General features: G+C 67.0%; 54 protein-coding genes (2 of these 54 only partly in view). 23 read left to right on the plus strand and 31 right to left on the minus strand.

Annotated elements, in window-relative coordinates:
* From F4554_RS04290 to mobF, 4 genes are all read left to right on the plus strand, one after another.
* A protein-coding gene (locus tag F4554_RS04290) for a type IV secretory system conjugative DNA transfer family protein (protein WP_179786166.1) crosses the window boundary here: on the plus strand, positions 1–370 show its 3' portion. The gene continues 1,412 nt to the left of window position 1, outside the view; only the last 370 of its 1,782 coding nucleotides appear in the window; the start codon falls outside the window, past its left edge; its stop codon occupies positions 368–370.
* Complete coding sequence (locus F4554_RS04295) at positions 367–1,050, plus strand: hypothetical protein (protein ID WP_179786167.1); 684 nt, start codon at positions 367–369, stop codon at positions 1,048–1,050. Before F4554_RS04290 ends, F4554_RS04295 begins: the two co-directional genes overlap by 4 nt.
* Positions 1,047–1,982, plus strand: coding sequence for a DUF2637 domain-containing protein (locus tag F4554_RS04300; RefSeq protein WP_179786168.1), 936 nt, complete (start codon positions 1,047–1,049; stop codon positions 1,980–1,982). Before F4554_RS04295 ends, F4554_RS04300 begins: the two co-directional genes overlap by 4 nt.
* A 406-nt stretch (positions 1,983–2,388) precedes the next feature.
* A complete protein-coding gene (mobF, locus tag F4554_RS32905) occupies positions 2,389–6,771 on the plus strand; it encodes a MobF family relaxase (protein ID WP_179786169.1) in 4,383 nt (1,460 codons plus the stop codon).
* Positions 6,772–6,822: 51 nt separating this feature from the next.
* Here mobF and F4554_RS04310 read toward each other — a convergent pair whose 3' ends face one another.
* The 4 genes from F4554_RS04310 to F4554_RS04325 form a co-directional block, all read right to left on the minus strand.
* Positions 6,823–7,257, minus strand: a complete 435-nt coding sequence (locus tag F4554_RS04310) for a hypothetical protein (protein WP_179786170.1) — start codon at positions 7,255–7,257, stop codon at positions 6,823–6,825.
* Between the two features lie 338 nt (positions 7,258–7,595).
* Complete coding sequence (locus F4554_RS33460) at positions 7,596–8,831, minus strand: DNA methyltransferase (RefSeq protein WP_337796288.1); 1,236 nt, start codon at positions 8,829–8,831, stop codon at positions 7,596–7,598.
* Between the two features lie 125 nt (positions 8,832–8,956).
* Entirely contained in the window at positions 8,957–9,838 is an 882-nt protein-coding gene (locus tag F4554_RS04320; protein WP_179786172.1) for a ParB/RepB/Spo0J family partition protein, read from the minus strand.
* Complete coding sequence (locus F4554_RS04325) at positions 9,835–10,650, minus strand: ParB/RepB/Spo0J family partition protein (RefSeq protein ID WP_238341610.1); 816 nt, start codon at positions 10,648–10,650, stop codon at positions 9,835–9,837. The genes F4554_RS04320 and F4554_RS04325 overlap by 4 nt, the downstream gene beginning before the upstream one ends.
* A gap of 361 nt (positions 10,651–11,011) precedes the next feature.
* Here F4554_RS04325 and F4554_RS04330 point away from each other — a divergent pair, with 361 nt between their 5' ends.
* The 4 genes from F4554_RS04330 to F4554_RS04345 are packed head-to-tail and all read left to right on the plus strand — an operon-like array spanning position 11,012 to position 15,670.
* On the plus strand, positions 11,012–13,048 hold the full coding sequence (locus tag F4554_RS04330) for a DEAD/DEAH box helicase family protein (protein ID WP_179786174.1): 2,037 nt from the start codon (positions 11,012–11,014) through the stop codon (positions 13,046–13,048).
* 2 nt (positions 13,049–13,050) lie between these two features.
* Entirely contained in the window at positions 13,051–13,314 is a 264-nt protein-coding gene (locus tag F4554_RS04335) for a hypothetical protein (protein ID WP_179786175.1), read from the plus strand.
* Positions 13,315–13,331: 17 nt separating this feature from the next.
* Positions 13,332–15,281: an AAA family ATPase gene (locus F4554_RS04340; protein WP_179786176.1), complete on the plus strand. Its 1,950-nt coding sequence runs from the start codon at positions 13,332–13,334 to the stop codon at positions 15,279–15,281.
* Between the two features lie 5 nt (positions 15,282–15,286).
* The gene (locus F4554_RS04345) at positions 15,287–15,670 is read left to right on the plus strand and encodes a hypothetical protein (RefSeq protein ID WP_179786177.1); all 384 of its coding nucleotides are present in this window, start codon (positions 15,287–15,289) and stop codon (positions 15,668–15,670) included.
* 453 nt (positions 15,671–16,123) lie between these two features.
* Here F4554_RS04345 and F4554_RS04350 read toward each other — a convergent pair whose 3' ends face one another.
* From F4554_RS04350 to F4554_RS04375, 6 genes are all read right to left on the minus strand, one after another.
* Positions 16,124–17,014, minus strand: a complete 891-nt coding sequence (locus F4554_RS04350) for a YDG/SRA domain-containing protein (protein WP_179786178.1) — start codon at positions 17,012–17,014, stop codon at positions 16,124–16,126.
* Positions 17,015–17,119: 105 nt separating this feature from the next.
* A complete protein-coding gene (locus F4554_RS04355; RefSeq protein ID WP_179786179.1) occupies positions 17,120–17,485 on the minus strand; it encodes a helix-turn-helix domain-containing protein in 366 nt (121 codons plus the stop codon).
* Positions 17,486–17,737: 252 nt separating this feature from the next.
* On the minus strand, positions 17,738–18,232 hold the full coding sequence (locus F4554_RS04360; RefSeq protein ID WP_179786180.1) for a hypothetical protein: 495 nt from the start codon (positions 18,230–18,232) through the stop codon (positions 17,738–17,740).
* A 1,895-nt stretch (positions 18,233–20,127) separates the two neighbouring features.
* A complete protein-coding gene (locus F4554_RS33950) occupies positions 20,128–20,913 on the minus strand; it encodes a DUF6338 family protein (RefSeq protein ID WP_420360714.1) in 786 nt (261 codons plus the stop codon).
* 757 nt (positions 20,914–21,670) lie between these two features.
* Positions 21,671–21,847: a hypothetical protein gene (locus F4554_RS04370; protein WP_202889145.1), complete on the minus strand. Its 177-nt coding sequence runs from the start codon at positions 21,845–21,847 to the stop codon at positions 21,671–21,673.
* Positions 21,848–21,904: 57 nt separating this feature from the next.
* Entirely contained in the window at positions 21,905–22,381 is a 477-nt protein-coding gene (locus F4554_RS04375) for a hypothetical protein (protein ID WP_202889146.1), read from the minus strand.
* A gap of 133 nt (positions 22,382–22,514) precedes the next feature.
* On the opposite strand from F4554_RS04375, the gene F4554_RS04380 reads away from it, so the two are divergent.
* The 3 genes from F4554_RS04380 (at position 22,515) to F4554_RS04390 (ending at position 24,769) form a co-directional block, all read left to right on the plus strand.
* Positions 22,515–23,771, plus strand: coding sequence for a sensor histidine kinase (locus tag F4554_RS04380; protein ID WP_179786183.1), 1,257 nt, complete (start codon positions 22,515–22,517; stop codon positions 23,769–23,771).
* Positions 23,759–24,403, plus strand: a complete 645-nt coding sequence (locus tag F4554_RS04385; protein ID WP_179786184.1) for a response regulator — start codon at positions 23,759–23,761, stop codon at positions 24,401–24,403. The genes F4554_RS04380 and F4554_RS04385 overlap by 13 nt, the downstream gene beginning before the upstream one ends.
* Positions 24,404–24,508: 105 nt before the next feature.
* A complete protein-coding gene (locus tag F4554_RS04390; protein WP_202889147.1) occupies positions 24,509–24,769 on the plus strand; it encodes a P-loop NTPase family protein in 261 nt (86 codons plus the stop codon).
* Positions 24,770–25,039: 270 nt separating this feature from the next.
* On the opposite strand, the gene F4554_RS04395 is transcribed toward F4554_RS04390, so the two are convergent.
* The 3 genes from F4554_RS04395 to F4554_RS04405 all read right to left on the minus strand — a co-directional run bounded on the left by F4554_RS04395 (position 25,040) and on the right by F4554_RS04405 (position 27,854).
* Entirely contained in the window at positions 25,040–26,605 is a 1,566-nt protein-coding gene (locus F4554_RS04395; protein ID WP_202889148.1) for an AMP-binding protein, read from the minus strand.
* 600 nt (positions 26,606–27,205) lie between these two features.
* Positions 27,206–27,517 carry a hypothetical protein gene (locus tag F4554_RS04400; RefSeq protein WP_179786186.1) on the minus strand — a complete coding sequence of 104 codons (312 nt, stop codon included), beginning with the start codon at positions 27,515–27,517 and terminating at the stop codon, positions 27,206–27,208.
* Entirely contained in the window at positions 27,510–27,854 is a 345-nt protein-coding gene (locus F4554_RS04405) for a helix-turn-helix domain-containing protein (protein WP_179786187.1), read from the minus strand. The genes F4554_RS04400 and F4554_RS04405 overlap by 8 nt, the downstream gene beginning before the upstream one ends.
* 532 nt (positions 27,855–28,386) lie before the next feature.
* Between F4554_RS04405 and F4554_RS04410 the strand changes: the two genes are divergently transcribed.
* On the plus strand, positions 28,387–28,773 hold the full coding sequence (locus F4554_RS04410; protein ID WP_179786188.1) for a cupin domain-containing protein: 387 nt from the start codon (positions 28,387–28,389) through the stop codon (positions 28,771–28,773).
* Between the two features lie 175 nt (positions 28,774–28,948).
* Here F4554_RS04410 and F4554_RS04415 read toward each other — a convergent pair whose 3' ends face one another.
* Together F4554_RS04415 and F4554_RS04420 are read right to left on the minus strand one after the other, a co-directional pair.
* Positions 28,949–31,030: a glycosyltransferase gene (locus F4554_RS04415; protein ID WP_179786189.1), complete on the minus strand. Its 2,082-nt coding sequence runs from the start codon at positions 31,028–31,030 to the stop codon at positions 28,949–28,951.
* Between the two features lie 263 nt (positions 31,031–31,293).
* Positions 31,294–32,019, minus strand: coding sequence for a PIG-L deacetylase family protein (locus F4554_RS04420; protein WP_337795866.1), 726 nt, complete (start codon positions 32,017–32,019; stop codon positions 31,294–31,296).
* 190 nt (positions 32,020–32,209) lie between these two features.
* Here F4554_RS04420 and F4554_RS04425 point away from each other — a divergent pair, with 190 nt between their 5' ends.
* Together F4554_RS04425 and F4554_RS04430 are read left to right on the plus strand one after the other, a co-directional pair.
* Complete coding sequence (locus F4554_RS04425; RefSeq protein WP_238341214.1) at positions 32,210–32,998, plus strand: COG4705 family protein; 789 nt, start codon at positions 32,210–32,212, stop codon at positions 32,996–32,998.
* A 68-nt stretch (positions 32,999–33,066) separates the two neighbouring features.
* The gene (locus F4554_RS04430; RefSeq protein WP_179786192.1) at positions 33,067–33,696 is read left to right on the plus strand and encodes a TetR/AcrR family transcriptional regulator; all 630 of its coding nucleotides are present in this window, start codon (positions 33,067–33,069) and stop codon (positions 33,694–33,696) included.
* A gap of 111 nt (positions 33,697–33,807) precedes the next feature.
* Here the strand turns inward: F4554_RS04430 and F4554_RS04435 are convergent, their stop codons facing one another.
* Positions 33,808–34,656 carry a class I SAM-dependent methyltransferase gene (locus F4554_RS04435; protein WP_179786193.1) on the minus strand — a complete coding sequence of 283 codons (849 nt, stop codon included), beginning with the start codon at positions 34,654–34,656 and terminating at the stop codon, positions 33,808–33,810.
* A 266-nt stretch (positions 34,657–34,922) separates the two neighbouring features.
* Positions 34,923–35,696 (minus strand): phosphotransferase, encoded by a 774-nt coding sequence (locus F4554_RS04440; RefSeq protein WP_179786194.1) that lies wholly within the window; start codon positions 35,694–35,696, stop codon positions 34,923–34,925.
* Between the two features lie 76 nt (positions 35,697–35,772).
* Here F4554_RS04440 and F4554_RS04445 point away from each other — a divergent pair, with 76 nt between their 5' ends.
* Entirely contained in the window at positions 35,773–36,276 is a 504-nt protein-coding gene (locus F4554_RS04445; protein WP_179786195.1) for a GNAT family N-acetyltransferase, read from the plus strand.
* Between the two features lie 60 nt (positions 36,277–36,336).
* Here F4554_RS04445 and F4554_RS31430 read toward each other — a convergent pair whose 3' ends face one another.
* The 8 genes from F4554_RS31430 to F4554_RS04485 form a co-directional block, all read right to left on the minus strand.
* Positions 36,337–36,585: a hypothetical protein gene (locus F4554_RS31430; RefSeq protein WP_202889149.1), complete on the minus strand. Its 249-nt coding sequence runs from the start codon at positions 36,583–36,585 to the stop codon at positions 36,337–36,339.
* 755 nt (positions 36,586–37,340) lie between these two features.
* Complete coding sequence (locus F4554_RS04455) at positions 37,341–38,156, minus strand: serine hydrolase domain-containing protein (protein ID WP_179786196.1); 816 nt, start codon at positions 38,154–38,156, stop codon at positions 37,341–37,343.
* A 266-nt stretch (positions 38,157–38,422) separates the two neighbouring features.
* Positions 38,423–39,670 (minus strand): hypothetical protein, encoded by a 1,248-nt coding sequence (locus F4554_RS04460; RefSeq protein ID WP_179786197.1) that lies wholly within the window; start codon positions 39,668–39,670, stop codon positions 38,423–38,425.
* Positions 39,667–40,194, minus strand: a complete 528-nt coding sequence (locus F4554_RS04465) for a SigE family RNA polymerase sigma factor (RefSeq protein WP_179786198.1) — start codon at positions 40,192–40,194, stop codon at positions 39,667–39,669. The genes F4554_RS04460 and F4554_RS04465 overlap by 4 nt, the downstream gene beginning before the upstream one ends.
* A 78-nt stretch (positions 40,195–40,272) precedes the next feature.
* A complete protein-coding gene (locus F4554_RS04470; RefSeq protein ID WP_238341215.1) occupies positions 40,273–40,788 on the minus strand; it encodes a hypothetical protein in 516 nt (171 codons plus the stop codon).
* A 205-nt stretch (positions 40,789–40,993) separates the two neighbouring features.
* Positions 40,994–41,692 (minus strand): class I SAM-dependent methyltransferase, encoded by a 699-nt coding sequence (locus tag F4554_RS04475; RefSeq protein ID WP_179786199.1) that lies wholly within the window; start codon positions 41,690–41,692, stop codon positions 40,994–40,996.
* Between the two features lie 79 nt (positions 41,693–41,771).
* Complete coding sequence (locus F4554_RS04480; protein WP_179786200.1) at positions 41,772–42,911, minus strand: glycosyl hydrolase family 28-related protein; 1,140 nt, start codon at positions 42,909–42,911, stop codon at positions 41,772–41,774.
* A gap of 107 nt (positions 42,912–43,018) precedes the next feature.
* Positions 43,019–43,774 carry a class I SAM-dependent methyltransferase gene (locus tag F4554_RS04485; RefSeq protein WP_238341216.1) on the minus strand — a complete coding sequence of 252 codons (756 nt, stop codon included), beginning with the start codon at positions 43,772–43,774 and terminating at the stop codon, positions 43,019–43,021.
* A 397-nt stretch (positions 43,775–44,171) separates the two neighbouring features.
* Here F4554_RS04485 and F4554_RS04490 point away from each other — a divergent pair, with 397 nt between their 5' ends.
* On the plus strand, positions 44,172–44,777 hold the full coding sequence (locus F4554_RS04490) for an ArsR/SmtB family transcription factor (protein ID WP_179786201.1): 606 nt from the start codon (positions 44,172–44,174) through the stop codon (positions 44,775–44,777).
* The gene (locus F4554_RS33465; RefSeq protein ID WP_179786202.1) at positions 44,774–46,606 is read left to right on the plus strand and encodes an ATP-binding cassette domain-containing protein; all 1,833 of its coding nucleotides are present in this window, start codon (positions 44,774–44,776) and stop codon (positions 46,604–46,606) included. The genes F4554_RS04490 and F4554_RS33465 overlap by 4 nt, the downstream gene beginning before the upstream one ends.
* Here F4554_RS33465 and F4554_RS04500 read toward each other — a convergent pair.
* The 3 genes from F4554_RS04500 to F4554_RS04510 form a co-directional block, all read right to left on the minus strand.
* On the minus strand, positions 46,591–47,622 hold the full coding sequence (locus F4554_RS04500) for a cytochrome d ubiquinol oxidase subunit II (RefSeq protein ID WP_179786203.1): 1,032 nt from the start codon (positions 47,620–47,622) through the stop codon (positions 46,591–46,593). The genes F4554_RS33465 and F4554_RS04500 overlap by 16 nt on opposite strands.
* A gap of 9 nt (positions 47,623–47,631) precedes the next feature.
* Positions 47,632–48,993: a cytochrome ubiquinol oxidase subunit I gene (locus F4554_RS04505; protein WP_337795867.1), complete on the minus strand. Its 1,362-nt coding sequence runs from the start codon at positions 48,991–48,993 to the stop codon at positions 47,632–47,634.
* A 131-nt stretch (positions 48,994–49,124) separates the two neighbouring features.
* Positions 49,125–50,000, minus strand: a complete 876-nt coding sequence (locus tag F4554_RS04510; protein ID WP_179786204.1) for a GNAT family N-acetyltransferase — start codon at positions 49,998–50,000, stop codon at positions 49,125–49,127.
* Between the two features lie 144 nt (positions 50,001–50,144).
* On the opposite strand from F4554_RS04510, the gene F4554_RS04515 reads away from it, so the two are divergent.
* The 5 genes from F4554_RS04515 (at position 50,145) to F4554_RS04535 (ending at position 54,829) form a co-directional block, all read left to right on the plus strand.
* Positions 50,145–50,717: an ArsR/SmtB family transcription factor gene (locus tag F4554_RS04515; protein ID WP_179786205.1), complete on the plus strand. Its 573-nt coding sequence runs from the start codon at positions 50,145–50,147 to the stop codon at positions 50,715–50,717.
* Between the two features lie 86 nt (positions 50,718–50,803).
* Positions 50,804–52,027 (plus strand): MFS transporter, encoded by a 1,224-nt coding sequence (locus tag F4554_RS04520; RefSeq protein ID WP_202889150.1) that lies wholly within the window; start codon positions 50,804–50,806, stop codon positions 52,025–52,027.
* Positions 52,028–52,251: 224 nt separating this feature from the next.
* Positions 52,252–53,049, plus strand: a complete 798-nt coding sequence (locus F4554_RS04525; RefSeq protein WP_238341217.1) for a class I SAM-dependent methyltransferase — start codon at positions 52,252–52,254, stop codon at positions 53,047–53,049.
* A gap of 107 nt (positions 53,050–53,156) precedes the next feature.
* Positions 53,157–54,206, plus strand: coding sequence for an MASE1 domain-containing protein (locus F4554_RS04530; protein ID WP_337795868.1), 1,050 nt, complete (start codon positions 53,157–53,159; stop codon positions 54,204–54,206).
* Between the two features lie 44 nt (positions 54,207–54,250).
* Positions 54,251–54,829 carry an OsmC family protein gene (locus F4554_RS04535; RefSeq protein WP_179786208.1) on the plus strand — a complete coding sequence of 193 codons (579 nt, stop codon included), beginning with the start codon at positions 54,251–54,253 and terminating at the stop codon, positions 54,827–54,829.
* Positions 54,830–54,904: 75 nt separating this feature from the next.
* Here the strand turns inward: F4554_RS04535 and F4554_RS04540 are convergent, their stop codons facing one another.
* The 3 genes from F4554_RS04540 to F4554_RS04550 all read right to left on the minus strand — a co-directional run bounded on the left by F4554_RS04540 (position 54,905) and on the right by F4554_RS04550 (position 56,401).
* Entirely contained in the window at positions 54,905–55,402 is a 498-nt protein-coding gene (locus F4554_RS04540; RefSeq protein ID WP_179786209.1) for a beta-class carbonic anhydrase, read from the minus strand.
* Positions 55,403–55,523: 121 nt separating this feature from the next.
* Positions 55,524–56,171, minus strand: coding sequence for a VC0807 family protein (locus F4554_RS04545; RefSeq protein WP_179786210.1), 648 nt, complete (start codon positions 56,169–56,171; stop codon positions 55,524–55,526).
* Positions 56,172–56,218: 47 nt separating this feature from the next.
* Entirely contained in the window at positions 56,219–56,401 is a 183-nt protein-coding gene (locus F4554_RS04550) for a hypothetical protein (protein WP_179786211.1), read from the minus strand.
* A gap of 298 nt (positions 56,402–56,699) precedes the next feature.
* Between F4554_RS04550 and F4554_RS32910 the strand changes: the two genes are divergently transcribed.
* Positions 56,700–57,671: the 5' portion of a histidine kinase gene (locus F4554_RS32910; protein WP_179786212.1), read on the plus strand. The gene runs 219 nt beyond the window's last position; only the first 972 of its 1,191 coding nucleotides appear in the window; its start codon is at positions 56,700–56,702; its stop codon lies off the right edge, out of view.

The raw sequence follows: 57,671 nt of genomic DNA on the forward strand, positions 1-57,671 counted from the left end.
CGCCGGGGAACGGGACGAGGAAGTCGCCACCTACGACGCCGACGGCAAGCTCACCTCGGTCTCCGTACGCAGGGTGCCGGTCCTGTCGCCGGCGCAGATCGCGCAACTACCCGCCGGGCGGGTGCTGCTCATTCGGCGTGGCATGCCTGCCGCGGTCGGGCGGGTGCAGATGGCATGGCGGCGCCGCGACGTACGTAGGGAGAAGGCACGTACCGCCCGGGAGATGCGGCGCTTCCGCCGCGAGCTCGACAAGCGGAGCAGCCACGCCACGTCCGAGGCCGAGGTCGCGGTGGCTGACGTGGAGCACGTCGACACCACCCGCCACGCATCCGGTGAGAAGGCGGGCCGGGAGTGGGGTGAGGGTGCGTGACCGAGCCCGACAAGGACTCGGCGGCCCTGGCGGGTCTGGCGAGGGAGGTCGAGGCGCTCAGGCGTTCCCTGGGCGACCTCGACTCCCTCCCGAAGCGGGTGGCCGAACTCGCCGAGCTGGTCGCCCAGCTCGGCGAGACCACCGCCGCCCGCACCCGCAAACCCCCGGCCGAGGGAACCCCGTCCTGGCTGGCACTCCCAGCCATCGGCGACACCGACAGCACCGGCGAGGTCGCGGTGGCGGGTGAGGCGGCCGCGCTGCTGGAGGACCTGGTGGTGTGGCTGGACCAGATCTATCTGCGCTACACCGACGCAGCCGCCGGGCTGCCGGAGTGCTGGCTGTGGCACCCGGACGTGATCGAGGAACTGCTGTGGCTGCGCCACACCTGGCGTGCCGCCTACGAGGACCCCGACGCCGGATCGAACCTCGCCGGGGACTGGCACGACCGGCAACGCCCCGGCGTCGTCCGCCGCATCAAAGCCGCCGCCGGCGCCTGCTCTCTGGAAAGCCACCTGCCCGGCGGCGAACACCACCACCCCGCCACCACCGCCCCGCTCACCGAGGCCCTCGCACTGATCTCCAAGTGGTGGGAAACCCACCGAGAGGAGACCCCGCCTCAGCCGGCTGAGCACCACATCGACGCCGTTGCCGGACGACGCACCGCACGGAGACGCCCATGACCACCACAACAAGCACCACCGCGATACCGACACTCGACAACGAGCCGCTCGAGGACATCGACGCCCGGGACGGTGGCCCGTGGCAGGTCACGCTGCCCGACACGAACGACCATGCGGCGGTCCCCCCGCCGTCGGCGGCCGGGGACCACGGGGCCGACCTGCGCGAACAGGCACGCCGCGCGTACCGGCAGTCCGTCCAGGACGGCGTGCGGCTGACCGGCCGCGCCCTCGGCGAACGGTTCGGGCGCGGCGAGCGGTGGGGCCGGGCCCGTATCAACGAAGCCCGCGACCCTGACCCAGTACCCGCACCGCCCGAGCGGGACGAGCCTGCTGCCGACGCCAACCCGGCGCGGCTAGCCGAAGAAGACCGCGTACCCGCTCAGCCCGCCGAGCACGCTGCGTCGTCCGAGGCGGTACCGGTTGACGTGCCGGAACCACGCGGCATCGCGGCGGCACGTGCCGGTATGCCGCAGGTGCGTGCCGCCGTACCGGCACAGATGTCGCCCCTGCCGAGACCGGGTGACCAGCCTCGGGCGGCGCGGCTCGTCGTGTGGTCGGCCTTCCTGCTCGGGATCGCGGCATCGATCGCGGCCAACGTGGCACACGCCCAACCGGCCTGGGGGCCGCGGATCGCCGGGGCGTTCGTGCCGCTGGCGCTGCTGCTGGCCGTGGAGTGCATGAGCCGCCCCCATTGGCGGCGTGCCGGCACCTGGTGGGGCATGGCCCGCTACGGCGGCACCGGCCTGGTCGCCCTCGTAGCCGCGGTCATCTCCTACCGGCACATGGCCGGGCTGCTGGAGCGCTACGGCGAGGACGCCCTCAACGCCCACCTCGGCCCCCTGGCCGTCGACGGGCTGATGGTCGTCGCGGGCTTCGCCCTGCTCGCCATCAACGACACCCACACCCACGACCACACGGGGAGCACCCGATGACTTCCACCAGCACGACGAGCCAGGCGAGGCGAGAAACCGGCCCGCGCACCACTCAACCCGACCGCGACAAGACCACCACCAGCCAAGTCGGCAGCCGAACGACCCCAGGGCCTCAGGAACACCGCGAGGAAGCCCGTAGCAAGCCCAGAAGAGCCCCCAGGACGACGAGCAGGACCCAGCCGAAGACCAGCACCAAGACGAAGACAAGACGCAGCAGGAACGACCCGAGCGAGTCCCGATCCGAAGCCAGCCACCGACCGAGCAGCAACCCCCAGAAGCGACCCGTTTCGAGCCAGAAGCGAATCCCGAAGAGCAGTACACACCCATGCATCACGATCCGATGGGGGGTTCGGGCCGCTGGCGCGGCCCGAACCAGCGGGCCCACCACGTGGGGCGGTGAGGGCCGATGATGACGGTTTCGTCGGGGCATTCGGCGGGCTATCTGACCGGCGCTGTAGCGGCCGGGCGGGAAAACTACTACACCGGCGCGGTCGCCGCGGGGGAGCCGCCGGGCAGGTGGTGGGGGAAAGGCGCCGAGAAGCTTGGTCTGACCGGCCTTGTCGACGCGCAGGACATGACGGCGCTGTATGAGCACTTCATCGACCCCCGCGAGCCCGCCTTCCGCGACCCGGACAGCTGGGACGAGGCCGCTCGGCTCGGGCACGCGGGCCGCCGCTACGCCAGTGCGGAGGAGATCTACGCCAAGGCGCTGCAGGCTGAGCTGGACGCCGACCCCGAACGGCGTGAGCAGCTGCGGCTGGAGGCGGGTAAGCAGGTCCGGTCGAACGTGTCGTTCCTGGACGCGACGTTCAGCGTGCAGAAGTCGGTGACGGTGTTGCATGCCGCGTTCGAGGCGCAGGAGGTCGCGGCCCGCCGTGCAGGGGACGAGGATGCCGCTGCGGCGTGGGCGGCACACCGGCATGCCGTCGAGTCGGCGATGTGGGCCGGTAACCATGCCGCCCTGGAGTACCTCGCGGAGCATGCCGGCTACTCCCGGGTCGGTCATCACGGCGGCACGGCCGGCCGGTACGTCGACGCGCACGAGTGGGTGGTGGCGTCGTTCTTCCAGCACGACAACCGCAACCACGACCCGCAGCTGCACATCCACAACGCGATCCTCAACCGCGTCCAGGGCGCGGACGGGGAGTGGCGGACGCTGGACGGGCGGAGCATCTACACCCACCGCGGCGCGGCCGCCGCGGTGGGGGAGCGGACCATGGAAGAACACCTCGCTCGCTCCCTCGGCGTGCGGTTCGCCACCCGCCCCGACGGCAAGGCACGTGAGGTGGTCGGGATCCGGCAGGAGGTGCTCGACCTGTTCTCCACCCGCCGCCGCGCCATCACCGCGAAGACCCGGGAGATGTTCACAGCGTTCGAGACCCGGTTCGGCCGGCAGCCCAACGCCCTCGAACTCGATCGGCTCCAGCGCCAGGCCACCTTCGCCACCCGCCGCGCCAAGTCGCATGAGGGCGAGACCGTCGAGGAACGCATGGACCGGTGGGACCGCCAGCTGCGGGCGGAGGTGGCCGGCGGGCTGGTCGAGGTCGCCGACACCGTGCTCGCCATCGCCGGCGAAACCCCCGAGGTCGAGACGTTCTCCCCGTCGGCGGTGATCGAGACCGCGCTCGCCGACGTGCAGGCCACCAAGGCGGCCTGGACCCGCGCCGACCTCGTACGCGCGGTCAACGCCGCCCTGCCGGACTATCTGGGCGGCAAGGACGCCGACCAGATCCGCCAGGTCGTCGAAAGCCTCGCCGACACCGCCATCGCCACCCACTGCCTCAACCTCACCGCACCAGCACCCGGAGCCGACACCGTGCCCGACGAGCTGCGGCTGGCTGACGGCGCGTCCGTCTACGAACGGCCTGGCGCCCGGCTGTACGCGACCGATGAGCACGTGCGCAGCGAACGAGCCCTCCGAGGCGCGGCGGTCGAACGCGGCGCCCCCGCGCTTAGCCCCGACGCAGCCGCGGCGTTTGTAGCGGGGATGGCTGAGGTCGGCGTGGAGCTCGGCGCGGACCAGGCCGCCGCCGTCCGCGGCATCCTCACCTCCGGCGCCAAACTCGAGGCCCTCGTCGGCCCCGCCGGCACGGGAAAGTCGTTCGTCGTCGGCACGCTCGCCCGCGCCTGGCAGGACCCCACCCTGTGGGACGGCCGGCAGCGCCTGGTCGTCGGGCTGGCCGCGAGCCAGATCGCCACCGAAGTTCTCGCCGGCGAAGGACTCGCAGCCCGCAACATCACTCGCTGGCTCACCACCCAGCAACGCCTCGCCAACGCCGCCGCAGCCGGCGACGACCGCGCCTGGAAACTCCATGCGGGCGACCTGGTGGTCGTCGACGAGTCCGCGATGGCCGCCACCACCGACCTCACCGCCATCCGTGGCCACGTCGAGGCCGCGGGGGCGAAGCTGCTGCTGGTTGGTGACCACCGTCAGCTCGCCGCCGTCGGCGCCGGCGGCGGCATGGGACTGGTCGCCGACACCGGCCTGTCCCACGAGCTGGCCGAGGTACGCCGGTTCACCGCCGCATGGGAACGCGACGCATCCCTCCGCCTGCGCGAAGGCGACGAGGCAGCGCTGGCCGACTACCGCAAACACGGCCGCATCGTCGACGCCGGCACCATCGAACAAGCCGAAGCCGCCGCCACCCGCGCCTACATCGGCGACACCCTCGCCGGCCGCCACACCCTCCTCATCACCGACACCAACGAACAAGCCGCCCGCGTCTCCGCCCACGTCCGTGCTGAACTCGTCCGCCTCGGCCGCGTCAGCGAAGCAGGCGTCCCCCTCGACCTCCAGGGCACCATCGCCGGCGTCGGGGACCTGGTGCAGGCCCGCAAGAACGCCTGGCACCTCGCCAACCACGCCGGCAACCAGCGCGGCCCGATGAACCGGGAGCAGTACCGGATCCTCCACATCCACCCCGACGGCGGAGTTGTCGTCGCGCCGCTGATCGCCCGCGGCCCTGACGGCGACACCCTCGGCAAACAGATGACCCTCCCGCCGGCGTATGTAGCCGAGCACCTAGCGCTCGGCTACGCCAGCACCGTCCACTCCGCCCAAGGGCTCACCGTGGACACCTGCCACACCGTGGCCACCGCCCACACCGGCGCCGCAGCGCTCTACGTCGGGATGAGCCGCGGCCGCGACAACAACACCTGCTACGTCACCACCCGCGCCGTCCCCGACGACGCACCCGTCGGCGCCACCGCCCAGGCCGAACACCGCGACCCCCTCGCCGTCCTCGCCGGCGCGTTCGAGGCCGCCCACGACGAACTCGCCGCCACCGCCGAAGCTGAAGACTCCGCCACCCGGGCCGCGTCGATCCGTGCCGCGGCCGATCGGTTCGCCGACGTCGCCGAACTCGCCACCGCAGCCCGCACCGCCACCAGCCTCGACCGTCTCGTCGACGACGGCGTGCTGACCACGGCGCAGCGACAGGCCATCGCCGCCGACGAGGGCATGTCCACCCTCGCCCGCGTCCTCCGCCAGGCCGAGCTTGCAGGCCACGACCCCCACGCCACCCTCACCGCAGCTGTCACCGCCCGTCCGTTGAGCGGGGCGCGCAGCCTGGCCAGCGTCCTGCACCACCGCATCACCGAAACCACCAGCCTCGAACCCGCCGGCGCCTCCCACACCGACTGGGTCCCCGCTGTCGACGACCTCGCCTGGGCCCGCCACCTCACCGACCTCGCCCACGCCGCCGACACCCGCCGCGCCCAGCTCGCCGCCGGAATCGCCGAGGAGGCGCCGCAATGGGCCATCGAGGCACTCGGCCCCGTCCCCGACGACCCCAACCAACGACAGCAGTGGGAGCACAGAGCCGGGATTGTTGCCGCCCACCGCGAACTCGCAGACCACAACGACCAGGACGTCGCCCTACCCGGCCCGCCCAAGCGTGGCCAGGTCGAGGAGTACGCCTCCTGGCGCGCCGCCTGGAGGGCACTCGGCCGACCAGAAGCCAGCCGCGCCGAAGCCGAGATGAGCGACGGCCAGCTCCGCGTACGCGTCCGCGCCTACGAACGGGAAAAGACCTGGGCCCCCGCCTACGTCGCCAACGAACTCGCCGGAACCACCCAAGCAGAACAACGCCACCGCCACACCGCCACCATCCGCACCGCCGAAGCCCAAGCCGCCACCGACCCGGCTGAACAAGCCCGGCTCAGCACCGAGGCCGCCCAGGCCCAGGCGCTGGCCGACGCGCTCGCGCACCAGCGCGAACAGCTCGCCCACGCCGACCACGTACGCGCACTCTGGTATGCCCACACCGCCGAAACCCGCGCCGCCGCCGAACGCGCCCGCACCGAACTCGCCACCCGCGGCACCGACAGCGACCAGCTCGACGACCACACCACCCCCGACGAATGGCTCACCGCCCACGCACAAGCCACACAGGAAGACGACGCCCACAGACCCATCACCGAAACCGATCTCAGCTACGAGGAGGACACACTCGACGACTACTCAGCCCACGCCGGCGACGCGCAGGCCGGTCCCGAGGCGCCACCGGTCGACATGCGGTCCCAGGCCTCCGAGGACCCGGCGCGCCAACAAGACGTCGGCGGCGACTGGACCACCGTGCCCAGCCCCGACCAGACCGCCGACGCCGTAGCGCGGGCTCAACGCGCCCTCGCCGAAATCCAGCAACGGGACCGCTTCGACCAGCTGCGAGCCCAAGACGACGCACGGGACGTCGAGCTCGCCCGATGGCACAACGACGACCAGGCCGAAGCACATGCCGCCGGCGCTCTTCCAGCTCCAGAACTCGAACTATCCACCCCGCTCGACTGAGGACGGAAAGCGTGGGAGTGCCCGGGTCGCGTCGGCCGGGCACTCCCGTACTCAGGTCGCGAGCAGGTGCTCGAACGGCTCAGAACCCGGCACGAACTGCTCCGGTAGCTCCCGAACGCCCAGCCACCAGGCCAGCCACGAGTACACGCCCCGCGCAAAACTCTCATCACCCGGCCGGCGGCCCTCCAGCACCTCCACCGCCAGGAGCAACTCGTCGGCGACAGCAGCCTGACTGGCGGCACATACCAGGGCGGGATCCGCCCGAACGGCCAGCCGCGCCACATCACCCATCGTCAGCCTTACACGGCGCATCGGGCGCACGTCCGTCAGCTCCAACACCCACTCCGCCGCCGCATACGCACCGACGATCGACGGGTACTCGAACTCCAGGCGCAGCCGCACCACACCGGCCCACGCACCCTGCACCTGCTGTCTTGTGGGCCGCGCCGTACCCGGGACCCGCACATACAAGTCCGTGACCGCCACCGTCGTACCCTCCTAAGGCCGGATCCGAGATAAATAGTCTCCGCCCGGCCGCCGACATGTTGGCGTTATCACTGCGCTGGCGGCGCCCTGGTGACCCACCTCGGGGCTCCGCTCAGAACCCCGGCCCTCTCCCTGAGATCCACGGACCGCAGCTACCGGTAGGTACTGGCCGGTCGTTGTCTCAGCTCACGGGTAGCGGAGCAAAACGGGGATCCTGGCCGGCCTCAAAACAAGGCGTCGATCCACCATGTGTGTTGAACTTTGGCCAACTGCATCGGCAGGTGTCCTGTCCGCCCTAATCGATCTACGACCAACTATCGATGGGCGCAAGAGGGCGCTCAGAGCGCAGCGCGCACCGCTTCAACCCGAGCGTGAGCGGCGTCTGGTCCACCGTCCTTGTAGGGTTCTTCCCAATCAATCACATTGGGCCCAGGAGATGGCCTTCCCTCCAGGCGTGCAAGTACGAGGGCGCAGTCTCTGTCAGTCGCCTGACCCTTTGTCTCACCCCAGATACGGCTGACCTTGTTCTGCGTCGGTAGATGATCCTCAACCAAATCGAGAAGTTGCAAACCTGTCTGGCTACCAATGTCTTGCCAGATTTGCGCCGCGAGTGGCAGTGCAACTCCGCCCGGGTCTGCAACGTCACCGACGACGAGGACCGCCACCCCGTCCTTCTTGAGTACGCGCCGCACGCCAGCAAGTGTGCGCAACAGGAAGTCGCGGTAAGACGTATATGTATGCCGATGGTCTAGTGCCGCGTCGAGCGAACGTCGTCCGGCGCCGCGTTCACGTCCGACCTCATCGAGCCCCAAAAGCCACAACCGAATCCAGTTTGCCGTTCCGTAGTTAACGACACGTAGGTATGGGGGCGAGGTTACAATGAGGTCAACGGACTCGGGCCTAACATGACGACCTTGCAATAGGGAAGCTGCATCCTGAGAGTATGAGCGTCCACCTGGGCCAGCCACGTCATCCAAGTATAAGCGCGCAATCTTGTCTCGAAGGCACTTGAAAACATCCTGGTTTAAAGTGACGAGCCCGTTCTCCCGGATGTACTTCTCTACGTATGCCGGTGACATGCTGAACGTATTTGGCATACTAATGCTCAGGTACTGCGACGTGCCGTCCCGGCGGTGCGAGCCATGCATGATACCGGCCAGTGCCCCGCCTAGCATAAGGTCCTCTTGTGACCACTTGGCGAGCGGTTGCCTTAGCAAGTAGTCACGTAAATAGCAAATCTGCCTGAGCGTGTTCGGGTGATACAACATACGAATGTCGTTCGACACATCTGGATCACTTGCACGAGTAGATGCGTATCCAGATTCCAGTCGGCTTACGGCGCCCTCGAGTGCTTGCCACTCTGCTGGGTCAGCCTTCGCCCTAGAGAGCACGTAAGCAAGTGGGTTCAGGTCATTACAGATTGGACGTCGACCCTCAACGCGTGCCTGCAGCGGCACGGTACCTCGCCCGCTAAACGGGTCTAGCACGACGTCCCCTGGCTCCGAATAACGCTGAATAAAGTAGTGCGCTACCTTCGCAGGAAACATGCCGTGGTAGGAGCACATGGTGTGCATAGAGTGACCCCACCGAGGAGTCACAGCATGCCAGAGCGTGCCAGACGATGTGGTACCACCGTCGAGGGAGTCGGGCTCAGGGTTCTCGAAGAACGCGTCTTCGGACCAGTCCACAGTAGTCGGTATCACTGTAGATACTCCTGGAGCGCACGGGCCGCGGTACGAAGCACAGGCTCAGGCGAGCGGCGTGAGACTCGTGCGACGTTTCGCAATGCATCACTAAAGTCAGGTGCCGTCTTAGGCTTGGAGTCGACCCGCTTCACCCCTCGCCGCAGCCCCAAGTCCCGCTTGACAGTGCGTACCTCTTCGCCTTCTCGGTAACACTCAGGAGGCAATGCGTCCGTTACCGATTCAACGAACTTGATCGGGAACCGCACTGTATCGCCGGTACGGGCAGCCGTCACACACCGATCGATCCAATCCTCTGCTCGTTCGCCATCGCTGAAGTTGTCTTGCAATACCTTCCTCAACCCAGCAGCCGTTAGCCGAAGCCAGGCGTAAGGATTAGAAGAAGGGACTACCTCCACATCCATCAGCTCTACGATCTTAGCGAACAGGCCGCCACGCTGTAGCAAGCGCCAAAGCCCGGTGTAGTTCCTAAGCGTTGCGGGAGAGACGCCAATGAAGCGTGCTATATCTATCTTTCTGACATGCTCTGTCCTGTGCAGGTGTTCGACCAACTCCGCAAGCTGGCTCGGCAGAAGATCCTGGTATATATCTGACTGATAGCGTAGTTCAAAGCGACGATCGTAGTCCAGGATGTACGCCGAAACGGTCGAAAACCGCCCAGGGTCTTTCTCTCGAATGGCCTGAATAGCGCGGAGTCGCATAGCGCCATCAATAACCAGATATCGATCTCCAGGGATGGGGGCAACCTTGAGGGGTTCGGCGAGACCGATTTCTTCAATAGATGACGTTAGCCGATCCTCGAACTGCTTGGCACTGCCGGAACGGCTTAACTCCGTACGGACTTCCAAGTCATCGATGCCAATCTCGACGATCCTCATCGGCCTGCCACCAGGGACAATGTAGATCCGTCGCCACCGCCGAATCGAAGTGGGAGTGCAAGAGCAACCTGACGTACCCGCTCCTTTGGGGGACCTGGCGGTAGACCATCAAGGATGCCACAGGCCCAAGTTAATAGAAGCAGCCTCTGTCTACGGTGGTCGGGGCCGAGATCTACGAGATGACGCCATCCGATCCCGATAAAGAGGGCCTCGATGTCCTTAGGGCGAACAGAGTACTGCGCGACGGCTGTTACGACGTCCGGGCGTTCCTCAGATGGCACGTGGCGGGCGATCACCGCATGGAGCGTTAAGTTGACTTTGCCCGTGCGTAGTGCGGCAACCTCGCTCGTGCTCGCCCCATCCAGTTGCGCTTCCAAGCGCCGAACGGTGGCGGCAGACACTCCAAAGCGCCGTGCGACGTCCGCTGTCTCCTCGCCAGATTGCCGCGCTCGAGCGATAAGCAGCGCTCGGTCTACCGGCCGCATCCGTAGCCTGGCAACATTCTCCACCAGAAACTGCTGGACCTTTTCGTTCTCGGCGTATTCCTCATCAACAACCAGCGCAGGGATCGTCTCGACACCGAGCATCCGGCAGGCGAGTGTCCGTCCCTGCCCCTTGATGAGTAGATAGTCTCCAGTGCCGTCCGAGGCGGGTCGCACGGTGATCGGCGTCAACACGCCGAACCGCTCGATGGAACGGCAGAGCTCCCGATGCCCTCCGCGGTCGCGCTGTCGAGCGAGGCCCGGTTCAGGGCGGATCCGCCCGACCTGCACGTCCACCACCTGGAACGACCTGTCGTTCCGGGATACCATGGTGTCCACTTTACCACCTTCGTCCGGGATTGTGGGGGGATCGCGCGGCCCGTTCGCCGACGGCCTAGCCGAAGTTACATCGCTGTGATTCTGTCAGACGGGCAACAGAATCCGGTACGTATGCCCCGGAAGGCTGAGAAACTACGGCTGGGTCGATCATGACCTCGTAACATACGGGCAATGTCCGACATGCCGAGTCGGCGTGGGGCGGTGGAGCGAGGCCGTCTAGCCGTCCGACGTGCTCGGAGGACAGGAGGCGCGCGGTGCGATGTCCCTACCGATGCGGCCAGGCACCGGGGTGGCTTGGCTATAGGGTCCACGCCTCGGCTCGGACTGTGGGCGAGAAGAGGGGACTTCGCTGGTGCTGAGAGATCTGGATCTCCAGCCCGACTACCGCTCGGGCCAGGACTCTTTGCTTGATGACTTCTATGTGCCATGCCTTCAAGAGTCGGTCCTCTATGATCGCGCAGTTGGCTTTTTCAGCAGCACACTTTTTCACGTTGTAGCCGTCGCCTACTCAGATTTCGTCCGGCGGGGAGGACGGCTGCGCCTGATTTGCTCGCCTGCGCTCAAACCGGAGGATTTCGAGGCGATGAAGCAAGCCGACGAGATCGGCCGCTATGCCCAGGAGACCGTTCGCGCAGAGCTCCGCGAGCTCCTCGAAAGACCGGAAGCCGTCCCCGCAACCCGCCTTCTGGCGACACTGATTTCAAACGATATCGCCGAAGTTCGAATAGCATTCGCCTCTGATCCGGGCGGCATCTTTCACGACAAGCTAGGCATTTTCGAAGATACTGATGGCCGCCGGGTCTCATTCGTTGGTAGCGCCAACGAGACTTGGCGTGCTTGGGGGCTTAACCACGAATCGTTTGAAGTCTTCTGCAGCTGGCGAAACGAATCCGAACTATATCGGACCCGCAACCATGTCGATAACTTTCGGCGCCTATGGCGCGGCAACGAGCCAGGTGTGCGTGTTGATCCATTGGAGTACGTCACTCGCGAGCATCTCATGGCTATCGCGGACGACGACATCGACCACGCGATCCAGGCGGCCAGAGTGTCTCCTCGCCACCGACCGCGAGGAGCTCGTCGGGAGCTGATGGAGCACCAGTCCCGAGTGCTGGACAACTGGGCAGATCGTGGTCACCGCGGGATCGTAAGTTTCGCGACCGGAGCAGGTAAGACGTTAACTGCGATCGAAGGAGTTAAGCGGTGGACAGATGCCGGCGGAGCTGCAGTAATAACGGTCCCCGGACGCGAACTCCATGCACAGTGGACGCGGGAGATCGAACTCGAGCTACCCGGATGTCACTTGTTGACAGCGGGCGCCGGCAGCGACAGAGCGGCGTGGCAGCGACTGCTCCCTATATTTACGGGCCCTGGCAACTCCGCTGATAGTCGTCGAGTCGTCTTGACGACAAACGCCACGTTCGCCTCGGTTGATTTTCAACGCCGTCTACGCACCGGAGATCACCTACTCCTTGTCGCCGACGAGATGCACAGAGCAGGAAGTGCACGCACTCTCGCTGTCCTCGAATCAGTTCAATGGCGTGCGACGCTCGGCCTCAGTGCCACGCATCGGCGGCAGTTCGACGATGTAGGCACCGGTAGACTTCAGAAAATATTTGGGCCGATACTCGAGCCGGTGATCGGACTGGCTGACGCAATAATTATGGGCCTCCTTGTTCCTTACGATTACCGGCTTCACGAACTTCGTCCCGATGATGACGAACTTGAGCAATACGATGCGCTCACTAATCAAATTCGGCGACTGGTCGGTCAGGGCGAAAGCCCTAACGACACGGATAGCTATCTTCAGATGTTGCTGATTCGACGCTCTCGGATCCTAAAACAAGCCCGAGGGAAGGTTTCTCTGGCGGGCCAAATCCTGCGGAATGAGTACCGAGAGGGCGATCGGTGGATCGTATACTGTGACGACATTGCTCAACTTGATGCGCTAGTACTCGAGTGTCTCGACTCCGGCCTACCGGCACTCGAATTCCACTCGGAGATGGCGAGCGACCGGGATGAGGTACTTCGCAGCCTCGGTGAACATGGGGGCATTGTTATCGCTATCCGATGCCTTGACGAGGGTATTGATATACCGGTGACCGACCATGCGTTGATCCTCGCGAGTTCAACGGCGGAGCGCGAGTACATTCAGCGGAGAGGTCGCGTTCTCCGAAAGTCTCCGGGCAAGTTGAGCGCAGAAGTGCATGATCTTTTTCTTGTGGACCATAAGGGTGGCTCGCTAACACGGAGCGAAGCGGTCCGCGCGCTTGAATTTGCACGTCTGGCGAGAAACTCCGCTGCGCGCGACCGATTGAAGGCGCTCGTCGCGCTTAGTTCCGATCCGGTCGAACTGCCAGACTTCATCGATGAAGAAGAGGGGGACTAATAATGCTTCAGTCAACCGATGATGACGGAGGGCATGGCCGCGCCGGCGCTCTGGAAGCGCTCTTAGATGTAGCGCGGGTGCCCGAAGTCATACGCGACTACCCGATCGCCAGCGATGTGTTTGAGCAAAACGACTACGAGCAGATCGTGGCGATAGCCTGGCGCCACCAGTTCAACGACGACCGAAGCAGGTTCAAGCGCGAGATCCGTGAACTACAGGAACACGTCAGCCAGCGTATTCTCGACAATCTGGAGACGATCGAATGAGCCTCCGATTTGAAAGCGTGAGCTTAAAGAACTTCGGTCCGTATCGTCACATCGACTCCCTAAGCCTCGACACACACCCGGATTCACCAGTTGTCGTAATTCACGGTGAGAACACGCTTGGTAAAACCCGGCTGTTTCGTGCTTTGCGGTGGTGTCTGTATGGAAGCCTTCTACCCCAGCAGTCGGCCGCCGCCGCAACACAACAACTCCCTGGATATCTGAATCGACTAGCGGCCCATGACGGCGAGAATGTCATGGAAGTCAGCATGAAGTTCAGAGCCAATGGTCAGCCGTATTCGCTCGTGCGACGCGCTACCATCGAGCGTGGAACTGCGAATGTAAGCACTGACCTACGCATTGGCCCTACGGTCGTGCAGCAGGCGTCGATTGAGTCCGAAATCGGTCGTCTACTACACCCGCAGATATCTGAATTCTTTCTGTTCGATGGCGAGCTGCTCAAGGATTTTTACGACCGCCTGAATACCGATCGAGAACGTGACTTCATCCGAGGAAGCATTGACACTGTTCTCGGCATACCTGCATTACAGCGTGGCGAGGCTGACATTGCCGATCTTGCTGAAGATGCCGTCCAACGTCAGGCTAAGGCGGTGCGAAATGTAAAGGAAAGCGCCCGTATCAGTCGCGAGATGCGGGAACTCAGCAGTCGCCAGGAGAGTATCGAAAAGGATCGGCAGGAAATCCAACGAGCCTTACGCCAAGCCAAACTGCGGCTTGCTGAAGTTAAGGAAAGCGTCGGTGCGGTGGGCGAGTTGCAGGCGGATGCGCGCGAACAGGAGACGCTGGAGGCTGCAATTGAAGGTGGCAAGCAGCAGGAGGATCGCCTTCGCGCTGAAATGCGTCAACTTCTAACTGTCGGCTGGCGGACACCTGCACTTGGCAAATTGGTCGAGGCGCTCGAACGGGTGCAGATGCAGAATAATGCTGCCAATAGCCGGCAGCAGGCGGTTCTGCACGCCCGCGCCCGCATTGAAGTGCTGCGCGAGCAATTGGCCGGTGGGAACTGCGTTACCTGCAACCAACCTCTGCCGCCGCCCGACCCAACGACGCATCAGCAACTGGAGGACGCGGAGCGCAACCTCGAGGATCTGGGTGCCGAGGCTGCAGATGGCCCAGACCTCGTGCTCGAGCGTCGCATCATGGCCTTGATCGATCGAACTACCGCTGAGCGCTACCGGGAGAAGCAATCTGAGCTAAACGCCGTCGTGAGCGCCCAGTTCGATCGCACGCGTCGCGTGAATGCGCTGAAGGATAGGTTGAAAGACAATAGTGCAGCGAAGATCCGTGCACTGGGTGACGAACAAGAACGGCTCGACAGCGTAATCGACGGTTTCGAGCAAAGATTGAAGACGTTCGTCCCAAGACTAAGTGACATAGCGACGAAACAGCAACGCCTTGCTCGCTCGCTCTCACGAATTCCCGGTGCCCAGCCGGCCGTGGCAGCTGAGTCGGTGTTCTTTGAATACGTACGAACCCTCCTAGGGCGAACTATCGAGCGGTACCAAGAGCGAACACGCGCCGAGGTCGAGAAGACTGCCAGTGAAATGTTCCTCAAATTGGTGCGGGACCCCCAAGGTTATCAAGGCCTGCGTATCGGGCGTGACTATCGGGTTGACCTCCTTGGAAGCCGCGGCCAGCACGTTGACACAAGCGAGGGTGGAAAACAACTGGTAGCGCTATCGCTGATTGGTGCGCTTAAGCTAGCGGCAGTCCGCGGTGGCCCGGTAGTACTAGACAGTCCACTCGCGCGCCTTGACCTCGAGCACCGTGAGAACGTGCTAAATACGTGGGTGACGTCGCTTGGAAATCAAGCGGTCTTGCTCGTCCAATCCGGCGAACTCACTGAAGAGAACGCTCGACAAATTCTCGGAAGTAGGATCGGTCACGAATATCGAATCGTTCGACCGAGAAACGACCCAGATGAAGCCCAGATCGAGAGGACACAATAGGGGCCATGGCGCAATCCGGGGAAGACAAGCTCCAAATTGGCCTAACGTCGGCCGGGCAGCGTGCTCTGGACGTCCTAATGGCTGACGGTCGATTCGCCACAGAGAGCGACGCGTACAAGTTCGGAATTGCCTATGCTATCGCAGTAGGGCTTGACCTAGATGACGCGCCACAAGGTGGCTACAAGACCAAGTACAACGCCAGTGGTGGGATTGACCTTGATGGTGTCATACGTGACTTGCTCGACGTTCTGCATGTGGGCGACCGTCGAAGGCCGTACGCGACGGCCGAGAAGCTAGCGGAGCTCGGCGTAACCGCCGTCGCTGCACGCCTTGAGGGGAGTGAGACTCTGGCCGACATTATCTCGGAATCGCAGGGCTCGCTCTCTTGAAGGTGGCAGGCACCTACGGTGAGTGGTTTCTTGCGGATTTGCAATCCGTACGAGCTATTCACTAGTCGATCCATCACGTTTGCGATGGACGAACATCTAGTGCGAATTCGCTTCGCATCCCCACCGCCGGTCTCCGCTGCGCGGCCGCCTGACGGCGCCGGCGCTGCCTCCGCGCCTTCGGCGGTCGCCCGGTCGGCCGCAGGCTGAGCACGACAAGAGGGCCGCCAGAACACTGGCGACCCTCATCGATGTCCCGCTGCGCGGGACCAGAAACTACGTGTGGCTGGTGCCGGGCCGGAGGCTTTAGCCACCTCGCTTGGTCCGGGACCCTAAGAGCGCCGGCCCACGGTGGGCGGTCAAGGGCGGGCAGCCAAGCTGCCCACCGCGCCAGGCGAGGCTACGGGCCGCCACTCTCCCGGACCAAGCCAGGACACCGGCCAAACCCTCCGGCCCTTAGGATCCGAAGCCGAAGTGTTCACGGTGGTAGCGGATGTGCTCGAGGCTTACGACGTGGCCCACGTTAGTCCGGAGTTGGCCGAGGACGCCGCCAGCGTGGTCGCGTACGCGAAGATGCTCGTCGATGTAGATGCCCCCGAGGTCGAAGAGCGCGTGGTCATTGGCGCAAAGGCACAGCATGTTGTCCGGCGTGTCCGGGCCGTTATGAGGCCGTCCAAGTGCCCGAATGTGCGCCCCCTCGGCATACAGACCGACTGGAAGCCGTAGCTGTACCCCGCAGACCTGACACGTGTACTTGTGAAGCTTCTTCACCGCGGTCGCGACTGCGGTCGTGCGGATGATGCGCTGTGTCGTTCCGATCGCCTGCCGAGGCGTCACCGTCCCTGCCGGCAAGTTCGCGGGCGGGATGAGGGGCTGCACCTCCTGCTGGACCAGTCGCACGAGTTTGAAGCGCCAGATCCGGTACCCGCTCTTGCCGACCTCTGACCAATGCTGCGCGACGCGGAAGAGCCCGTCATAGCGGTACCCGACGACAGGAGAGAAGGCCGGGTCCCCCTTCCAGCCACGGATGACGCGGACCGGATAGCCGTTCTCTTCGCTCACCACGAGCCCTGCGTTGCCTGACTGAGTGAGCTCCTGATCGGCAACCTGCTTCTTGCTCGACGGATCGTTCCCGCCGGCACCGGTATAGACGATCTCGTCGCCGTAATCCTCGTCGTCCTCATAACCACCACTGACGACGATCGATTCAGAGCCGTCCTTGCCGTTGCCGCAGATGCCCTGGATGGTGACCCGGTGGACGCCCGCGGCTGCCAGCTCCTTCCTCGACGCGTATGTGGTCCCAACAGGATGCTCCGCTAGTTCTCCAAAGAGCCGCTGCCCAGCCATTCCGTCCCCTCGTCCCTACCCACGTTTGATCATCGAGGGTACTGACGAATGCGCACGTGAGGGGCGCATAGCGCACTGGGTCATCCGTATTGACGTCCCGACCCGTCACTGGACTACGTGCGAGCTCTTCCGGTAGAGCGCAGTGGGCCGCCACAGCTGCGGCCAGGACGAACCAGGCACGAGCTCCGCGACACCCAGTTCCCGCAGCCGGTTGAGCGTGTTGCGGACGTTGCCGTCGTCGGTCCGGCCCAGCATCTCGGTGATCGTGCGCGGCGAGACACCCTCCTCGCCGTTGACGTCAAGCAGAGCCGCCACCTGCCGCTGCATGGAACCGACAAGGCGGTCTCTGAAGTCCGGCTGTTCGGTCGGGCTGGAGGTGAAGGCGGCCGCCAGCTCGGCCGCCGCGGTGGACAGCGTCATAAGGAACTGAGCGATGGCACGGTCCCGGGGATCCGGCGAGGTCTCGGTCATGGGGAGGAATGATACTTCTGTACCGATTCCATAACCCGATGGTGGGCGAGGAGGGCCTTGGATCCGATCCCCTGCACAGTGTCGGCGTCGGCCCTCCCGCCGAGCAGCAGCAGACGGTCCGACTCACACGCATGTTCGACAACCAGGCGATGTTAAAGCGAGGGGCCCGTGTGAGGTCGACGGTGCGGTGACGTCGATGGGTGGGCGGGCTCGGTGTGGATTGAGGAGTCACGACTTACTAGAGACGGGCGATCACTCACGGCTTACGTCAAGGTCGACCCGGGCCGCATTGATGAAGTCGTCATGAAGTCCCCGGCGAATCCCATCGCCTCCGGGCCAACCCATCGCCGTGAAGAACCTGTCGCTACGTAAGTCCCTGCTCCAAGCTTCGGCGCTGCACACCACAGTTCGCGGCGCGAGTAGCCGTAAGGCAGTGAGGGTCACCCCGAGTTGGAACCTAAGGCCGTCGGCCGGCACGAACTTTGTCTCCGGCATCTCCTGTCCGAGGTCCGCTCTGCTGAGTAACCCCTCGTGGAACGTGATGGCCGCCCTCTGGTACTCCAACGCCGCGTGCAGGAAAGCCGTGTAAGCCTCCCGCCGTTCCTGGATCAACGCAAGGTCTCGCTGCCCCATATGGGAGCGGTGCCACGCCACCCGCTGGGCGATCAGCGTTCCACCGATACCGAGCAGGGCTACTGCTCCCGTCCCTGCCGATGTCACGACTGCTGCCATCACTTGCGCGTCCACGTGTCGTCCGCCTCCCTTTAATGTTGAGCACGCTAACGGGACGTGATCACTTTGTCAGGTAAACAGCAGTACGCACCCGAGGTCATGAACAGCGCCCCGGGATGGCGCCGCCCATCTGAATCGTGCGCCTCAGCGTCTGAATGGCCAGGCCATCGCCGCTTCCGGCGCCACCTAGTGCTCGGTCTTCGCCCGCCGGACGGGCAGGTGGGTGTTGCCGCGACGCCGTGCGCCGCCTTACGCCGCTGTGGACAGCGAAAGCGAGTAGATACCGATGTACGCATCCTTACAAAGCCCGGGGGCGCCACCCTCGTGCCCGTCGGCCGCGCCACTTAGGAGGTGGGGCGGGCAAGTGGGAAGGCACCTCGGGCGCTAGTCAGGATGAGCGCACGGTCCCCTGCGGGGGCCATGCGATACGGGGGTAACTTCACTTGTCAATGGTCCTGTCTATGAAACACTGCCGCCGGGGGACGGGGATGGCAGTACAGGCAGGTGAGAATCGGCCAAGTCGTGCAAGACCGCGAGCCCGCCGACGCCATCACCGGGGCGAGGCCCGGCGACGACACAGATCCGTCTCACCGAACACGTCGCGGCGAGCGTGTGAGAGTCTGCACCTCAGAGATGCCGGTAGCCGTTCCTTCACAAGATCGACCCAGAACACGAAAGGTATTCGCGTCGAGACCTGCTCATCACACCCCCGCCTACCACTGAATCCAGACTTGAAGTTGAGGAAGTGTGATATCTATTTCTTGTAATGCTAGCGTTAGATCGAGTAGCGAAGCAAAGGTGGAACGGGTTCAAGTAGGCGAATGGTGGTAACGCTAGGTGCGATATTATTGAATCCACCGCTTACCCGTGGGACGCGGACTGTCAACAGTCTATGCATAGCGGCAGATATCCTCGAGTGTGATACCGTCGAAGTTGCAAATCTATTCTCTGTCCCTACGCGCGACGTGACAGTTATAAACAGCATCGGACGTTCAACTGCCGGTTGGGAAGCGGCTCGAACGCAGTTGCTTCAGGTCGTCAGCGAGTCAGATCACCTCTTAGCTGGATGGGGGGTAAGCGGCCTGTCCGGCCTTGCCTCCACTCGTCGATTAATGCAGATCGAGTACGTTTACAGTTGCGCTAGAAAGACAGGAAAGAACGCTATCTGGACCCTCAACGGTGAAGCGCGGCATCCCTCGAGGTGGCACCAGTACGTGAGCGATCGACACGGACGAGCAAGGGGGAATTCGCTGCGCGACCGGATCGGTAGCGTGCTCACGCAGATCCCAGTTCCGCCCGAATCTGTCCAGGACATCCATCCTTAGATGCTCTCTTGCTACTAACGCGAAGCCGCCAGTTACACCATGTCCAGCGGCCAGGATGATCCGATCCAGGGTTGGGTGTACGGCTACTACCTGGGCGCCTGACGGCTCGAACGGAAACCTGCGCGCTTGCAGCCGCCCTGAGATTCCGTAGAAGACGACGAAGCCGGCGTCGCCGGCTTCGCCATACGGGAGGGCTCCGCCGCTGCTCGTGCCAACGGAGGACGCCGCCCTCGGTAGCGCCCGGGAGAGGCCAGATGGTGCAGTCGAACGTCAGGGACACCTTGGCGGGCTGGTCGAAAGGGGTCGACTACCGTGGCACCCCGTCAGCGCTCTCGCCGGCAACCTCCATCCCTCGCGGCGACGAATCCCCCGTGTTGGCCCAGACGGCGTTCCGACCGATGGTCCCACCGGCGGCTGCCCATGGTCCTGCGCATGAAACGAAGCTCTGAGGTACCAACTCGCCCGCGGCGGCCGGCAGGAGGTGGCTGCCGAAGTACCCCGCCGCGGTAGTTGACGTGAAGAGAATCACCAACTTGCCTGAGTGCAAGCGAAAACTGAGACGGTCATCAGACCTATGAGCGTGAATTACTTCCTCGCAGCTTCTCCAACCGCTGGCGGTGCTTCCACTTGCCTACCTGTCTTCGCCTTGGACCGGTGCGGTTTATCCGCACTCTGCGTATTTTTCTTTCGATACGTTATGTAGATCACGTCGATGGCGTCCGCTCGTATTACTATTCGCTGATAGTCCGATGAGAGCGGGCAATACTTCTTGTCCTTGGCTGACTTGACTTGAATTGGTTGCCGCAATACCAATTCTCGTCCCTCGGCTTTCATGTCTGCGGTATAGTAGGCGACTTTGCCGAAGTAGGTCGGACCGTCGGGTCGTAGACGTATGGTTACGTAAGGATCGTGTCCACTAGGGCATTCCTGACGAAATGCCCTGTACCAATTGCTTGTCGCACGTATAGATCCACCGCCCGTCAAAGCGCGGCTCAATGGCTCACGAATCTTCGCTTTGCGACTCATCTGAGCTAGGCCCATGTTCGCGAACCAAGCAAGAAGGAATGCGAGCGCTACCTCAAGTGTGAGCAATATTAATAGCTCCCGAGCATGATCTAGGTAGTAGCGCTTGTTGCCTTCCAGAAGTTTCCGTGTATCTGGAAGCCACCCCTTCTTTAGGCTTCCAATCCAAAGAACTGCTACCACGGATACTCCGCTAAGGATCACGCTCGAAAGAACGACGCGACTCGCCTCACGGAAAGCCGACTCCGAGTACGCTGCCCGTCGACGTTCACTCAGTAGATCGAAAAGTAGGCCGGGTGCGACGAGTACTGCGAATAGCAGTATACTCAGCCGAGTGTCAGGAACCATGGGCACTACTCCGGCACTGGCGGTGGCTCATCGTTTTCCAACTTGTCGCTCCCTTCCGGGGGAGCAAGATCTATTACGTCAATGCCTGCCGTACCCGGAGGTGGCAGCGCGTCTGCACGATCGGGCTCCCTGAGCGCCCACTCACGATCGGGCCCCCTGGGCGGCTCCACTTCTGGCACCTGCTGTTCGTCCTGGGGCTCAGGATCCGGACTCATCGCCAACCTCCTTAGTCGCGCTGACGGCGTGCTGTCCCCGAGTCTCCATAGTTTGACCAAGAGTGACCGGATGCAAGAGGCTCGTGGTGACTTTCTAGGGGTCTTCAAGAGCGGCCACCGGCCGCCGCGCGTGCCTAAACGGCGCCGGCTGGGAGCGACAAGAGGGCCTCCAGTAAGACTGGCGACCGCCCTCATCAACTCCCGCTCCGCGGGAGACCTTGCGTGGCTGGTGGCGGGCCGGAGGCTTTAGCTCCCACCATGTGCCGGTAGGCACCCTCTGAGGTTGCTTGAGGCCTCGAGGTCGCAGTCGGGTCTACGCTCAAGTCGTCCCTATCCGACGACGACATACGCGACAGGGGTACCTCGTTCTGTCAATGGTTCTGTCAATGAAACGGAGCCGCAGAAGGCCGGTGATGACAGCCCAGGCAAGCGAACGTGCAGGTCAGCAGGCATGAAACTGATCATGGTTGACGTGGCGTCGCTCTTGTAATCGGGCGGTTAGGGGTTCAAGTCCCCTCGCTGGCTCTCAACGTAAGCCCAGGTCAGAAGCCCCTTTCTGTGACCTGGTTCGCGGTCAGATACGGCAACGGCAGGTCCAGCAGCTTGTGTTGGGCGTACGGGTAAGGGGCCTTGTCGCCGAACCACAGGGCGCCGGCGACGACGGCACCGGCGGCGAGCGCCCAGCGGACGGCGGGCTTGGTCGGGACAGCGTGAGACATGGATCTCCTCCGGTGGGACGGTGGCCTACGGGAAGTGAGCGGGGCCGGGAGCGAGGATCAGGCCGTCGGGCGGGCAGCCCCTCGTACCGCCAGCACGACGCACACCACCGCCAGTGGCAGTTCCGCGCCGAGCGCCATCGCTATCGCCGAGACCTGATCCGCGCCCGGTGCCGCGGTCATCGTGTCGAACCAGGCATCGACCACCAGCAGCGTCGCGGTGGCGGTGGCTGTCAGGGCGTGCAGCTGGTGGCCGTGTACGGCCAGCAGCCCCGTGGCGATCAGCCCCAGCGCCTCCAAGGCGTCCAGGCCGATCCAGGCGGTGCACCAGTTCGAGGCGATGGCGGTCCCCGGCAGACCGTTGGCCAGCACGACCAGCCACGGCAGCAGGGCCAGCCCGCAGCCGACCAGGACGTGTTCCAGGCGGTACCGGCGGCCGATGCGCAGGCCGGCGGAGCCGCGGGCCTCGTCCTGAAGTCGGCGGACGCTCAGCGTGCTCATCGGATCGGTCTCCTCGCGTTCCCGGTGCTCCTTCACGGCCTCCAGCCTCGCCCGCCAGGCGCTCACGGTCAGTAACGCGAAGGTCCGTTGTGGGGGTGGCACTAGCTACACCCCGAGTCGGATGCTCTTGCCATGGCCCGCCCCCGGCCCAGACACCTACCGTTTCCCCATGCGCACAACCGCCCGCCTGCGGCGCCTACTTCTGTTCCCGTTCCAGGGAGCCGGACGACCGGTCTCGTTCCTCGTCACGGGCGTCCTCGTCCAGCTCGGCGTCCTCTTCGTCGTGTCCCTGCCGTGGCTGCTCTTCCTCCCGGTCCTCGACCCGGCGGGCCAACTGCTCCTCGCGGTGTTCATCCCGTTCACGGCCATCGTGCTCGCCGGGCCGCTGCTGACCGAGGTGCAGCGCGGCCGCTTCCGCACCCGGCTCGACGTGGCCATCCCCTCGCCTTACGCGGGACAGCGGCCCCGGCTGCCGGAGTGGCTCCGATCCCGGGCGGGGCACAGGCAGCTCAGGTACCACCTGCTGGACGGGCCGCTGCTCGCTCTCGCGGGGTCCTTCACCCTCCTGGCATGGGTCGTGGCCGTCACCGCCACCTCGATCTACCTGTGGATCTGGCTGGTGCCGCTGGACTGGCGCGTCGACCATCCCGGCTACTACACCTGGGCGGCGTACGTCACCGCGGCGGGGCTCGCCCTGCTCCACATCGCGCGGTTGTCGACCGACGCCCTCTCCCGGCTCGACACCCGCACCGCCACCGTCCTGCTCGGGCCCAGCCGCGAGGAGCAGTTGGCCCGCCGGGTCGAGGACCTGGCCGAGAGCCGGGCCGGCCTGGTGGACGCGGCCGATGCCGAACGGCGGCGGATCGAACGGGACCTGCACGACGGCGCCCAGCAGCGGCTGGTCTCCCTGGCCGTCAACCTCGGCCTGGCCAAGGCCACGCTCGGGGACCTGCCCGAGGACGCCCGCCAGGTGATCGACGAGGCGCACCGGGGGGCGAAGGAGGCGATAGAGGAGCTGAGCAGCCTGGTGCGCGGGATGCACCCGGCCGTTCTGGAGGACCGTGGCCTGGACGCCGCACTGTCCGGCATCGCCGCCCGAGCACCCATCCCGGTACGGGTGAAGGTGGACCTGTCGTCGCGGCCGTCGCCCACGATCGAGGCGGTCGCCTACTTCGTCGTCTCCGAAGCACTGACGAACGTGGTGAAGCACGCGGAGGCGTCCAGCGCCGAGGTCACCGTGGAGCGCTTCGGGAAGACGCTGCTGGTCGTCATCAGCGATGACGGGGTGGGCGGCGCGGAACCCACCGGTGGTACCGGGCTGGCGGGGCTGGCCAAGCGGGTCGCCTCGGTCGATGGCACGCTGTCGGTCGACAGCCCCGTCGGGGGGCCGACCGTCATCACCGTGGAGCTGGCGTGCGTGCCGTGATCGCGGAGGATTCCGTACTGCTCAGGGTCGGGGTGGTCAAGGTCCTGGAGATGGCCGGCTTCGAGGTCGTCGCCGAAGTGGACGACGGGCAGGCGCTGTTGACCGCGGTGGAGGAGCACCGACCGGACATCGCCGTGGTGGACGTCCGCATGCCCCCCGGTTTCACGGACGAGGGCGTGCGTGCCGCGCTGGTCATCAGGCAACAGTGGCCAAAGACCGCAGTGTTGCTGCTCTCGCAGTATGTGGAGGAGCGGTACGCGGCCGATCTGCTGTCCGCCAACACCTCCAGCATCGGCTATCTGCTCAAGCAACGCGTCGCGGACGTGGAGGAGTTCGTGGACGCGCTGCGCCGGGTCGCGGCCGGCGGGACGGCGCTGGACCCGCAGGTCGTCTCGCAGCTTCTGGTGCGCCGCCACAGCGGCCCGCTGGACCGGCTCACCCCGCGGGAACGCGAGGTCCTGGAGCTGATGGCGGGCGGCCGGTCCAACGCCGGGATAGCGGGGCAACTCGTGGTCAGCGAGAGCGCGGTGGCCAAGCACATCAACAACATTTTCGCCAAGCTCGACCTGCCGAAGGCGGACGCCGACCACCGCCGGGTGCTCGCCGTACTGAGCTTCCTCGGCGTGGCCTGATCCCGGCCGACCCTGCGGACCGCATCCCTTCCACTTGGGCCTTTCCGGCCTTTCTCCGGCATGACATCCGGGCGTCGAGGCGGTGCCGGCCCGTCCCGGGACCCCGTGCCCAATATCGCCAACTTCTTCTTCGCGCGCCTGCTCAGACGGTCACCATCGGGCGCCGGCCGCGAACCGTTGTACGGGCCCGACCGTCCCGCGGTGCTGGTCGCCGGTGGCCCGGGCATGGGCAAGGGGCGACTGCTGCGCGCGGTCTGGGACCGTCTCGCCGCCAGTGTGCCGGTGATCTATCTGGACTGCGGCTCGCCGGTGTACGCGGACCGGGCGGAGCCGGAGCCGGACGCCCGCGAACGGTGCCAGCATTGACAGGAGGTTGAGCAGTTCGCCGCGACGAGCACCGGTGAACGCAGCGAGGTGGAAGAAACGCGTGCAACCGTTGCCGCCTGGCGACGCCGAGAAAGGTCCGAAGTTGGGACGTGTCCCAGATAGTTCAACCCTGCCACTCCTTCACGGCACGCTCTGTCGTGGGCAATTGCGGGATCAGCTCGCGGGTCTTTTGGCGTGCGTAAGTCCAGGCGGGATGCGTGTCGAGGGATCGGTCATCCCAGAGGCATCGCCTGGGGGGCCCGAGCGGGTTCATCGGCTAGCCCGACGTGCGAGGTTCGCCTCGGCCATTCGCTTCAGGGACGTCCGGTCCAGCTTTCCCGTGGCTGTGCGGGGCATGTCGTCGAGGACGACTATTTCCTCGGGCGCCTTGTAGCCGAGCCTCGCGCGCGCGAACTGGATCAGTTCCTGGCTGGTGGGTTGCTCGGTCCCTTCCGTGAGGGTGATGTAGGCGCGGACGTTCTCACCATGCACAAGGTCGTGGATCCCGATCACCCCGGCGCTCGTGACGCCCGGGTGCTGGAGCAGGGCACCTTCGACCTCCTGGGGGCAGATGTTCGAGCCGTCGTGGACGATGATTTGCCTCTTGCGCCCGCAGAAGAAGAAGTAGCCCTCCTCGTCGACTCGCATCATGTCGCCTGAGTCCAGCCACCCGTTGCTGAAGGCCGCCTCGGTCGCGCCCGGGTCGTCCCAGTAGCCGGCGGTAGCCGCGGGAGTCTTGATCCACAAGCGGCCTGCACTCCCGGCCGGCAGCTCCTCGCCGTCCTCGTTCTGGATTGACAGCGAGACCGCGGGAACCACCTGCCCGACCGAACCGAGCTTGATCCGACCTGACGGCGGGCTCACCGTCACCAGCCCGACTTCCGTCATGCCGTAGGCCTCGTCGATCACCAACCCGCTCAGCGCGGTGAACTCCCGCTCCAGCTCGGCGGAGACGGTGTCACCCGCCGCCCGGCACAGCCGCAGCGAGGCGAAGTCGTCGTGCCGGGCGCCGTGGTCGCGGGTCAGGGCGAACAGCTTCGAAGGAAGCATCGACAGCGCCGTCGGGCGGTCTTCGCGCAGCAGCGGGAGCAACTCGTCTGCATCGAACGTGTGGGCCACAATCACGCCTGCGCCCACGCTCAGCGAGGCGAACGACAGGTAGAACGCACCAAGGTGCGACAGCGACGAACCAGCCAACAGCAGATCGTCCGGGCTGAACTCGAGCCCTGCCGCCCCGATGGCCAACATCCAGCCGAGAGTCTCGTGGGTATGCGTGACCCCCTTCGGGCGACCGGTACTCCCTGAGGTAAAGAAGATCACGGCCGGCGCCGCCGGAGGAGGAGGCGGCGGAGGGGAAGATAGAGCCTGCCCCTCAACCAGCTCGTCGAAAACCGGACCCGCTCCTCGCCCGCCGCCGTAGCTGATGGTGCCCAACGGCAGCTGCCGGGCGAGCTGGCTTGCGGCGAGATCCTCCTCCCGCTCGGCGTGCGCGAGCAGCGCGCGGGCTTTGCTGACCGCCAGGGCGTGATCGATCTCCGGCGCCATGTAACGGTAATTGAGGGGCGTTGCGACCAGGCCCGCCTTGAAACAGGCGAGGTAGTGAACGATGAGTGCAGGACGATTCGGCATGAGCGAAGCGACCCGATCACCCGGGTTCAGCCCCAGACCCAGCAAACCCGCAGCCAAGCGATTACTAAGGTCATCGAGCCTGCGCCACGTCCAGCGCGTATCCGCCGAGATCAGCGCGAGCCCTTCAGGATTAGCATCCAGACCAGCGCGAAGCAGACCGCACGGGCTCACCGGCCCCTCCAACGCCCTTCCGGCAAACCCGGCCACGCTGCCACCCCCGTGAGCGAGATCAACATCGAACGCCGTAGAAGCGAATGAGGAGCCGCCTGCAGAGTGAGCTGAGGTTGGTTGCGAAGCCCGACCTGGAGCCGCCATTCAACAGGCGCATCCCCATCTGCCTTGCTGGTGCCGCAAGATCCAGGAAGCCTTCAAGCGCTCTCGACACCCCACAGGAGCGTACTTCCTCAAGCCGGGCTTCGCTGCCTGCCAACTGACCCCAGCGTGAAAGCGGGCAGTTCGTGATCCAGGTGCCCGTTCCTACGGATAGCTGCCCACCGCGCCGGGCAAGGCTACGGGCCGCCGCTCTCCCGGACCAAGCCAGGACACCGGCCAACCCCTCAGTCCCTCTGACCGCATCCGGCCCCGTGGGGGATCGCCCCGGCCACCTGCGCTGGCTCCGGATAGGTGCGCGCTCCGCGGCCGAAGCCCTAGCGAGAGCCGCCGGGGCGATCGACCGAGACGGTACAGGGCCTCGGAGACATTCGCAGCGGCTGTAGAGCGGCTTCTTCAGCATCAAATGCGGTGACTGAAGAGCACGCGTAGAGTTGACGCTCGTCCCCTGCCACCGGTGAATACCGAACAGAGCGCCTAAAAATGGCACAAGAGAACCATGCCGCCAATGGCCGACGTAGTGAACACGTCGCCGATGATGTCTGCCCGTCCGAGGTCGACCGAGCCGTGAAGGCACAAGCCCATCACCTCATCACGGATGCGCACCGCCAGCTCGAGGACCTGGGATACCTCGGCCCCGACCAGGGCGACCGTGGCGGCCAGGGCGCCGGCGCGCACTGCTGGTCGGCCGATGGCCACCACCCAGCCAATGCCGACGAACCTGACGAGGCCGCCGGTCCGGACCGCTAACGGCCTGGCGAGTTCTCCGAGGAGCCAGCTTCTAATCACGGGGCCGGTCTGAGTCCTTCCGGTAGAGCGCAGTGGGCCGCCACATCTGTCGCCAGGACGAGCCTGGCACCAGCTCTGCGACGCCGAGCTCGCGCAAACGGTTGAGCGTGTTGCGTACGTTGCCGTCGTCGGTCCATCCGAGCATCTCGGCAATCGTGCGCGGCGACACGCCCTCCTCCCCGTTGACATCGAGGAGCGCTGCCACCTGCCGCTGCATCGAACCGACGAGGCGGTCCCGGAAGTCCGGCTGTTCCGTCGGCCTGGCGGTGAACGCGGCAGCCAGCTCGGCCGCCGCGGTGGACAGCGTCATAAGTAACTGAGCGATGGCACGGTTCACCTGCTCATCGGAGTTCCGGATGTCGCGACGACCGCCCTCTACGCCCTGGCCCTGGCCGCGGTCTTCGTGGTGTGGCGCCGTTGTGAGGGGACTCTGTCGATCCACAGCATCGTCACCTGCCGACGCGAGCAGTCGACTCCGAAGTCGTGCATCCCCCGCACCTCTGAGCCTCCGCGACAGTCACGGGAGCAGGAATCAGCAGCCTCCCCACCGGAGCAGTAGCCGGCGGCTTCTGGTACCGGCCTGGGAAAGACGGCGAGGTCCCCGAGATTCTCGCGACCCACCCTGTCGTCTTCGTCGACGTGGAAGGACGGCATGGCGTACGCAGAGTGGGCCGGTAAGCAGCTCCCCGCAACTCGCTAATGACCCACGTGGGACGACATACCCAGTCCGGAGGGATCTTGGTCCCGGCCACACAGTTGGCGTTCGACGCAACCGTCCAACGCAGTCTGTGACCATGAGACGGCTGGCCGGCAGGCCGGTAGCGTTGTGATGTGACGCTGAGCGAGGTCTTGCGTGGGGGAGGTTTGCAATGTCCAGCTTGGAATCGAAGAGTTTCAGCACACCGGACGAGACCCGGAGTTTTGCCGACAAAGGTGCCGCTGAGATGGTGGTGCTCGACGGTAACACCGTCTTCAAGGACCGGTTCGAGCCGGGATGGCGTTGGTCCGAGCACGTCCGCCCGCTCGCTGGAACCACCACCTGTCAGTCCCCGCACATGTTCTATGTCGTTTCGGGGCGAATGCACTTCCTGATGGACGATGGTGCCGAAGGCGACGTGGGCGCCAACGAGGTCGCGCGGATCGAGCCGGGTCACGACGCCTGGGTGGTTGGGAGCGACCCGTGCATCATCGTCGACTTCGGCGCCACCGCTACGTTTGCGCTGCCGGCTCAGAGAACGGCAGGCACGAAAGCATAGACGCCGGCCTTACAGGCCCGCGGCGCTGACAATCCCCCGAGCCCAAATCGGGCGGTTAGGGGGTCAAGTCCCGTCGCTGGCTCTCGACGTAAGCCCAGGTCGGAGTTCACCTGGCCTGGACTTTGCTTGACCCCGGCGCGGCAGTTGTCACCTGCAGAAGGCCGTGGGTTGGTCGTCACTGCTTGACGATCTTCGCCAAGGTCGCCTTGGCGAACCTCCTGAGACGTGTCCGTACGGCGGATGGGGCGTGGCCCACCAGGGTACGAGCTACCCGACGGGCGGGGGGATACGTGACGACCTCACCTGCCAGCCTGCGAGCGAGCAGCGTCGAACGCGAGATCCGATGGGCTCCTGCAAGGTTCGCCCGGCCGCGGGCGTCGACGTCGAGCTGACCGACAATCACCGCGGGTCGTTCGTCGCCGTCGAGAAGGGCGGACACGCGCCAACGGCTGTCCGGAGAGAGCGGTAGCCGGCGAAGGGTGGCGACCATGCGTGCCCTGCCGGACTGGTCGGCGACCAGTGCCGCGGGTACGACGTGACTCGGTGCCGCGTCCGGGTCGTCTTCGTTCAGCAGGACGAGCTTCGCGCTCACGGCCGGGCTACCCATCGGATGGACGATGGGAGCGGCCAGTTCGATCTCGCGGCCAGCGGCCGGCAGAGGCGTCCAGGCCCGTCCGCCGACTGCCTTCGCCAAGGTCTTGCCGCGGCGGTCGACGTCGAGACTCAGGTTGTCGTGCCCCTCGGTGAAGTACGGCACGACAAGCAGGTTCTGCTGACCTAGAAGGGCGGGCAGGCATCCGTCCTGCAGGGCGGCGACATCGGAGGTCCCGAGCCGGACGCGCTGATCGAATCCGACGAGGACGACGCGTGCCCAGAGGTCCCAGATTCCCTTGCCGAGTGGGCGTCCGCCGGCCGCGCGCTCGGGGTCGACCGTAACCGAGCCGCGGATGCGCACGCTCGTGCGATGGCCGTCGCCGGTGTCGGTCGCCGTCCGTTCGTCGTACGTGAGCTGGACCTTGGCAGGAATCAGCCATTCGGCGGCAGTCTCCCGGTCGCGGATGGAGACGTCGACACGTGCGCTTCGGAGTTCGTTACCGAGGTAGCCGTCATGCCAGTCCAGAAGCTCCTCACTCAGCGCGGGATCCAGGTAGTACTTTCCGTCCTCCTGGTGGACTGCAAGCACTTCCTCGCCGGCTCCGGCTTCACGTTGGAGGTAGGCATCGAACCGCAGCTTGAGACGGCCGTCGCTCCAACTCACCGACTCCAGAGGCGTCCTCGCCTTGATCGCGCGACAGCGTTCGGCGAGGGTGACCAACTCGTCGAGGCGGCCTGCCATCAGCAGGGACGCCTTCATGCGAAGCAACGCGGGGAGCCCCGCAGTAACGCCGTCGGTCATCCGTTCCAGCGCGAGCTTGCGGATCTCGCGGAACAGTTCTTCGCGGTACGCGGGCAGGTACTTGAGGAGCGAGGCGTCGTTGATCCGGCCGAGCATCTCCGTTCGGTAGAAGCGCCGCAGAATCTTGTCCCGGAAGGCTCCTGGTTCGGTGTTGTCCTCGACGACCTGCAGCACGTCGCGCAGGTTGTCGTAGTACCCGACGGGGTCGATCGGTGCCGAGCCGGCGTTGTTCTTGTCGGTGCGGCGCCAGTAGTAGTAGCAGGTGTAGTCGCCGAGGATCGAGACCGCTTTGGCGGGAAAGTAGGCCTGTATCATGTAGAGCTGGTCCTCGAGACGGCGCTTGCCCTCCGGGAACCGGATGTTCTGCTCCTCCAGGAAGGTCTTCCGGAACATCTTGTGCGGGGTCAGGCTGTCCCAGAGGGGGAAGTCGCGGATGGTGACCTTGTGCCTGGTGGTCTTCCACACGCTGATCGGAACGCCTCGCCAGTTGCTGACCACCTTGCCGATAACGATGTCCGCGCCGTTACGACTACCGAGCTCGTAGAGCCTCCGGAGTGCGTCGGGCGCCATGTAGTCGTCCTGGTCGACGTACTGGATGTACTCGCCGCGGGCGGTGTCGACGCCCACGTTGCGTGGCTTGCCCGGCCATCCGGAGTTGGGAATGTGAATGACCCTGACATTCGAGTGTTCCTCGGCGAGCTTGTCCAGCCGGGCCGGAGTCTCGTCGGTCGATCCGTCGTCGACGAAGACGACTTCGAACTCGTCCGGGCTCAATGTCTGACCGAGCAGAGACTCGATGCATCTGTCGATGTCGGTCCCGGGGTTGTAAACCGGAACCACCACGCTCACCTTCAACGGCACGGTTCACCTCCACGAGGACTGGAGAGGCCTGCCCAGTGGCCCCTCCACCGCACATCGCAACAGCACCGGGACGAGACTGGAGACGGTCACCTGTGACCTGCGCAGGCGCCGTCGTCCTTCCGTCCCAGCGTGAAGATCCGGCGAGGACGCTATATGTGGAGATCATCTTGCTCGGGCCGCTTTACGAAAGCTTTAGGACGCGACCGGACAGTCGGCGCGCCAGCTTGGCGGACCGAGGTCGTGTCAGCGGGTCGAGCGGTACGTCATGCGGTGGGGATGACCTGGAAGACCTCGGCCAGGCGGCCTGCGGGAAGCCCGGCGCCGAGTGCAGCCTTGGCAGCCGTCTCGCGGATTCGCTGGGCGAGGTCGTCGCGATGGCCTGTCTGGCTGCGGTGCGCGCGGAGTGCCTCGACCTTGATGTCGACGGTGTCGGTGATGTCGACGTACGCATTCGGTTCGGCGGCACCCATCAGCCATGCCTGGGAGGCACGCCACGGTTGCCAACCCTCGTCGTCGTGAAGCTCGGGGTGGATGAAGCGGTTGGCTGCATCGGGATAGATCGCGCACAGCGTGGCTTCGCCGACCGCGCGGTGGTCGGGGTGGTTGCTGCGGATGAAGTCCTGGGTCCGTTCCGGTGCCCAGGTGAGGACGAGGTCGGGCCGGACCCGCCTGATCTGACGTGCGACGTCGCGGCGAAGCGCGAGCGTGACCTCGACTCGGCTGTCGGAGTAGCCGAGGAACGTGACGTCGGCGACTCCGAGTTCGCGCGCGGCCGCGCGGGCTTCTGCCTGCCGGACGGCGGCCACCTGGTCTCGGGGAGTCTGACCCAGTTGGCCGGCGTCCCCATTGGTCACGATGCAGATGGCGACCTCGAGTCCGGCGCGTGCCCAACCGGCGATCGTTCCACCTGCGAGGAAATCCAGATCGTCCGGATGCGCTGCGACGGCCAGCACGCGGGCTACGTCGCGTACGTCAGTTCGGTTGTCCACCCGCCCACCCTGGCATTCCTGATCGTCCGTTGTCGACGGGTCAGGTCCGGATGGTGACCGGCTGTCAGGACGGCTTTTGGCTTCCTTGTACGGCGCTTTGCCGGTTCCCCGGCTTTGGCACATCTGCGGTGCGTAGGCTCCCCGGGCCGCCTCGGTCCCGCCCTGTTGGACCCTCTTCTGCCTGGGAGTGATGAGCCTGATGTCCTCGCCTGTACGTGTGCTGGAGCGTGGCCCGCGTGCACCGGTCGCACCCAAGGTGCCGGAGATCACTGTTCTGTTCTGGGTGATCAAGGTCCTTACCACAGGAATGGGCGAGGCTGCCTCCGACTACCTGGCGAAGGTCAACCTGGTGCTTGCCGCGGCGGTCGGGTTGCTCGGGTTCACCGTGGCGATGTGGTTGCAGCTGCGAACGCGACGCTACGTCGCGTCGGTGTACTGGTTCGCGGTGGCGATGGTCGCCGTATTCGGCACGATGGCCGCCGACGGGGTGCACGTGGTCGTGGGCGTCCCGTACGTCGCGACGACCGCGTTCTACGCCCTGGCCCTGGCCGCGATCTTCGCGGTGTGGCGCCGTTGCGAGGGCACCCTGTCGATCCACAGCATCGTCACCCGCCGCCGTGAATTGTTCTACTGGGCGACAGTGCTGGCGACGTTCGCGCTGGGCACCGCCGCGGGGGACCTGACCGCGTTCACGCTCCACCTCGGCTTCCTGGCGTCTGCGGTGCTGTTCGCGGTTGTGATCACGGTCCCGGCGTTGGCCCGGTGGTCGCGACTCATGGGTGGCGTAACCGCGTTCTGGTTCGCCTACGTCGTCACCCGGCCGTTGGGCGCGTCGATCGCGGACTGGTTGGGCAAGCCGAGGTCGCTGAGTGGCCTGGGTTACGGCGACGGAGTGGTGACCCTCGCCGCGGCGGCCGTGTTCGTCGGGCTCGTCGCCTACGTTGCCCGCACCGGCCACGGCATCCAACGACCGGCGTGAAACCGGGCACCGACCTGGTCCGCCGACTGCGACTCTAGAGTCCGACTCTAGAGGTCTAGGCTGGGTGCATGAGCCCTGTCAGAACACCCGGCAAACGGGCGCAACAAGCCCAACGGACGCGGCAGAAGGTCGTCGCCGCAGCCCGGGAGCTGTTCATCAGCCAGGGATACGGAGCGACGACGCTCCAGGAGATCGCCGACCGAGCCGGCGTCTCGGTGCAGACGATCTACTTCTCGTTCGGCAACAAGGGCTCGGTCCTCAAGGAGGTTGTCGACACTTCCGTCGCGGGCGACGACGAACCGGTCGCCACCATGGACAGGCCGTGGTTTCGTGAGGCGATCGATCAACCGAGCGCCGCCGAGCAACTAGAAGCCCACGTGCACGGGACTCGAAGGATCCTCGACCGTGTTGCTCCGATCACGGAGATGGTGCGCACCGCTGCACTCACCAACCCCGATCTTCTGGATCTCTGGGAGCGGGACGCAAACCCTCGACACGTTGTCCAGACGGCTGCGGCGCAGGCACTGGCAAGCAAACCCGACGCCGTTTCCGACCTGTCCGTAGCGGAAATTGCCGATCGGCTTTACGGCGTGCTTAGTCCCGAGCTCTATCTGCTGCTGGTCCGGGACCGAGGGTGGGAGCCCGGGGACTGGGAGAGCTGGGCGCTCGACACCCTTCGCCACCAGCTCTGCCGCTGACCGTCCCACACACGGTCGGGCACAGGCCGGGCTCGGCGTGGTTGTCGACCAACCCCGCCGCCCGGTACCTGCCTCGCCTGGTCTACGCCCTTCCGTGCTGAGTCTGTGCTGCTATCGCGTCGCTGGGGGCTGGGTGGCGTTCACCAACCAGACCGCGCCGGGGATGAGAACGCCGTCTGAGGTCTCGTACGGCACGAGCCCCGCCCGGAGTTCTTCTCGCGTCTGCTCGATGACGGTCTGGTCGACGTCCTTCAGGTTGTGACGGACCGGCCCCAGGCTGAGGATGAACTCGGCCGCGTCCGCGGCGTCACGGCCGTAGTCCAGCGGTGCGCTGACGGGGGTGATGCGCACGTCGGCGTACCCGGCTGCGTCAAGCACTTCCTGGATGCGGTCCCGCTCGACCAGGGATCCCATTCCGCGTGAGGCGGGGGAGGCCTCTCGCATCAGGGGCTTCAGCGCCGCGGTCGCCCGGGCGTAGTCACCGTCGGGGGTGCCGGGCTGGGGGCCCATGAACACGAGCCGTCCACCTGGCCGCAGCGCGCGCCGGATGTTGGCGAACGCGGCAACCAGGTCGGCGAAGAACATCACGCCGCCACGGCTGATCGCGAGGTCGAAGCCGTCCTCGGGAAAGGGGTGGACCTGCGCGTCTCCCTGCTCGAACCCGACGTTCGCGATGCCCTGTTCCGTCGCGTCCGCGCGGGCGCGCTCCAGCATCGGCATCGAGATGTCGATGCCGATGGCGTGTCCCTGCGAAGCCTGGCGGGCGGCGAGCAGGGTGATCTGGCCCGTACCGCAGCCGACGTCGAGGACGCGGTCGCCCTCACCGATCGCCGCGACGTCGAAGAGTTCGTCATTGAAGGCGTTGACCGTTGCGTTGTAGCGAGCGGCGTTCCGCGCCCAGTTGATGCCCTCCCAGCCGTTCCATGCTTCTGCCGGCTGGGTGTTGGCGATGCCCTGCATGGCTTCCTCCTGTGTCGGTCTTCGCCGACGGCTCGAGCTGACGATGCTAAAGTCATACTCTAGAGTGTCACTCTAGCGAAAGTCCATAGCCACGGCGTGGGTCAAGAGCGGAGGCAAGGGGACTCAGAAGTCCAAGCAGACAAGGGTGCGCATGCCTTGCGCCGCCGGACGGACGCGAGTGTTCGGCCCCAGGTGTCAAAGCTTCCGGAGGCGAGGGGGACCCCTTGGGTCGGTGAATGCCGTTCATTTCCGCGGGCAGCGCGGCGTCAATCGTCGCGGAGTGCGCGCTCGAGCTCCGCCCGATGCGCCTTCGTCCAGTCGTAGTTGGCGCGTCCAAACTCCACCGAGCCCAGTTCGCGCAGAAGTTGATAGCCGGGGTGGCCGGCGTCGGCGAGGTCCGCGATTCCGCGCCAGGTCTGGTCATGGCGCGTGAGTACGGTCGCGATCAGCTCGGAACGGTCGATGAGCCCGTAGGCGTCGCACATCAAGCGCATCAGTCTGCCCAGCGCCTTCGGGTCGGGGCGGTCTGGCGCGAAGCGTGCCGAAGGATAGGTCCAGCAGATGTCGGCCACATCGTGGATGCGGGGCCCGGGAGTCGAGTCGTCCCAGTCGATGAATGCCACCGGGTGGTACGTTCCGTCCCCGGTGTCACCGAAGACGGTGTTGTTCGGGGTCAGGTCGTTGTGGCAGAGGGTTTCCTGGTCCTCGGCGAGCGGGGTTCCGGCGGTGAGGTCGTGGAACTCCCGTACGAGCTTGGCGACCCCGACAAGGCTCTCGTTTGCGAACACTCCGGGGGGAGCGACCTGGTTGTCAGCGGTCCGCAGGGTCAACGCGGGCAGGGGAACCCAACCCGGGACGTAGCTGAGGACCTGGCGGCCCTCCTTGTCGACGCCCAGGAACCGAGGGGCACCTGTCCAGCCATGTTCTTCGAAGTGGCCCAGCAGGGCGCGGGCGTCGTCTGGGCGACCGGGCGGCCGTCGTCTCACCGTGTCGCCGACGCGGACGACTTTGTTGATGCGGCCACCAGGCAACTCGCTCACGAGTCCAGCCCCTTCCACATGGGACAACGAGCCTTCCAGCGGAAGGACACCCGCGCTACTCGTTTATGCTCGCGCCATGGCCGAGTACCAGCCGATGTCGCTTCATCTGGAAACCGAGCGGCTGACCATGCGGCCATGGACTCTCGCTGATGCCGACGATGTTCGTGCGCTCCACGCCGAACGAGGTGGCGGGACGCCTACGATCGAGGACGTCCGCGAGATCATCGCGAGGCAACTCGCCGCGACGGAGCAGACCGGGCTCGCGCTGTTGCCTATCCGTCGCCACGATGTCGGAGACTTCATCGGTTACTGCGGACTCATCGTCGGCCGCTCCACCGTCGACGAGCCGGAGATCGCGTACGAGTTGTTCAAGCGCGTACATGGAAACGGCTACGCGACCGAAGCGGCCAGGGCGGTCTTGGACGCCGCGATCGAGACGGGGCGCACCCGGCTCTGGTCGACGGTGGGCCCGTGGAATGCGCCGTCCTTGCGGGTCCTCGAGAAGCTCGGCTTCGAGCGCAGCCACGTCTCGACCGATGACCGCGGCGAGCACGTATGGCTCACGCGCGCACTGCCTTGATGCGTGCCGGGGATGAGCCCCGTAGCCAGGTGGGCCGGCCGAACCGCGCGGACGCTCTCCTCAGGCGTGCGACGGACGTTCACCCGCGACCGTGTAGCCGGAGAACAGCGGACCACCAGCATGGGCGAGTACGTCACGGACGAAGCCGGCGATGGCTGTCGGGTCAGAGTGGGAGCTCAACCACCGGTCGGCGAGTTCGGGTTCGTGCGCTCGTAGTTCCCTGAGCAGCCATTTGCCGGTGCCGGTCCATCGCCGGCCGAGCGCGAGGGCCGCCTCTGCGGCGCTGGTCCAAGCGGCGGTGGCGATCACCGTACGTTCACCGCGGTCCGTGACGTGGGCCAGGTCGTCGAGCAGGTCGGTGAGCTTGTAGCGGATGGCGTCTCGCTCGGCGCCGGTCAGCGGTGCAGGTCCGGCAGCGAGGACGTTCGCGCACTCAGCTTGGCCGGCGGCTCGGTAGCTCCTTCGCCAGATAGTGGACGAGGCTCTGTTCGTCGTACACGAACGTCTCCACCGGCCAGGCCCGGTAGCGGCGGGAGCCGGCAGGGGGCCTGCGGATCACCGTCCGGGAGAAGAACGATGATGTCGAGGTCGGAACCAGCCGTGCGGTGTGAGGTGAGAACGCTGCCGCAGAGCATTGCCCACCGGGCGTGTGGGAAGAGTTCGATGACGACATCACGCGCGTCGACCAGCGGATCACGACGGTCCATACGGCCAGCGTGGCGAGAGTCTGGCCTGAGCGGCAACCGGATTCTCGGCGGCCGACCGGGATTGGCGTACGACCAGGCAAGGTCGGTCATGCGCCTCGATCACGCAGGAGCATCGTCCAGGATCGCCAGACAGAGCAGTCGATCATTGGATCCTCGGTCGTTCAGTTCAGCGATGCTCTGCACCCGGAACCCAGCCAACCGAAGGCGTTCGTCCAGTTCCTCGCGCGTCCAGGGGCGCATCGTGAAGTCGTGGGAAGCCAGGCGCGGTGGTTCGTAGCCGACACGTAGTTCGTGTTCCTCGTGAGTGTGGATGAGATCCTTCGGAGACGGAACCAGTCACGCGGTCATGGTGCCATCTCAGGTGCCGGCACCTGGCGTGGGCAGGTGGGCGAGTACGGCCGCGCGAGCCGGCATCCAGTCAACCGGAAGGAGGCTCGGCAGACCTGTGGTGACCACGACGAGCTCGTACGTCGGGAAGACGCTGGTGTGCTGTCCGGCCCAGCCGCCGAAGAAGAAGCCGTCAGCTGTCACCCAGGTCAGGTAGCCGTACGCCGTGTTCTCCGGCGGACCGCCCGGGGTCCAGGCTGTCGTGGTCGCACGCACCCAGGCAGGATCGAGGAGTCTCTGCGTGCTCGTCGTACCGCCGTCAAGAAGAAGTTGCCCCAGTTTGGCGAAGGAGTCTGCGGAGAGCCGAAGGTGTGCCGCCCCGAAGCAGTGACCCTCGGGGTCGCGCAGCCACTCCGCCTCGTCGATCCCCAGGGGACCGAAGAGACGCTCGGCGGCGTACTTCTCGAGGTCACCGACTCGCCTGCTCAACCAGATCGCCAGTAGGTGCGCGGCTTCGTTGTCGTAACAGAACCGCGTGCCCGGTGCCCAACGGCGCTCCCGGCCACGGATCGCCTGTTCCCACCCGGACGGAAGCTCCATCACCCGGTCGACGTCCTCGAGCTCGCTCGCGACGCCTCGAGTCATGGTCAGAAAGTCCCGAACCGTGGCATCGTCCTCGACCTGCTCGTCGATTGTGACGGCGCCGCTGTCGACCGCGAGGCCGACCAACATCGCTAGTACGGACTTGGTCATCGAGAAGCAGTCCCGGAGTCGTCCGGCAGCGTACGAGGCGCGGTGGATCAGCTCGCCGCCCTGCAGCACCACGAGGTCGGCCGTCTGAGCCATCCGGGGATCGGCACGGATCGCCGCCTCGAGCGTGCGACTCCACCGGGTCCAAGCCGAATGGCTGTCCAACGGGCCTCCTCGCGTGACCGGCAGCGGCGGTCCGCATTATGGGCAGGAGCTGCCATTGGCCGCAACGGGATTGCGGTCGGAACGAAAGCGACCAGTGGTGGTCGAGCCGCTGTGGCTCACGTACGGACGGGTGGTCGGAACGCCTGCGCGTTCCGACCACCCGACATCCGCGTAGCTGGGCCTCGACCGACGCTGGACTAGCGGGACTGCTCTGCCGCCTCGATCGCTGCCATGTCGATCAGCTGGTAACCCGTCTTGGTCTGGACGTAGTAGAGCTGATCGTCGTACATCAGGCGGAAGCCGCCGTCGTCGGAGGCCGCGGTCCGGCCGGCCTTCCCGCTCTCGAGGTCGTAGATGACGGACTTCGCGCCGGGGAGGAGGACGAAACGGTCCCGCGCCGGCTGGATGCCGAACCCGAGAGAGGTCCTCACCGCGTCGAGCTCACGACGGCCGGTTCCGTCGCGGCGCTGCGCGGCGCCGCCCTCCTTGGAGTAGCCGACGCACCACTGCACCCGGCAGGTCCAGACGCCGGACCGCTTGGCGGCGGTGCGTACTTCACCCGTCTTGACGTTTCGCAACGTCTCGTACGCAACCTCGTCGGGTACGTCCGTCCCGGACGGGAGCATGGTCTTCTGCAGCGGACTTCCCACCCACGGCCACTGCACCAGGGCGGACTTCTCGGTTCCCTTGAGGAGTTCGGCGTCTCCGCCGGACAGCGGCGCCTGGTAGACCCCGCCCTTCTTCAGGGACCAGTAGACCTCTCCGTTGTCGATCGTGACCGACATGGGCTGCACGCCATCCTCGGCATACACCTGGGCGACGCGATAGGTGTCGCCACCGGCCAGTGGGGCCGCCCAGAGTTCGATGCTCGTCTGGCCGTTGTCGTCACTGGCCGTCCACCACGCCACGTGGCCCTCGCCGACGGTGAAGTCCGACGCGAAGATCCTGGCGTTCTTCGGCGTGGGCACGGTGGTGACCTTGCGGGAGGTCCTGTTCGTGAGGTCGTACAACCGGAGTTCGCCGGCCTGCTCGAAGCCGGCGTCGACCGAGATCAACACAGTGTGCGAGTCGACCATGGTCTGCGGACGGAACTTCCGTCCGTCGGGAAGGCGGTTGGGAATGCTGTGTACGGCGCCGGGCCACAACTGCTCGATCGGCTTGGCCGCGGGGTTGTTCGGTGCGGGGTCCGGCTTCTTGGTCGCCGCGGCGGGTACGCCGGCCGGCGCGAGGTTCGTGTTTCCGGGCTCCTCGCGTACGTTGAGGGCGACCGCCGATCCGGCGATCACGGCGAGCGCGGCCCCGCCCGCGAGGGCGACCTGCGCGCGCTGCTGCCTGCGCCGCCCCTTGCGTTCGAGGTGATTGAGCAGGCCGGGTTCGGGTGCGGGCGCACGGCCGGCCGCGGCCTCGAGGGAGCGTACAAGTTGGTTTTCCACCTGCCGGGTCATCGCAGCTTTCCTTCCTTCGTACCGACGTCGACCAGATCAGCGGACTCGCCGACGCGGGACCGCAGCTTCTCCAGCGCCCTGGCCGCCTGGCTGCGTACCGTTCCGCGGGAGATGTTCAGCACCTCCGCGATCTCCTGGTCGGTAAGGCATTCGTAGTAGCGCAGCACGACCACGGCACGTTGTCGTCGCGGCAGCGTGCTCAGCGCCTCCCACATGGCGTCGCGAAGCTCGGTCGACTCGTGGGAGTTGTCGACGTACGCCTGTTCGGGCGTGGCGGCGACGAGCTTCTCGCGCCGCATCCGTCGCCAGATGCTGACGTGCAGGCGAGCCATCGTCGTACGTACGAACGACTCGGGCTCGCGTTTGTTGTGGACCCGGGGCCATGCCGTACGCAGTCGTACGAGCGCCTCCTGCATCAGGTCGGCGGCGTCGTGCGGGTTCCCCGTGAGCACGTATCCGTAGCGGAGCAACGCCTGGGCGCGGTTCGCCACGAACAGCTCGTAGCTCCCGATCTCCTCATCCACCGTCTCTCCTCCCGTCTCTACGCCCGAGACGCCGGAGTCCGCCGAACTGTTGCACGTCCGATCCCCGGCGCTGGGGACCTACCGCAGGGAGTGCCGGTGCAGGCTGAGGCCCGGGGGAGCGAGACGGATGAGGTCGTCCACCGTGAGCACCTGGCGCGGACTGAGCCATTCCTGCCCTGGCTTGTGCAGCGCCCAGCCACCGCCGAGGGTGACGGCCGCGTGCGTGGCGGCCCCGTCGGCGTCGCGCCACACCAGCACCGTGCCCGGCAGGTCGTCGCCGCCTCCCGCCGTGCAGCGGGACGTCAGCCAGGCTTCGAAGGGCTCGTCGGCGGCGTTCCGGACGCCTGCCGCGGCCATGACGGTGGCGGAGTAGTACGTCGCGCCGGTGTCGGCGGAGTTTCCCCTGCTCCCGCCGGCGAAGGTTCCGCTGAGCGCGCGGGCATGGGGGAGTACGGTCGCGGCCGCGCGCCACACCTCCTCCGGGACCGAACGACGATTGCAGGGAAGCTGGTCCTCGCTGACGTAGCGGGGGAGTACGGCGTCCAGATGTGGCCGTCGCGCGGGAGGGCGTGAAAGGCCTCCTCGTCGAGCCACACTTCCTCCAGCCCCTTGGCGACATTCCAGACCTCGTACGTGTCTCGAAGCTCAGGCGACAACTCACGCGCGGGGTCCGGCGTGAGCCCGAGCTCGGCCGCTTCGGTTGCGGTCAGGAAGAACGGCTGGCAGACCGGCGCCAGCCAACCGGCCCACCGCCGAAGCAAGGTGCGGTTGACATCGATCCCCAGCACCTCGGTGTCAGTCATCGCTTGACACAGGTGTAGGCGCCGTAGATCGAGCCGGCGTACTTCACGTCGACGATCTCGAAGCCGCAGGCCGCCAGCATCGGCTCGAACAGCCAGCGATAGGTGCTGTGCTCGGTCTGGATGTGCTCGATGTAGTCGTCGCGCGTGTAGCCGGCCGCGGGGTCGTCCACGGCGCCGGCCAGCCACGTGTCGAAGAACTCGCCCGCCTGGTCCGGACGGAAGTCGTAGATCAGGTCACGTACCCGCAGCACCCCGCCCGGGCGCAGCGCGGCGGCGATCCGGTTGAGTGCCTGCGTCTTCCAGAAGTCCGGAAGTTGGTGCAGCGCATGCCGGGTGTGGACGGCGTCGGCGGGTGGACCGGTGTGGTCGTACGACAGGAATCCCGCCCGCACGCACTCCACGTTCGACAGGCCCCGCTCCTCGGCGCGTTCGCGCAGGCTGGAGACCATTGCCGGCGAGATGTCCACGGCGACCACCCGGGCGAACCGCCCGGCCGCGGCCAGCGCGAACTGGCCGGTGCCGGCGCCGAGATCCACCACGGTCGCGCCGGCGTCGACGCCGTGGGCGGCCAGCGCGTCCAGGTCCTCCGACGGGTCAGGGTGGCCCTGCTTGCGGTCGAACCCGGCGACGAAGTCGCGGTCGAGGTGCTCGGGCCCGGCGTGGGCGAGTTCGTCGATGAACCATGGGTTGCGCATCGAACGATCGTCGGCCGTACCCCGGCAGGTCGCAATCCAATTAGCGGCTCAGGTCTCGACGGCTCATACCCCAGCCGGCTCAGGCCGGGATGACGACGAGCTTGCCCTTCGTGTCGTCGACCCAGGGGTGGGTGAGGTACTTCCGCCCGTGCAGGCTCTTCCACAGGTGCAGCTCGCATCGTCCGGTGACGCCGGAACGGCAGCGGACGCCGGTGCCGATGGCGTTGGCCGCGGCGCCGTCCAGGACCAGACCGGTGATGCTGTGGCCGCCACCGGTCACCAGTTCGACCACGGTGTCGGCGGACTGCGCGAACGGCGAGGTGATCGCCCAGCCCCAGCCGCGGACGGAGACGCCGATGGCGAAGTCCTCGAAGAACGGCGCGGTGACCACGACGTTGAAGGTGGACGTGGAGTTGGCCCGGATGCCGATGGAGTTGGCGACCGGTCCCTTGACGCTGGAGTTCTTGAACCGCGGGTTGCGGATCTCCACGGCGTGGATGACCGTGCTCTTGCCGGTCTCCTCGAGGTCGTGCAGGTCGATGCCCGCCTGCACTCGCTCGAACGCGCAGTCGGAGATGGCGACGTTGTTGATCGGGCCGTTGCCGGTCGGCAGCGACTGCGGCTTGACGACGATGGCGGCGCGCTCGGCCCGGACACCCTCGACGCCGAACCGGTAGAAGCTGCAGTCGCGGATCGAGCCCACCCAACTCGACCAGACCCGGATGCCCGTACGGTCGCCGAACGCGGCGTCGAAATTGACCCGGTCGACGATCCACTTCCGGCCGTACTGCCGGATGTCGACCATCGGCTCGCGGGAGGTCGACGAGGACCGGACGGTGAAGTCACGCAGGACCATGCCACTCGGCTGGCCGTGGGACAGCGTGCCGACCGAGATGGCCGGCGAGTGGGGTGGAGCGAGGAGCACGGTCCGCTCCGGGCCGTCGCCGCGGATCTCCAGCGGGCCGGTCGCCTGTAGTGGCTTGCTGAGCTGGTAGGTGCCCGCCGGGATGAGCAGCGGCCGTGGACTCGGGCCCGCGACGGCGCGGTCGAGCGCCGCCTGCAGTGCGGGGTGCTCGTCCTTGCGGGCGTCACCGACGGAGCCGAAATCCCGTGAGTCGAGCAGGGCAGCGGTCGCGCCGGCGCCGAGGCCGATGAACCCTCGACGGGACAGCGCCATGCGCCCCCACTCGAGGAGCCGGTCGACCAGGTCGTCGTTCATCCGGAAGCCAACCGCCGATCTCGTGCTCGTGGAACCGTCATGGGCGCGGGATGCCGCGCCTCAATTGTGCCTCCGCCGCGGCGCTTGGGAAACCTGGACCGGAACCGTTACCGCACGAACAGGCCCGCCCACAGGAAGCTCTCGCCGAACATCGCCGAGTCGGCGTCCTGCGCCTGCATGCGGCGCACCTCCACCGGCCGCAGCCAGCCGAAGATCCGGCGCAGATCCTCCTCGCGGTACGCAAGACCTCCGCCGAGGTATCCCTTGCGGTAGAAGTTCGCGTCCGGCTCCTCCGATCCCATCGCACCCCACGCGAAGCTCACCAGCCCGAACGCGGCGGCGGGGGCGAGGGCGCGTTCGAGCAGCCGGTGGTAGCTGATCCGGCGGTGCGGCGGCAGGTGGTGGAAGCAGCCCGAGTCGTACACCAGGTCGTAGCCGGTGAACGCCTCGGCGAGCTCGAAGATGCTGGCCTGGACGAAGTTGACGTCGACGTTCGCTGCCGCCGCTCGCTCCCGCCCCCACTCCAGCGCGGTCGGGGAGAGGTCGACGGCGTCGACGTGGAAGCCCTGGCGGGCGAGCCAGACGGCGTTGCGGCCGGGGCCGCAGCCGAGGTCGAGGGCGCGACCCTCGTGGGGTACGAGACCGGCCGAGTGCCAGGCGACCAGCGACTCGTCCGGCGCGTCCCGGAAGAAGGGGACGCCGCGCTCGCGGTCGCCGTAGAAACCGTCCCACCAACCGGCACCCCGCGCGGTCCAGCGGTCCGCGTCCGCCTCGAACAGCGCGTCCATCAGGGCGAACACGTCCTCCTCGCTCGCCACGTTGCGCTCCACCGGCCGGCGCCTCCGTTCCTGCTGATCCGACATTGCTCCGGTGAGGGTAGCCGCGCCGTCCCGCGTCCACTCGGCGTGGCCGACCCGTACCCTGGCCGGCAACCGTCGGGTTCTGTGCTCGTGTCCTCCGGAGCGTAACTGTGCGACAGGCGGCGGCGGAGTTGGCGCGGGAGATCGGGGAGAGCTCGGGGATCGTCGCTCTGGTGGCCGAGCGAATGGCCGGGGCGGTTCGCACGCGGCAGACGGCGGACACGCTGTACATCGGTGCTGGCGTTCTACCTGCGGCTCGGATATGCCCCGGCCGACGGTCCGACGATCGACGCCGACCAGGAGCTCGTCGGGCTCGCGAAGGAGCTGCCCGCTCGCGGCGCGTAGACGAAGTGGATCTTGACTCTTGACGCCGAATGTTTCGAAACACTACTTTCGAAACATGTCTTCCGATGAAGCCGGCCCGGAGATGCGCGTACTGCGTGATCCCAAGGTGATGCGAGCGATGGCCCATCCGGTTCGGCTTCAGGTGCTGGAGATCCTCCGCGAGGAGGGGCCGTTGACCGCCACCGAGCTCGGCGAGCGGATCGGCGAGAGCCCCGCGAACACCTCGTTCCATCTTCGTACGTTGGCGAAGTACGGCTTCGTCGTGGAGGCCGAACGAGGCAAGGGACGCAGCCGCCCATGGCGCGACGCGACCGGAGCGCTGATGATCCCCGACGCGGAGCTGGAGGGCGAGGCGCGGCGCGCGGCGGTGGCGATGGTTCAGGGCATGCGCATGATGTTGGTGCGCCAGATCGAACGCTGGGTGAACGAACGCTCCGGCTACCCGAAGAAGTGGCAGGCGACGGGTTTCGAGATGGAGTTCCGGACCCGGATGACCGCGGAGGAGCTGAAGAAGGTCGGCCAGCAGATCCAGGAGTTGCTCGAGCCGTTCAAGCACCGGCCGAGCGGCGTGCCCAAGGGTGCGAAGGCCGTGGCCGTCGCGGCGTGGGGCTTCCCGACCGAACCGCCGACCGGTGAGTCCTCGCGCAGGACTGCACGGTGAGTGCGCCGAAGGTGGAGCCGGCCACCGAGGGCCGCGCACGCGGAATCGCCCTCGTACGAGCTGTGTCGATCGTGTCGGCGGCCGACCGGGGTGCCTTCGCGGCGGTCGTCTGCCTGTTCGCGGTGTCGGGCCTGGGTGTGGCCGGGCTGGTGCTGATCGGCAACCAGTTGCTGCACGAGCTGATCGCCCAGGGCGGTGCCGCGGATGTGTCCGGCCGGACGTGGTGGCTGGTCGCCGCCGCGATCGGAGTCGCCGGAGCCGTGTCGTTCGCGGGAGCGGCGGGTGCGGGCATGCACCGCCTGCTCGCCGAACGCACAGTGCGGTACTGCGCCGAGGTCATCCTCCGGCTGGCCGGCCAGGTGCCGCTGCGGGAGTTCGACTCGCCGGCGTTCCACGACAAGCTGCAGCGAGCGACGCGTACCGGCGTCCAGAGTGCGATCCCGATCGCGATGGCGGTGCCGCAGTTGCTCGGCGCCCTCGTGGGCAGTGCCGGCCTCGCCGTCGGGCTGGCGGTCGTGAGCCCATGGCTGGTGCCGATCACCTTGCTGGCAAGCGTTCCGCTGTGGCTGGCCGGAAAGTCCAACAGTCAGGAGATGTACTCGTTCAGCTTCGGCAACACCCCCGGCGACCGCGCGCGCTTCCATATCGAACACCTCACCAACGAGCGGAAGTCTGCACCGGAGGTACGGGCCTACCGGCTGGCGCCGTACCTCCTGCGGCGGTGGTCGACGCTGTACGACGAGCGGATCGAGGGCATCTCCGCGCTCGTCCGCAGGTTCGTCCGCCGCTCCGCCGTGGGCAGCCTGGTCGGTTCGGTCGTACTCGGCGGTGTCATCCTGCTCGTGTTGCACTTCGTACGTCGCGGCGACCTCACGCTCGGATCCGCCGCCACCGCCTGCGTCGCCGTACTCCTGCTCGCCAACCGGTCCCAGCAGGCCGCGACCAGCCTGGCGCAGACCATGGAACACGGGCTGCACCTCCAGGATTTCGTCGAGCTCCGAGACCGGGTCGAGCACTTCGAGCGTGCCGGCCGCATCAGGCGGGCCTCGCACCCGGCCGAGGTGGAACCACTGGCCAGGCTGGTGGTCGGAGACGTCTCGTTCAGCTATCCGTCCGCGGCCAGGCCGGCACTTGACCAGGTGAGCTTCGACATCGCCGCCGGTGAGGTGATCGCGATCGTCGGCCACAACGGCTCGGGCAAGACCACGCTCGCCAAGCTGTTGTGCGGTCTGTACGAGCCGACCGACGGTGCCGTCCACTGGAACGACCGTCCGATGTCCGAGCTCGCCGGCGACGGTGGTTTGTCCGAGGTGGGCGTGGTGTTCCAGGACTTCGGCCGCTACTGGTTCTCCGCGGCGGACAACATCGCCGTGGGCGACATCGAACGCAACCTGGACCGGGCAGCGATCGAGGACAGCGCCGAGCAGGCGGGCGCGGACGACTTCCTCCGGCGGCTGCCCGACGGCTTCGACACGCCACTCGGCATGGAGGTCGAGGGCGGGGCCGACCTGTCCGTCGGGCAGTGGCAACGGGTGGCGATCGCCAGAGTGCTGTTCAGGAACGCGTCCTTCATCGTGCTCGACGAGCCGACCGCCTCCCTCGACGCCGAGGCCGAGGCCGCGCTGTTCGAGACGATCGAGGGCCTGCGCGCCGGTCGTACCGTCGTCCTCATCTCCCACCGCTTCTCGACGGTGCGTTCGGCCGACCGGATTCTCGTCCTGCACGACGGCAGGCTGGTGGAGAACGGCAGCCACGACGAGCTGATGGCGCTCGACGGCCGCTACCGCCGGATGTACCAACTACAGTCCAGCGCCTACGTCGACTCCTGATCCGAGGCGGAGGCCGGTTCCTGACGCGAGCCGCGCTGGAACGTCGCGTACAGCCACCACAGCGACGGAACGAGCAGGAGGGCGCCGACGGCGACCGCGCCGATCGTGGCGGCGAGTACGGCGTCGGTCGCCGCCGCCTGCCGGGCCGTCACCCCCGGCAGTAGCCGTGGAAACTGCCCGACACCCCAACCCCACAACAGGCCGACGACCGCGGCCGCGGCGGTGATCCGTACGGCTACGAACACCCGCAGCCAGAGCAGTACGAGCGAGGCCAACCCGGCGGCGACCGACAGGACGAGCAAAGGCAGCGCCCGGCCGGAGGTGAGCTCGGTGAACAGGCTCGGTGCGTCGGCATGCAGCACGACCAGCCCCACCGCCGCTACCACTCCGACGACGACTCCCGTGACCAGCCCACGACGACGGAACGACTCGGCCAGTGCGGGGGAGTGGGCACGCTCCGCGTCCCGGGTGAGGTAGACGGCAGCGAGGTAGGCGCCGGTGCCCACGGCGAGGGCTCCCGTCACGATCGACGTCGGGTTGAGCCAGCTGGTGACCAGGTTGCCGGCGGCGATGCCGGGCGGCACCCGGCCGGACGCGATCGCCCCGGCGACGGTGCCGAGGAAGAACGGCGTCACCACCGACGAGAACGCGAACGTCGCGCCGAACAGCCGTCGCTGCCACAGCCGGGTGCTCACCTTGCGGAACGCGAACGCCGACCCGCGGGCGATGATCCCCAGCGCCGCAAGGGTGAGCGGGATGTACAGGGTGGAGAACACGGCGGCGAACACCTGCGGAACACCCGTCCACAGCAGCACGATGACGAAGATCAGCCATACGTGGTTGGCTTCCCACACCGGCCCGATGGAGTGCTCGATCAGGCCGCGTTGCCTCCGGCCGCGTTCGGCGCCACCGGCGAGCAGGTCCCACCCGCCGGCACCGAAGTCCGCCCCGGCGAACAACACGTACGCCGTGAGGCCGATCCAGACCAGCGCGAGGATGACGTCGACGAGGGGCATCGGCAGGCCTCAGGCGACCGGGTACCCGGCGACGTCGTGTTCCTGCGGCGCGGTCGGCGCGGGCGAGTCCCGGGACAGCCGGCGCAGTACGTACACCGTCGCCACTGTGAGCACGACGTAGACCGCGAACACCAGCACGAAGCCCCACACCAGTCCCGGAGCGGGGTTGACCGCATCGGCGGTACGCATGACGCCGTAGACGATCCACGGTTGCCGGCCGACCTCGGTGACCGTCCAGCCGGCCTCCAGTGCCACCACGGCGGCGACCCCGCCGAGCGATGCCGCGCGCAGGAACCACCGCGTGCGTGGCAGGTCTCGCCGCCGCCACCACGTCCACCCGAGCCACGCCGACAGCAACAGCAACGCCATGCCCATCCCGACCATCAGGTCGAACGCCGGGTGCACGATGTTGACCGGCGGCCAGTCGCTCGGTGGGACCTGGTCGAGGCCGATGACCTCGGCGTTCGTTCTCCCGTGCGCGAGGAGGGAAAGTCCGTACGGAATCTCGATGGCGCCTCGCAACTCACCGTTGACAGCAAAGCCGCCCACACTCAGCGGCACGCCGCGTCCGGTCCGGAACAGTCCTTCCATCGCGGCGAGCTTGATCGGCTGGTTGTCGGCGACGAAGCGGGCAGCCCAGTCACCGACGACGAGCTGGGCCGGCGTGACGACGGCGGCCACCGTGAACGGCAGCAGGAACCCCAGTCGGTGGTAGCGGTCGTGGCGACCACGAAGCATCCCGACCGCGTGGACACCGGCGATGCCGAACCCCGCGACCATGAACGCCGCCAGGATCATGTGCGTCGTCTGCGGAGGTGTCGACAGGTTGAACATCGCCGCCCACGGATCGACCGCGACGACCCTGCCGTGCGCCACGTCGAACCCGGTCGGCTGCTGCATCCAGGCGTTCGCCGAGACGACGAAGAACGCGCTGGCGACCCCGGCGACGATGATCGGTATTCCCGTCAACAGGTGCTTGACGGGGCTCAGCCGATCCCAGGCGTACAGGTAGATGCCCAGGAAGATCGCCTCGATGAAGAACGCCACGCCCTCCATGGCGAACGGCAGACCGATGACCTGTCCGTAGACGCCCATCAGGCCCGGCCACAACAGACCCATTTCGAACGACAGAATGGTGCCGGACACCGCGCCGACCGCGAAGAGCACGCCCATGGCACGCGCCCAGCGCCGCGCCAGCATCCGGTAGGCAGGATCACCGGTGCGATGTCCGCGCCACTCCGCGATCAACGTGATCGCCGGCATTCCGACGCCCAGGCAGGCGAGGATGATGTGCCAGCCCAGGGACAGAGCCATCTGGGTCCGGGCCGCCACCAGGTCGGCGTACGTCGCGGGCGCGGTCAGCAACACCACGAACGCCGCTTACCCAGGCACACCGGACGCTCAACCGGGCAGGACGGGATCGACCTTCAGCCAGCGCACCAGCAGGCGCTGCGCGCGTACGGCGACGCGGCGAGCCTCCGTGCGGGACAGCCGGTGCACGGTCATGACGCCTGCGGAGTCCAGACGTACGGCGTGGTGGTGGCGACCTTGAACATGCCCAGGCGTTCGAGGATCGGCCGGCTGTCCTCGGACGCGTCCACCTGAAGGAACTCCAGTCCCTTGGCCTGCGCGATCCGCGCGCGCTCGGCGACCAGCGCCCGGTAGATGCCCCGCCCGCGCCACCGGGCAAGCGTCGAACCGCCCCACAGGCCGCCGAACCTGGTGCCCGGCATCACCACCAGCCAGGCCGCGGCCACCACCGTGGGAGCAGCGCGGTCGGCGGCGTCGTCGGCCTCGGCGACCAGGACGGCGATGTCGTCCGGGCTGCCGGCGACGCGGTCCGCCAGGTCGTCGGCCAGCCAGGCCCAGTCCTGGGACCAGACCTCCGACTCCATCGCTGCGATCCGGTCCAGGTCACGTCGTTCGCTGACGGGCCGGATCGTGACGCCCTCCGGCACCTGCCCGGCGTCCAGCACGTCGGGCACCCGGCCGACGACCACGGACTCCTCGTCCTCGGGCCGGAAGCCGGCTGCCCCCAGGAAGCCGCGCAGCCGTGGGTGGTCGTTGCTGTAGTACTTCCACTCCACCGCTTCGTTCCGCTCGGCGAAGAAGTCCCGCGCCCGCTCGACGTAGCCCTCCACCTCCTCCGCCGACGCGCCGGCCAGCCCGTCGGAGAACACGAAGGCGCGGTGCGGGGTGGTCACCCGCAGCACCCGGCCGTCCGGGTGCGAGGCCCACGTGAGCGGCATGCGGGCGGCCACGGTGGCCCGGACCTGGGCGTCGTGGGCGGTGAGGAGTTCGGCGGCGGTCGACCCGTGCGCACCGGCGGTCGACCCGTGCGCGGCGGAGGTCGTGGACGGGTTGTCGGTGAAGGTCACCGCGGGATTATCGCAGGGCCCGCCGGGTGGCCGGTGGCCTTCTTCCCGGTTTGCCCGTCTCCTGGCCGCGCGGCCAGAAAAAGCACAAGAATATTCGTACAAGAGAAGTTGTACGAATCCTCTTGTGCGTCTAGGCTCGCCCCCATGTCCGAACCCAAGCCGTCCATCGTCGACTCCCGCGTCCTCGCCGCCATGGCTCATCCGGTGCGCCGCCGGCTCCTCGACCTGTTGAAGGTGGACGGCCCGGCCACCGCCAGCACCCTCGCCCAGAAGACCGGTGAGGCCGTCGGCAACGTCAGTCACCACGTTCGCGCCCTGGCCGCGGCCGGGCTGATCGAGGAGGCGCCGGAGCTGGCGAAGGACCGGAGGGAACGGTGGTGGCGCCGGGCCACGCCGTCGCTGTGCTGGTCCTCGGCCGACTTCGCCGAGGACGCGGCCGGTGACGCGGTTGCCCGAGCCGTCGAGTCGCTCAACCTCGAACGCCAGACCGGACACGTCCGCCGCTGGGCCGACCAGCCGCAGTCGGAGCAGGAACGCTGGCCGCTGGGTCCGTTCTCGACCGAGGGGTGGCTGCGGGTCACCGACGCCGAGCTGGCGGAGTTCGGCCGGGAGGTCATGGCACTGGTCGAGAAGTGGGCCGAACGCGAGATCCCCGACGACGGGCAGGAACGCGAGACGGTCTTCACGTTCGCGCGGGCGGTACCGGCCCGCCCATGACTACCACCCAATCCTCTGCGTCCACCCAATCCTCTGCGTCCACAGAATCGCCTGCGTCCACGACGGCCCCGGCAGGCCGCCTGGGGTTGCTGCGCGACCGGGAGTTCCGGCTGCTGTGGATCGGCGAGAGCATCAGCAGCCTGGGCAGCTCCGTCACCACCGTGGCGCTGCCGCTGGTCGCCGTCACCGCTCTGCACGCACCACCGTTCGCCGTCAGCGTTCTGGCCGCCGCGGCCTGGCTGCCGTGGCTGGTCATCGGTCTGCCGGCGGGCGCCTGGGTGGACCGAGGCTCGCGACGGCGCATCATGCTCGTCGCGGACTGGGTGTCGATGGCCGCATTCCTGAGCGTTCCGCTGGTGGCGGCGCTGGGCCGGCTCACCATCGTCCAGCTGGCTCTGGTCGCGCTCGTCGCCGGCACCGCGAAGGTCTTCTTCGCCACCGCCTACCGCGCGTACCTGCCCGCTGTCGTCCGGCCCGTCCATCTGCTGGAGGCCAACGCCAAGCTGCAGGGCAGCGAGCAGGTGGCCAACCTCGCCGGCCCGGGCGTGGCCGGTCTGTTCGCCCAGGTCGCCTCGGCGCTCGGTGGGTTGCTGCTCGACGCCGCGACGTTCGCCGTGTCGGCCGTGTGCCTGACCCGGATGAGAACCACCGAGGAGGTCCGCCCCCGCACCCGGCGCCGGCTGCGTACGGAGATTCGCGAGGGCCTGGGCCTGGTGGCCCGCGACTCGTTGCTGCGTGGCAACACGCTCTACGGATGCGTCGCCAACCTGGCATTGACGGGATACCAGTCACTGCTGGTGCTGTTCCTCGTCCGGGACGTCGGACTCAGTGCCGGTGCGACCGGTGTGCTCCTCGCGATCACCAGTGTGGGCGGCGTTCTCGGCGCCGCGGTGGCCCGCCGGATGTCGACTCGGCTCGGCAGCGCACGCGTCGTCCTGCTGGGCAAGGTCGGGTTGGCGCCGCTCGGGCTGTTGATCCCATGCGCGAACCGGGGATTCGGGCTGGTGCTGTTCGCCATTGCCAGTGTGGCGATCGTGGCAGGAGTCGTGGCCGGCAATGTCGTCTTCTCCGGTTTCGTGCAGAGCTACGTGCCGGCCGAGCTGATGGGCCGGGTCTCCACCAGCGTGCAGGTCGTCAACTTCGGTGCCATTCCGCTGGGTGCACTTTTCGCGGGGGCGCTGGGCAACGCGTTCGGCGTACGGACGGCGTTGTGGGTGATGCTCACTGTGTTCGCGCTGAGCGGGGTGCTCCTCGTGGCCACGCCGCTGCGCCGACTGCGCGACCTGCCTGCCGGGCGGCTGGGTGGGTGACACCGGAGACCGAACACCACGTCCGTTATCCGCCGGCCCTTCTGCGGAACCCGTAATGCTTCTGGAGGGCGGCACCGGCGCGGACCTTCTTCGCCGCTCTGGACGGCCTACTCCCGGACGACGCGTCGCGGCAGGCCAGGCTTTTGCACCGGATGGGCCGGCGGCTCGGTGGCCAGGGAAAATCGAGTCGCCTCAACTTCGGCGACTGTGCGAAGGTCGGCCGCATGGACCAGCACACGACCGTCAACCAGGCCATGTGGAACGAGCTCGCTCCGCTGCACGCCGCGTCGGACTACTACGACGTGGACTCTTTCCTGCGCGGGACCGGGACGCTCGGCGAACTCGAGCTCGCCGAGGTCGGCGACGTCACCGGCAAGAGCCTGCTGCACCTGATGTGCCACTTCGGTCTGGACACGCTGTCCTGGGTACGCGAGGGCGCCCGGGTGACCGGCGTCGACTTCTCCGACCAGGCGATCGGCATCGCCCGTGACCTCGCGAACCGTACGAGCACCGAGGCAGAGTTCGTGATCTGTGACGTGCTGGCCGCCGCCGACCACCTGGACGACACCTACGACGTGGTGTTCTTGTCCAAGGGCGTACTGATGTGGATCGCCGACCTGGACGCCTGGGCGGCCACGTGTGCGCGACTTCTCCGACCGGGCGGGGTGCTCTATGTGCTCGACTACCACCCGCTGGCACTCGCGCTATCGGAGTCCGGCAGCGCGGAGGACGGTCTGACGTTGCACGGCAGCTACTTCGGCCGCCCGGAGCCGACCGTCGTCGTCGCGGACGGCTCGTACGCGGTCTCCGACGCCGGACTGGCACACCAGGAGTCGCGGGAGTGGACCCACACCCTCGGCGAGGTGGTGACCGCACTCGTCCGCGCCGGAATCGCGATCGAGTTCCTGCACGAGTTCCCTGCCCGGGCCGGTGGCATGCCGTTGCCGAACGTCGACCGGGACGGCCTGCGCGACGAACTGCCCGCGATGTACTCGGTCCGAGGCGTACGCACAGGAGCGTAATTGGTGGTGAAAGAGGGCGCGTCCCGAGAGTGGACGCCCTTCCTGCTGCCGATGGTTCACGCGTAGGGTGACCTGTCATGGAGCGCTTCCCCAGGCTCCGACGGGTTGTGATCGTTGGGCTGCAGATCCTCGCTGTTGCGGCCGCCTTCTACGGATCGGCGCAACTGGGGCTCATGGTCGGTCTGGTCAAAGGACAGATCAGCCCATTCTGGCCGCCGACCGGGATCGCACTGGTCGCCCTGCTACTGCTCGGCCCGCAGGTGTGGCCCGGAATCCTTCTCGGTGCCCTCCTCGTCGAGTCGACCCAAGGCCCTCCGGCCGTCGCTCTGCTCACCGCGGCCGGAACCACACTCGCCTGCGTGGTGGCGTACCGCGCACTGCGTAAGGTCGGTTTCCGGATCGAACTGGATCGGCTGCGGGACGCGCTCGCGCTGGTGTTCCTCGCCGCGTTCGGCGGCATGTTGATCAGCTCGACCATCGGAACCGTCATCCGGGTCGCTGTCGGCGCGACCGAGCCGAGCTACTTCCTGCCGACCTGGCTGACCTGGTGGACCGGCGACGCGATGGGCATCCTGACCGTCGGGCCGCTGCTGCTGACCGCCGTGAAGGTTCCGTGGCGGCGCACCATCTCCACGGGGATGCTGCTGGAAGTCATCGCGCTGTTCGCCGCCGCGTTCGTGGTCGTGCTGGTCAGTGCGCGTATGTTCGGCATCCTTTTCCTCGCCTTTCCGCTGCTGGTCTGGGCTGCCTGGAGGTTCCAGCTGCCAGGTGCCGCACCGGTCGCCTTGCTCGCCTCGGCCGCCGCGATCTACACGGCGGTCCACGGCATCGGGCCGTTCGCCGGACGTGGGTTGTTCGACACGATGATGATCCTGCAGATGTTCGACGGGGCGGTCGCTCTGACCGGACTGCTGCTGTCCGTCGCGATCATCGAACGTGACCGGGCGAGAAGGGAGATCGAACGCACCTGTGAGCGGCTGGGCGAGGTGCTCGACCACTTCGACCGCAGCGCCGGCGCCGTGCGGGTGACGCCGCCGCAGGCTCCGGCGGAGCAGCGAACGGTGCTGCAGGAGTCGCAGCGACCGAAAAGAGTCCAAGGTCCTCCGTACGGCGGCCCGGGTGGCACTTCCCCGCCCGTCAACGGTTGGTTGCGGTGAAAGGAACAGTCAACCACGACGCAGTCCGAAGGGAGCGGGAGTCGATGACGACGACAACCGCCGAGAAGGTCGTCAACGGGGTGGACGCGGGCAGGTTGTTCCAGACCATCACCGCGATCGAACAGGATCCGGCGATCGCGAAGTTCAACTTCCGGCTCAGCAACTTCTGGGTCCACGGTGCACACAACCGGGCGGTCGTCGCCGACTTCGACGGCGCCCGTACGACACACCGCCGGGACAAGACGTACTTCGTCTACGACAAGGACGAACACCCGGCACTGCTCGGTGAGGACCGGGGCGCCAACCCGGTGGAGTACCTCCTCGCCGGACTCGCAGGATGTGTCACCACCACGCTCGTCTACCACGCTGCGGCCCGGGGGATCACCCTCACTCGGGTGGATGCCGAACTCGACGGCGACATCGACCTGCGGGGACTGCTCGGCATGTCGGAGGAGGTTCGCCCCGGCTACCAGAGCATCCGGATGATGCTGCATGTCGAGGGGGACGCCAGCAGGGAGGAACTCGCCGATCTGGTACGCCTCGCCGAACGCCGCTCGCCGGTGGCCGACGCCGTGATGCACGGCACGCCCCTGCAGCTCGACCTCGCCGACGAGGGGACGTAACTCCTCAGAACGGCGGTAGGTCGTCCTCGGCCGTCCTCGTGCCCTGTTGGTCGTGACCGGAGGCTGAATCGCGGGTCACACGATGTGGCGCAGCCGCCCGGTGTCGACGTCGTACAGGAAACCGCCGACGGCGACCGACTCCGGAATCAGCGGGTGGGTGCGTACGCGGGTCACGTCGTCTCGCAGTTGGCTCTCCTGGTCGGCAATCGCGCCGAACGTCTCCCACGACGCGTCCTGCCCGCTCGCCTCGCCGACCCGGGCACGCAACTCGGCTTCGGTGGCCGAGGCCATCGCGCAGCGGGTGTGCGGTATCACGAGAATCCGCTCGACCTTCAGTAGGTTGACACCCAGGATGAGCGCCAACAGCGCCTGGTGGGTGACTCGCCCGCCGGGGTTGCGCACCATCTTGGCGTCGCCGGGCCGCAGTCCCAGCATGCCGAGGGGGTCGAGGCGGGAGTCCATGCAGGTGACGAGGCCCACGCCCGCGTGGGCGAACCCGTCGAATCCCGCGAACTGGAAGTCGTCGGCGTAACGTTCGTTCGCGGCGAGAAGGTCGTCGAAAGCAGCGGTCATACCTGCGACGTTAGGCCGTGCCCCGACGGCCCGGACAGGCAGGCCCGCTCGGCGCGCGCAAAACCCGCCGTCCCAGCCGGGCCGACTCCGCAGGCCTGGGCGATCCCCGCGGTCCCGCCGATCAGGAGGAGCGGTTGCGCAGCCGGGCGCGGTACCACCACATCGCACCCACGCCCACCGCGAGCACGGCCAGCCCGACCGGGCGGGACAACGCGAGGAACGTTCCCGTCGGCACGCTGAGGGCCAGGACCAGCAGGACGCCGGCATGGGCTGTCAGCGTGGAGCCGAGCAGGACGGTGAAGATCGCCGACGTACGCCGCCGGGCCGGGTCCGACAGTGCCCCGCGCATCCGCGGGTCGCGGGCGGCGAGGATCCGCAGGAGCACCAGGTGGAGCGGCCTGCCCACGGCGGCCGAGCCGAGCAACAACAGCCCGAGTGGACCGGTCACCAGGGAGTCCTGGAGTTCGAGCACGATCCGGTTGCCGCCGGACAGGGCGGAGATCGCCAGGGCCAGGCCGAAGCCCGCCAGCGCGACCGCGCCGACCACGTCGAGACGTCGTCGCAGCACGAACGTGACGAGGGTGCCGAGAAGTGGTACGCCACCGGCGACGGCGAGCGCGAGTACGTCACTGCCGACGTGGGGGCGTACCACCGCGAAGACCACCAGAGGCAAGCCGGCGTTGACGGCGATGCGTGGGAGCAACCGGCGCAGGGACGGGCGGGAGGCGGACCGGGGAAGCTCGGTCGGTTGGTCAGTTCGGTTCGGCATGCCTGGTTGGTTCGAGGCTGCCTGCCGGGCCGAAGTGGGGGAGGTGTTCATCGGCGGCCACCGCCCAACCGGGTGAGGGGAAGGCCCCGCCGGTACCGGACGACGCCGAGACCGCCGGCGACGGCGAGCAGAGCACCGCCCAGGACCGCGGTCCAGGTGGATCTGCCGAAGAGATGGGTCAGCCCGGTGACGAGCAGGCCGGCGCCGATGACGACGAGCCGCGCGATCATCGCGTTCTCCGTTCGGTGAATGGGTTTGCTGCATGGCTGGATCGGACGAGACCCAGCGTGCGGCGCGGGCGCCCTCTCCGGCGTCGGCGTACGGGTGGATGTCCGGGTGGAACCTTCTCGGTGGCCGCCCGCGGGCTCCACCCGTGGGTGGAGGACCTGCCGCGAACGGCGTACTACCGTGGTCGCCGTGCCCGCTGACCCGCTCTCGGCCACCGCCTTCGCGTCCCGATCTCGTGCGCAAGGTGCCGATCCGCAAGGCGCCGACACAGACAGCGCCGACACGGACCGCCGGCGACCCGTGCCTCGGTGGTTGCGGCCGACCGGGATCGCGCTCCTCGTCGTCGTGATGGGCCTGACCCTGCGCGACCGGCCGGGCCTGGACGCAGCCGGTCTCGGCGTACTCGCCCTCGCGGCGACGGCGGCGGTGGCCGTCGGTGGCGCCGGTCTGCTCATCGAACTGCCCCGTGGCCGGCCGGCCTGGCTGACCATCGCCCTCTTCACCCTGCTGATCGGCGGCTCGGTGGTGGTCGTGGCGATCGAGCCGGACGGGCCGGGTTTCGTAGGCGGGTTCGTCGCCACCAGCGTGGCCGCCTCGAGCCTGTCCCGGCGGCCCGGTCAGGTGGTGGTGGCGTTCACCCTGGTCGGCATCGCCGTCGCCGGGCACTTCGGCGGGCACCGGCCGTGGACGACGATCCTGGTCGCGGAGGCCGGCGCGCTGGCGTTCTTCCGGCTCGGGCAGTACGCCCGCCGGCTGCGCGCGCGGACCGAACAGGCCGAACGCCTGCTGGCCGAGGTCCAGCGCACCCGGTCCGCACACGTGCGCGCGGCCACCCTGGCCGAACGCCAGCGGCTCGCCCGGGAGATGCACGACGTGCTGGCCCACTCGCTGTCCGGGCTGCTGCTGCACCTGGAAGGTGCCCGGCTGCTCGCTGTGCGCGAGGGTGCCAACCCGCGGTTGACGGATTCCCTGGAACGCGCGCGCGGCCTGGCCCAGGCCGGACTCGGCGAGGCGCGGCAGGCGATCGGCGTACTCCGGGACGAGGACCTGCCAGGGCCGGACGGCCTGCCGGTGCTGGCGAAGGAGCTCGAGCGCGACCTGGGGATCGACTGCCGGGTCGAGGTGTGCGGAACGCCGTACGAGCTGGGTCCGCAGACCAGGCTGACGTTGTACCGCGTGGCGCAGGAGGCGCTGACGAACGTACGCCGGCATGCCCGCCCGGAGCGCGTGGACGTACGCCTGAGCTACCAGGCCGACGGCTCCCGGCTCGTC

This window comes from Actinopolymorpha rutila, assembly GCF_013407855.1.
GTDB lineage: Bacteria > Actinomycetota > Actinomycetes > Propionibacteriales > Actinopolymorphaceae > Actinopolymorpha > Actinopolymorpha rutila.

Bases quoted from the DNA above. Each gene is read 5' to 3' on its own strand.
- F4554_RS04345 (WP_179786177.1), top strand. From the start codon at position 15,287: ATGGCGCAATCCGGGGAAGACAAGCTCCAAATTGGCCTAACGTCGGCC.
- F4554_RS04545 (WP_179786210.1), bottom strand. From the start codon at position 56,171: ATGCCGAACCGAACTGACCAACCGACCGAGCTTCCCCGGTCCGCCTCC.
- F4554_RS04540 (WP_179786209.1), bottom strand. From the start codon at position 55,402: ATGACCGCTGCTTTCGACGACCTTCTCGCCGCGAACGAACGTTACGCC.
- F4554_RS33950 (WP_420360714.1), bottom strand. From the start codon at position 20,913: ATGGTTCCTGACACTCGGCTGAGTATACTGCTATTCGCAGTACTCGTC.
- F4554_RS04550 (WP_179786211.1), bottom strand. From the start codon at position 56,401: ATGATCGCGCGGCTCGTCGTCATCGGCGCCGGCCTGCTCGTCACCGGG.
- F4554_RS04425 (WP_238341214.1), top strand. From the start codon at position 32,210: ATGAGCCTGATGTCCTCGCCTGTACGTGTGCTGGAGCGTGGCCCGCGT.
- F4554_RS04525 (WP_238341217.1), top strand. From the start codon at position 52,252: ATGGACCAGCACACGACCGTCAACCAGGCCATGTGGAACGAGCTCGCT.
- F4554_RS04350 (WP_179786178.1), bottom strand. From the start codon at position 17,014: ATGGCTGGGCAGCGGCTCTTTGGAGAACTAGCGGAGCATCCTGTTGGG.
- F4554_RS04500 (WP_179786203.1), bottom strand. From the start codon at position 47,622: ATGCCCCTCGTCGACGTCATCCTCGCGCTGGTCTGGATCGGCCTCACG.
- F4554_RS04300 (WP_179786168.1), top strand. From the start codon at position 1,047: ATGACCACCACAACAAGCACCACCGCGATACCGACACTCGACAACGAG.
- F4554_RS04475 (WP_179786199.1), bottom strand. From the start codon at position 41,692: ATGCGCAACCCATGGTTCATCGACGAACTCGCCCACGCCGGGCCCGAG.
- F4554_RS04460 (WP_179786197.1), bottom strand. From the start codon at position 39,670: ATGACCCGGCAGGTGGAAAACCAACTTGTACGCTCCCTCGAGGCCGCG.
- F4554_RS04410 (WP_179786188.1), top strand. From the start codon at position 28,387: ATGTCCAGCTTGGAATCGAAGAGTTTCAGCACACCGGACGAGACCCGG.
- F4554_RS33460 (WP_337796288.1), bottom strand. From the start codon at position 8,831: ATGCACACCATGTGCTCCTACCACGGCATGTTTCCTGCGAAGGTAGCG.
- F4554_RS04535 (WP_179786208.1), top strand. From the start codon at position 54,251: ATGACGACGACAACCGCCGAGAAGGTCGTCAACGGGGTGGACGCGGGC.
- F4554_RS04355 (WP_179786179.1), bottom strand. From the start codon at position 17,485: ATGACCGAGACCTCGCCGGATCCCCGGGACCGTGCCATCGCTCAGTTC.
- F4554_RS04380 (WP_179786183.1), top strand. From the start codon at position 22,515: ATGCGCACAACCGCCCGCCTGCGGCGCCTACTTCTGTTCCCGTTCCAG.
- F4554_RS04455 (WP_179786196.1), bottom strand. From the start codon at position 38,156: ATGGCTCAGACGGCCGACCTCGTGGTGCTGCAGGGCGGCGAGCTGATC.
- F4554_RS04430 (WP_179786192.1), top strand. From the start codon at position 33,067: ATGAGCCCTGTCAGAACACCCGGCAAACGGGCGCAACAAGCCCAACGG.
- F4554_RS04320 (WP_179786172.1), bottom strand. From the start codon at position 9,838: ATGAGGATCGTCGAGATTGGCATCGATGACTTGGAAGTCCGTACGGAG.
- F4554_RS04435 (WP_179786193.1), bottom strand. From the start codon at position 34,656: ATGCAGGGCATCGCCAACACCCAGCCGGCAGAAGCATGGAACGGCTGG.
- F4554_RS04445 (WP_179786195.1), top strand. From the start codon at position 35,773: ATGGCCGAGTACCAGCCGATGTCGCTTCATCTGGAAACCGAGCGGCTG.
- F4554_RS04490 (WP_179786201.1), top strand. From the start codon at position 44,172: ATGTCTTCCGATGAAGCCGGCCCGGAGATGCGCGTACTGCGTGATCCC.
- F4554_RS04335 (WP_179786175.1), top strand. From the start codon at position 13,051: ATGCTTCAGTCAACCGATGATGACGGAGGGCATGGCCGCGCCGGCGCT.
- F4554_RS04515 (WP_179786205.1), top strand. From the start codon at position 50,145: ATGTCCGAACCCAAGCCGTCCATCGTCGACTCCCGCGTCCTCGCCGCC.
- F4554_RS04370 (WP_202889145.1), bottom strand. From the start codon at position 21,847: ATGTCTCACGCTGTCCCGACCAAGCCCGCCGTCCGCTGGGCGCTCGCC.
- F4554_RS04485 (WP_238341216.1), bottom strand. From the start codon at position 43,774: ATGTCGGATCAGCAGGAACGGAGGCGCCGGCCGGTGGAGCGCAACGTG.
- F4554_RS04480 (WP_179786200.1), bottom strand. From the start codon at position 42,911: ATGAACGACGACCTGGTCGACCGGCTCCTCGAGTGGGGGCGCATGGCG.
- mobF (WP_179786169.1), top strand. From the start codon at position 2,389: ATGATGACGGTTTCGTCGGGGCATTCGGCGGGCTATCTGACCGGCGCT.
- F4554_RS04325 (WP_238341610.1), bottom strand. From the start codon at position 10,650: ATGGTATCCCGGAACGACAGGTCGTTCCAGGTGGTGGACGTGCAGGTC.